The sequence below is a fragment of the Streptomyces narbonensis genome (assembly GCF_014649015.1).
Classification (GTDB): domain Bacteria; phylum Actinomycetota; class Actinomycetes; order Streptomycetales; family Streptomycetaceae; genus Streptomyces; species Streptomyces narbonensis.
Window position 1 is genome coordinate 1 of the sequence record NZ_BMSF01000028.1, and the last position, 53,246, is coordinate 53,246.

A 53,246-nucleotide genomic window follows, 5' to 3' on the forward strand; every position below is an offset into this window, starting at 1 on the left:
ACACCGGAGGTCTTCGCCATGTTCAAGACCTGCCGAGTGTCAACAACGCTCGTGATCAATACACCTAGGGGGTGTCCGGCCGTTCACTCCGATCTCCGTCGGCCACGACGTGCGCGTACGGGCGAGCCCGCTCCTGCCGGTCCCCTCGCCACGCCACCGTCTAGGCTGTCGCGGAGGTCGAGCGGCAGGACGCCGGAGGGCCTCCCGAGGGGGTACCCGTGGAGTGGGAAGTCGGCGTCGCCGGCCTGATGGTCGGGCTGCTGACAGCCGTGGTGACGACGCCGGTCGGAGTGTCCGGTGCCGTGTTCCTGCTCCCGGTGCAGCTCAGCGTCTTCGCCGTGCCCAGCCCCGCCGTCACGCCCACGAACCTGCTGTACAACGTGGTGGCGGGGCCCGGCGCCCTGCTGCGCTACCGGCGCGACGGCGCTCTGACCGGACCGCTCGTACGCCTCCTCGTACTGGGTTCGCTCCCCGGAGTCGTCCTCGGCGCGATCATCCGCGTGTTCGCCCTGCCGGGCCCCCGTGTCTTCCGCCTCCTGATCGCCGCGCTGATGCTGCCGCTCGGCGTGTGGCTCATCGTCAGGACCCTTCGCCCGGCGCACTCGACGGCCCCCAGGCCCGGACCCGCGCCCCGGACGGTCGTGTCGATGGCCCTGGCGGTCGGGGTCGTGGGAGGCGTCTACGGGATCGGCGGCGGATCGATCCTCGGCCCCGTTCTCGTCGGTCGCGGTGTCCCCGTCTCCACCGTCGCGCCCGCCGCGCTCGCCTCGACCTTCGCCACGTCGGTCGTCGGCGCCTGTACCTACGCCCTCCTGTCCCTGACGCACAGCGGCACCATCGCCCCCGACTGGCCGCTCGGTCTGGCCTGCGGTCTGGGCGGACTCATCGGCGGCTACCTCGGAGCACGCCTCCAGCCACGCATGCCGGACACCTTCCTGCGCGTACTCCTCGGGTCCCTGGCCGTCGGACTCGGCGCGCTCTACGCGGTCGAAGGCCTGCTCTGACAGGGCTGCTCCGACAGGGCGGTTGCGACAGGGCAGTACCGCACCCCGCAAGCCCGCTTCGCCGACGGGACCGCGCGACGGCGGACGTGAGCCGGTCGCCGCGGCGGACCCCGAAGGGGGAAGGTCAGGAGGTCCGCCCGTCGCCCGGTCGCGGGTCCGCGGCGGCGCGGAACGAGATCCAGACGTCGGGCGGCAGGTCCGGACGGCCGGGTACGGGCCTGCGCTCTTCGGACCACGCCTCCCCGGCGACCTCGGTCGCGACCCGCCGCCAGAAGTTCACCGCTGCCGCGTTGGTGTCCTGGAAGGCCACTTCCCACGGCCCCGGGCGGCCGGCGACGAGCTGCTGGACGGCGCTCAGGCCGATCCCCGCCCGGCGGGCTCCACGGACCACGAAGAAGCTGTTCAGCACGCGCGTCGGCTCGGCCAGAGCGCGAACGACGGCGAGACCGACGGGTCGATCACCACTGGTCAGCAGGTACGGAGCCCAATCGGCGTCCGTGAAGGCGGCATCGATCCTCTCCTTGCGGAACGTGCCGTCCGGGAAGGGAAGCACCTCGCTGAACTCCGACATGTCATGGCGGAACATGAGCCACAGCCGCTCGACGACAGGACGGTCGTCAACGGTCGCACGGCGCACGGAAACGTCGGACATGACACTCCTTCGATACGGGCGACCGCCCCCGGGGCATGGGTGTGCCGATCTCATGGGGCGGTGCGACGGGGAACGCCCGAGAAGGGCGAACAGGCCCCGCGTGCTGTCGCCGACAGGGCATGAAAAAAGCCTCCCCAGGGATACGTGTCCGCCCGGGAAGGCTCAGGTGATACCGCGCATCATAGCCCAGATTTCGATGTCCTCGTCCGTCGCGCCGTGCCGCGCAGGAGCCGACAGTCGTCGGCCGGCTCCTGCGCGTCACGCGCCCGTCGTGGTCAGCGGAGGGCGAGGGCGACGATCTGGGTGACCGCGTCCGAGACGAAGTTGTCGTCGCTGACGAGGATCAACGACCTTTCACCGGAGGGCAGTTCCGGCCCCCACGTCATGCCTTCGGTGTTGTCCACGGTGGAGAGGCCCAGGGTGTCGAAGTCCGCGACGAGCTTCTTGCGCATCGCCACGACGGGCTGCCCCGCCAGCGACTCCATCCGCTGGACGTCGGTCGCGCCACGGGTGGTGGCGTCGTAGAGACGGATCTTGTATCCCGAGCCGGCGACCCAGGTGCGTTCGAGGACGAGATAGCGGTGGGGGTTGTCGGGGAAGGCGAGGAGGGACGGGACTCCGGTGTCCGGGCCCCAGGGGCTGGTCGGGTCGGACGGGGCGAAGATCTTCTCAAGGGGGTACGCGAACTGGCCGAGCACCCGTCCCTCGCGGGTCTGCCGCGTGACCCTGACGAGAGCGCCGTTCTCCAGGTCCGGCACCGGGCCGTCCTGGATCAGCGGACCCTCGACCGCGCTGGTCACCACACGGCCCTGGGAGCCGAAGGTGATCGCCTCGATCGCCTGGTTCCGGCGCGGACCGCGCTCCTCCATGGTGATCTCGTAGTTCGACGGCAGCGGCAACCGGCCGAGGTAGCCCCCGGTGGGCCCGGCGAACTGGACGGACGGCTGGATCACCGGTCCGGCGCCGACCTCCCTGGGCCGGTCGCCCTCCTGCGCCCACCAGTAGTCGCAGGTGCGCGGATCGACACGGATCTCCTCCGGATCGATGGCCTTGCCGTCGCCGACGGACGGCGCGGGGTACGTCGAGCCGTCGGGCTGGAGGAGGGCGTGCGTACCGGTGAAGTCGACGGAGTGCACGCCGGCCGCGTCCACGTCGAGTCGGGCGGTGTAGAAGCGGGCGGGCTGCAACTGCGAGCGGTCGTCGCTGAGGAACACGTACTCCCCGGTGCACCGGTTGCGGTCGACACCGGAGAAGCCGCCGACCGTGGTGCCCCGGAAGTCGAGCTTGTGCGGAACGATCTTCTCTCCGAGAAGACGGGCGGGTGCCGCCGCGCGCTCCGACTGCCGTCCGCTTTCCGCGGGTTGCGCGGCCACGGCCACCGCCGGGGCGAGCGTCGACGTCACGAGCAGGGCTACGGCGCACGCGCGGCGCGTCAGGGAAGCTCTCATGCGGATGATCTTGCCCGTACCCATCCGGCGGCACAGTCACCCAACCGGGTACTCCTCCGGCCCCGTCGGACGCATGTCCGAGTGCCGGCTCAGGCCCGCGCCGTCGGCTCCGCCGCGTCGCACCGGCACCGCTGGTCGGCGGGGCCGATGAACCTGCGTGGCGCGCCCCGGCGATCGGCGGGTTCGGGCACCGCGGGCGCGTACGGGGCGGAGAACAGCGCGAGTACGCCCGGGTGGACGGCGCACAGCGGCATCCGGCCGTTCTCCGCGGCCGCCGCCCGGAGCCGCTCGTCGGCGGCGAGCCGCTCGCCGCTGACGTAGAGGAAGGCGTTCTGCGCGTACCAGGGCTCGATGGCGTGGTCGTCCCACAAACGGGTGCGCAGGCAGTCGACGAGCTCGTACCCCCACTGCCCGAAGCGCTCGCGCCAGTACGGCGGCCACTGCTCGTTGCGGTGATCCGTTCCGGTCTGGCCGGGGATCGCGGCGGAGAACAGGACGACGTCCGACATGGCGCACAGGTCCGCGACCAGGGAGTCGGCGCGGGACTCGTCGAAGTGCTCGGCGGCCTCCATGCACATCGCCAGGTCGAAGCGCCGGTCCAGGCGCAGCGGGGTGCTGAGGTCCTGCTTCATGAAGCACTGTGGGGGGATGTGGAGCGCGTCGGAGGACACCCAGGGTCCGTCGAGGCCCAGGATCTCCTCCACTCCAAGGTGTTGGGCGGTCGCGAGCCAGGAACCGGTGCCGCACCCGACGTCCACGACGCTCGCCGGCCTGACGAGATCGAACACCAGCGGCAGCACGCGCTCGGCGGAGCGCCGCGAACCATCCTGCTGGCCGGCGTAGAACCACGCGCCGTAAGCACTCGTAGAGACAACACCCATCAGACATCTCCTAGCGCCGAAGGTCCTGGCGGACGGATTCACGAGGACGAATTCCTGGAGGACGAATTCCTGGGAACGAACATTTGCAGACGAATCAGACTTTCGATGAGACGCGCGCGACGGATCGGCCGGGCTATGACCTGTCCGGCCGATCACCGCGAGGTCGTCGATGACGCGCGGTCAGCCGGACTCCTCCAGGCGGACATCGGCGTTTCGGCCACCACGCCCGCCCGTGTCGGGCCGCGGACAGCAAGGGTCGGTGTACCCGGCACGAACGCACATTCGCCTGCCCCTGGGGTTCGTGCCCCGTCCGAAACACGTGTGTTCGAAACGGCGAGCGGGTCGTTGAACGCCGCGACACCTCAGACCACTTCCTCCCGGAGGCCGCCGTGTACCCCCTTCCCGCCGTGACGACTCCCCTCCCCGCCCCCCTTCGGCCCGGACTCGCCCCCCTTCGGCCCGGACTCGCCCGGCTCGCGGCCGACGCTCACGGCGCTCTCCGCCGCGCGGGTGCCTTGCTCGTGGCCGGCCCGGATACGAGGTGGGGGGCATGAAGCGACGCACCGCGGACGACACGTCGTCCACAGACGGGACGGAGACCCATTCGGCCTCCGAGGAGCTCCTGTTCGGCGGCCGGCTCGACTACGACCAGGGGTGGAACCAGTACCGCGGGACCTGGGTGAAGCTGGGCATGTGGAGCATGGCCGTGAGCTTTCCCCGGCAGGTCGCCGTGGCCGTCCGGCTGGCGAGGCAGGCCGACCGGAAAGCCCTGTACACGGTGGCGGTCAGCGAGTTCTGCCGGGGTCTTGCGCAGGCGTTCACCCTGGTCGCGGTGAACGCGCTCCTGACCGAGCTGCTGGCGGCCGGGACCCTGGTCGACCGGCTCCGGGGGTCCGTGCCGGCGCTGGTGCTCGTATCGGTGCTGGCGGTCGTCTCCTCGCTGCTGGAGTCGGCGTCGACCGCCTCCACGGGCGTGCTGGAGCCGAAGGTCCAGCGGGTCGCCACCGAGCGGTACCTGAGCCTGGTCGCCCGGGTCGAGATGGACGCCATCGAGGACGACGCCTTCCACAAACTGATGGACTCGGCGCAGTGGGGCGCCGACGGGGCCCGGCGGATGGTGGGCTACTGCACGGCCGTGGTCGCCTCGGCGATCTCGCTGATCGCCGCGGCGAGCGTACTGACCGTGCTGCACTGGGCACTCCTGCCGCTGCTCATCGCGATGGCGCTGCCCAGCGCGTGGGGGGCGCTGACGATGGCCCGGGCGCGCTACGCGAGCTGGCACCGCTTCGTCCAGCACGCACGGGCGGCGCAGCTGATCAGTCGCCTGCTGATCGACCAGCAGGCGGCGGGTGAGGTCCGGGTCCATGACGTGGGGCCGTTTCTGCTGGAGCACTTTCGGGGCATGGCGGAGACGAGCGAGCGGGAGCAGACCCGGCTCGCCTGGGTGGCGGCCCGGACGGGCCTGCTCGCCGACGGGGCCCGTGGCGTGGCGACGGTGGCCGCGTACGGCGTGCTCGGTCTGCTGCTGTGGAACGGGCAGATGGCGCTCGCGGTCGGCGGCACCGCGGTCCTGGCGATCCGGGCCGGGTCGGCGAGCATCACCGACCTGGTACTGCGGGTCACCGACATCCAGGAGGAGTCCCTGTTCGTCGCCGACCTGGAGCGGCTGTGCGTCGAGGCGGAGCGGCGTGCGATCCCGGAGACGGGTGTCGACGTGCCGGACGACTTCGACGCGATCCGCTTCGAGAAGGTCTCCTTCTCCTACCACGGCGCGGACGAACCCTCCCTGCGGGAGGTGGACCTGGTGATTCCGCGCGGCAGGACGGTGGCCCTGGTGGGGAGGAACGGATCGGGCAAGTCGACGGTCTCGAAGCTGCTGTGCGGCCTGCACCTGCCCGCCTCCGGGCGGGTCCTGTGGGGTGACGTGAGTGCCGCCGACGCCTGCCGGGCCCGGATCTTCTCGCGCGTGGCGATGGTCGCTCAGGACTTCCAGCGGTGGCCGTTCACGGCCCGGGTGAACATCGGCATCGGCCGCACCAGCGTCCCGATGGACGACAAGGCCATCGAGGCGGCGGCCGCGTACGCGGGAGCCGATGAGGTCGTCAAGGGCCTCCCGCGCGGTCTGAGCACCCTGCTGGCCCGCGGCTACCGGGGCGGGCAGGAACTCTCCGGCGGACAGTGGCAGGCCTTCGGCCTGGCCCGGAGCAAGGCCCGCAACGGTCAGGTGCTGATCGTCGACGAGCCGACGAGCGCGCTCGACCCGGCCGCCGAGCAGCGCGTCTTCGACCAGATCCACCGCCTCGCCGGTACGGGGCAGACCACGGTCCTGATCACGCACCGCCTCCACAGCGTGCGCCATGCCGACCTGATCTACGTGCTGGACGAGGGACGGGTCGTCGAGCACGGCACGTTCGCCCAGCTCATGGACCCCGCCACGAGCACGGGCGCGTTCCGGGAGGCGTACGAACTCCAGGCCCGCCAGTTCGCGAAACCTTCGGTACCGGCCCAGGCCACCACCCGGGTGAAAGGCACGCCGAGCGAGCCCGACGCCCTCCTCGGCGAGGGGGAGGCGCAGTCGTGAAGCCCCTCGGCCGGCTCCACCAGGTCCGCCAGCCCGCCCACTTCGCCCATCTCGCCCCCTGCCGGTGCCCGAGCTCAGTGAGGTTCTGACATGTCCCCTTCCTCCACCCACATCCGCACCCTCCTCACCGCCTACCTCGACCGGCACCCCGGCGAACGCGACGCCCTGGTCGGCCTTCGGGCCACGCTGGACGCCGCCGGCGACCCGACCGGCCGCACCACCCTCCCCGGCCACATCACCTGCAGCGTCGCGGTGATCGACCGCGACGCCCGGGTCCTGCACGTCCTGCACCGAGGGCTGGGGCTGCTGCTCGCCCCGGGCGGCCACGTCGAGGCCGACGACGAGACTCTGCTTGCCGCGGCCCTGCGGGAGGTCGAGGAGGAGACCGGGATCCCGGCCGCCGCCCTCGTCCTCACACCGGAGTTCCAGGAGCTGCCGATCGACATCGACGTCCACGACATCGACGTCCACGACATCGACGCCCGCCCGGACAAGGGCGAAGCGGCGCACCGGCACTACGACTTCCGCTTCGTCTTCCACCTCGCCGACGACGCACCGGACCTCAGGCTCCAGGCCGAGGAGGTCGACGGCGCCGCCTGGCTGCCCTTCGACGAGGTCACTTCCCCCACCCTGCGCGCCAAGCTCGTCGCCTCCGGGTTGGACGGGGCGATCCGTCCGGCGAATGCGCCGGCGGGGACCGTGCCGAACGTGGTCGGCGTCCACCTGTACCTGGAGCGCGAGGGCCACGTCCTGCTGGGCCTCCGTCATCCCGACTCGGCGTACGCGGGCGGATCCTGGCACACCCTGGCCGGGCACCTCGGGGCGGAGGCCGCGACCGCCGGGATGGTCCGGGAAGCGCACGAGGAGGCCGGGCTGGTGATCGACCCGGCCGACCTCGAACTCGTCCACACCGTGCATGTCGTCGACCGGCCCGGGGGCCGACCTCGTATCGGTTTCTTCTTCCGAGCCCGCCACTGGGAGGGCACGCCGGAGGTACGGGAGCCGGACAAGTGCGTCGCCTGGCAGTGGTGGAGCGCCAAGGACCTGCCCGAGCCGATCGTCCCGTACACGCGCGCCGCGGTCGAAGGCATCCTGGCCGGCCGCCCCTACACGGAGATGGGCTGGTCGCGTTGACCGACTTCGCCACCGTCGGCGCCGCCTACGCCACCCACTCCCGCACCGGCCGGGGTCGCCTGCGCCACGATCTCGTGGCGCGCCGCGTGCTGGCCGAGCTTCCCGCATGGCCGGTGCGGGTGCTGGACGTCGGCTGCGGCGACGGCGAGATGACGCTTCGGATCGCCGCGGCGGGACACCGGGTGACCGCGACCGACCCGTCAGCCCTGATGCTCGGCGCCGCGGCCCGCCGCCTGGCCGCCCGGCCCGAGCTCGCCCCGCGGGTCCGTCTCCTGGAGGCAGGTGTCGAGGACCTCTTCTTCGACGGGGACCAGTTCGACGCGGTGTGCTGCCACGGCGTGCTGATGTACCTGGACGACACGCCGGGCTCGGTCACCCTCCTCGCCGGTCTCGTCGCGCCGGGCGGGGTGCTGAGCATCCTGACGAAGAACCGGGAGGCGATCGGCTTCCGCGAAGCGTTGAGCGGCGACTGCGCGTCGGCGCGCCGCCTCATCGCGTACGGCTCCGACACCAGCGTCGGGACCTCGGCCTGGACACACGGGGGGACACGGCCGAGACCCTCGACCGGCTCGTGGCCGAGCACGGCCTCACGCCGCTGGACTGGCAGGGAATCCGGATCTTCCACGACCACCTGACCGGTTGGGACCCGGCCCCCTCCGCGTACGCACAGGCGCTGGAAGCGGAGTGGGTCGCCTCGTCACGCGACCCCTACCGACGGCTCGGCCGCCTCGTGCACACTCTGGCCCGCCGCCCGCCGGAAGGGGGCGCGCCGTGACGGATTGACCGGCAGGACGCGGCGCGGCCGGCCGGGGCGGTTCACAGGGTGCGGTCGGCGAGCAACCGGGACGGACCGTCGGCGACCCTGCCGACGGGGATCACGCCGTCGTGGCGGAGGACGGGCCAGTGCGCGCCGTCGCGCAGGAGCCGGCCGTTCCTGCTCCCGAGTGCCTCGGTGACACGGGGCAGGGACGCGCGGGCGAGGAGCCCTGTGGGGCAGGGGGACGGCTCACACGCTCTTCCTGAGGTGGGCGTCCAGGAGCTCCCGTACCTCGGCGGTGGTCATGGGCCCCGCGGCCTGCGCCACCGCCTCTCCGTCCTCGATCAGGACGCAGGAGGGAGCTCCGGTGATCCCGTAGCGCTTGGTCGCGGCCGGACAGCGCGTCATGTCGGTGCGGACGGCCGTCAGGCGGCCCGTGTACTCATCGGCCACGCCCCCCACGACGAGGTCCATCGCCCGGCAGGGCTCGATGGCCTTGGGCCATGTCCCGATGAAGTACGCGAGGACCGGGACTCCGCTCATCCCGAGGATGAAATCGAACTCCGCGTCCTCACGGGGCTGGTGTACCTGCTTCGCCATGGAAGCTCCTGACCTCGTGTTCCGTCTCTCTTCCCTCCCATCATCCCTCCCATCGTCCCCTCCCGTCCGCTGCCCCGGACGCCCGGCGAACCGTGGACCGACTAAAGGCCCACGTCCCGGACCCGGAGATCCTCCAGGGTCTCCCGGCGCACCAGGACCCGGGCCCGGCCGTCGAGGACGGCGACCACGGGCGGGCGGCCGACGAGGTTGTACGAGGAGGCCATGGCCAGGTGGTAGGCGCCCGCCACCGGCACCGCGAGCAGGTCGCCCGGGTGGGTGTCGGCGGGCAGCGGGACGTCCTCGGCGAGGATGTCGCCGGCCTCGCAGTGGCGGCCCACGACCGTCACGCGCTCGGCTCCGGCGCGCGAGTGACGGCCGATCAGACGGGGCGCGTACCGCACTCCGTACAGCGCGGGCCGCGGGTTGTCGCTCATCCCGCCGTCCACCGCCACGTAGGCCCGCCCGGGGGTGCGTTTCACCGCGAGGACCCGGTAGACGGCGATTCCGGCGGGGCCGCGACGTGACTTGGCGTTGCCGTGGAGCAGGATCCGGTCGGCCGGGAATCCGGTGGTGACGGCGAGTTCCAGCTCGCCGGCCGAGCACACGTCCAGGCCGAGTCCCTCCTCCTCGACCCAGCGGGCGAGGGCACGGCACAGGAACGCCTTGGCCGCGTAGTGGATCCCGGCCTCGGGGAAGGCGACGCGGTAGGTGCGGCAGCGCTCGCGGACCTCGGCCTCGTCCAGGACGTAGACAGGGGTGCCGTGGCTCTCGGCGATCTCGGTGAGGGGAACGCCTCCGACGTGGACCTCGCCGCGGGGCCGCTCGGTCGTGGTCGCGGGCCAGAGGGGGCGGAGGTCGGCGGGACCGGGGCCCGGCGGGGTGACGGGGACCGTGTCGGTCGGGACGGTGGGCGGGGGCAGGATCGTCATCGCGGGGGCTCCCTTCAGCTCGCGAGCCGGGCGAGGGGCCACGGGGTCGGCACGGACTCCGGGCGGGCGTCCGGCCCGGACTCCGGCCCGGACTCCGGCCCGGAAACGGACTCCGCCGCGGAACAGGTCACGCCGAGGGCGGTGTCGGCGGGCGTGCCGTCGATCGTGGCCGCGGGAGTCGCCGAGGGAGTGGGCGTGGGAGTGGCCCCGGGAGTCCGGGCGGTGAGGACGGGGTCGATCCGCAGTTCGCGGACGCCGAGCGGTTCCACGAGCGCGCGCAACGCCGGTTCGGCCAGGACGACCCACGGCTGGGCGGCCCCCAGGACGGCCCTCAACCGCTCCGGACCGGTGAACGCGACGGCGGTCCGGCCACCGACCGGCGTACGGAAGAGACGGGTCACGTACCCCCGGGATCCCGGCCGGACGGGCACGCAGAGCCGTCCGGCCGGGAGCTGTTCTCGGGGCTCGGGCTCGTCTCCGTAGAGGACAGCTGACATGGGTTCCTCCGAGGAAGGAAGCGAGGTTTCCGGGCGTGGTCGCGGCGGGGCGTCTCCGACGCTGTTCCCGTCCCTCACCGGTCCCGGCCGCCTCCTGACGCTCCTCTGACAGCATCCGTCGGGATGTATACGCCGCACATACACCGCTCCCCGCGACCGGCCCCGGCTCCTGCGAACCGAGGAGAATTGATAATGGCAACCATTTTCATATAGCCTCGCCGTGACAGCACCGAACCGAGGAGTCTCACGAATGGCCGTTCCCAAGCGGAAGATGTCCCGCAGCAACACCCGCCACCGCCGCGCCCAGTGGAAGGCGACCCCCGCCCAGCTCGTTCCCCTCACCGTGGACGGCTCGGTGTACCTGGTGCCGCAGCGCCTGGTGAAGGCGTACGAGCGCGGCCTCATCCACCCGGAGGGCTGAGGTCTCATGACATCCACCGACCGGCTGCCCGTGACCGTGCTCTCGGGGTTCCTGGGGGCAGGGAAGACCACGCTGCCCAACCATGTGCTCGGCAACCGCGAGGGGCTGCGCGTCGCGGGCGTCGTCAACGACATGAGCGAGGTGAACATCGACGCCTCACTCGTGTAGGCAAGGCCAGGAACTCGTCTTCATCGGCACCGGGCTCCGCGCCGAGGCCCTGCACGCGACACTCGACGCCTGCCTCCTCGCACCGGGCGAACCCGCACCCGCCGACGACCACTTACCGGTGTGGGAGACGTACGGCATCGAGGACGCCTGCGAGCACGAGCAGACAGCCTGATACCCGGCCCCCGACTACGACCGACCACGACCGACTACGGAAAACCACAGGGCTCTCATTACGGGAACCCGCAGGGGTAGGACTGCGGAAAGCAGTGCCTGACCAGGCGGTTTACCTCGTGTCCGCGCTCTCCGCCCATGACTAGCGTTCCACTCGTCGAACGTCAGCCGCCCCAGCGGAGTCCGCAGCAACGGGAGGAACCAGAAGGTGCGAAAGAAGCCTGCAACGGTACGGATCGCGCGATGGAGCGCCACGCATCCGTGGTCCGCCATCGGCCTGTGGGTGGTCTTCGTCGCTCTGTGCCTCTTCTTGGGCGGAGCCGCCGGCACGAACAAGATCAGCGACGAGGAGTCCGGAGTCGGCGAGTCCGGCCGGGCGGGCCGGATCACGGCCTCGGGGCACTTCACCGAGAAGCCCGAGGAAAGCGTCCTCATCAGCGCCGCGAACGGCGGGAAGCTCGACATCGTCACCGGGCGCAAGGCCGCCGAGGAGCTCGCCGGGAAGATGAAGGCCCTGCCCGAGGTGGAGAGCGTCGGCGCCGCCTTCCCCTCCCCCGACGGCAAGGCCCTGCTGCTGCCCGTGACCATGACGGGCGACACCGAGAACGCCGACACGCGGGTCCAGCCGCTGCTCGACGCGAGCGCGACGACCGAGAAGGCCCACGAGGGCATCAGGATCGACCAGGTCGGCACCGGATCCACCGCCCAGGGTCTCGGCGAGACCCTGGGCGAGGACTTCGAGAAGGCCGAGCTGATCAGCCTTCCGCTGACCCTGCTGGTCCTGCTCGTCGTCTTCGGCGCGGTCATCGCCGCCGGTGTGCCGGTCCTGCTCGCGATGTCCTGCGTCGGCGCCTCGATCGGCCTTTCGACCCTGGCCTCGCACGTCCTGCCCGAGACCAGCGCGGTGAGCAACGTCATCCTGCTCATGGGCATGGCCGTCGGCGTCGACTACTCGCTCTTCTACCTCAAGCGGGAGCGGGAGGAGCGCCGCAAGGGCGCCTCGCACCTGGACGCCATCGAGATCGCCGCCGAAACCTCGGGGCACACGGTCGTCGTCTCCGGCACCACCGTCATCGTCTCCATGGCCGGCCTCTACCTCGCGCAGGAGGCCACCTTCGCCTCCCTCGCCACCGGGTCGATCATCGTCGTCGCCGTCGCGGTGCTGGCCTCGCTGACCGTGCTCCCCGCGCTCCTCGGCAAGCTCGGCCGCTGGGTCGACCGGCCGAGGGTGCCGCTGCTGTGGCGGCTCACGATGCGCTCCCACGACTCCCGGCTCTGGCCCGTGCTGCTGCGCCCCGCCCTCGTACGGCCGGTGCTCACCCTCGTGGTCTCCGTCGGCGCCCTGCTCGCCCTCGCTCTGCCGGCTCTCGACATGAAGCTGAAGCAGCCCGGCTCCGACGACCTGTCACGCGACATCCCGGTCGTCCAGGCCATGGACCGGCTGACCTCCGCCTTCCCCAGCAAGGGCACCGTGCACCAGGTGGCCGTCCGGGCCCCCGCCGAGCGGGCCGGTGAGGTCCGGGCCGCGCTCAAGACCCTGCTGAGCCGTACCGCGGGTCAGGAGCTGTTCGCCCACGACCGGACGTCCACGATCCGCGCGTCGGCCGACGAGACCGTGCACACGGTCGCCGTCGGCACACCGCACTCGCCGAGGAGCGACGGGGCACGGCAGTCCCTCGAACTGTTGCGGGCCTGGGTGCCCGAGGCGATCGCCTCCGTCCGGGACGCCGAGGGCGCGGTCGGCGGCAAGGTCGCCCAGGGGGCCGACTTCACCGGTCACCTGGAGGACCGGATGCCGTGGGTGGTCGGCTTCGTCCTGCTGCTGACCTTCGCCACCATGATCGTCATCTTCCGCTCCCTCGCCGTGGCACTCTCCGCGATCCTCCTCAACCTGCTGTCGGCGGCCGCCTCCTTCGGTGTCCTCGTCGCGGTCTTCCAGAACACCTGGGCGGAGGGCCTGCTCGACTTCCACAGCTCCGGGGCGGTCGTCTCCTGGCTCCCGCTCTTCCTCTTCGTGGTGCTGTTCGGCCTCTCGATGGACTACCACGTGTTCGTCGTGAGCCGGATCCGGGAGGCCGCCCTCGACGGGGCGAACGTCCGCGACGCCGTCCGCGACGGCATCACCCGGTCCGCCGGCGTCGTGACCAGTGCGGCAATCGTCATGGTGGCCGTGTTCGCGATCTTCGGCACCCTCAGCATGGTGGAGTTCAAGCAGCTGGGCGTGGGCCTGGCTGCGGCGATCCTGCTGGACGCCGTGGTGATCCGCATCTTCGTCCTGCCGGCCCTGATGACGGCCCTCGGCCGATGGAACTGGTGGCCGGGCAACCTGAACTCCGCCCGCCGCGGCCGGCACGCGGACGGCTTCGCCGAGACCCGACAGCTGCGCCTCCCGCAGCCGGTACCGGCGGCCTCGACGCAGTGCGGCCGGGGTTCGGGTTACGGTGACGGGCAGGCCTCCTCCCAGGGGGAGGCGTACGCGCCCCGACATCACCAGCGGACTCACGGCCTTCAGGACTTGTACGGCCCGCGGGACTCGTACGGCCCTCAGGACTCGTACGGCCCGCAGGACTCGGACAGCCCTCGGAACTCGTACGGCCCTCAGGACTCGTACGGCCCGCGCCCGCAGTCGGGCTGGACGCAGCAGGAGCAGCAGGCCCACGACGGCCGACCCGACCCCTACAAGCGGTAGACAGGTACAAGCGGTAGACACGTCCCTCCGCCGAGGAGGGAGAGGTGCCCGCAATCCCCCATCGGGCACGTCTCCCTCCTCGCTCCTCTTCCTGGCTCCTCGCTCCCCTTCCTCGCTCCTCGCTCCTCGCTCCTCGCTTCTCTTCCTCGCTCCACTTGCCTTGCTTCCGCTTCGTCCGGGCCGCTCACTGCGGCCCGGACGAAGGCACGGCCGTCGCGCTCAGAGCAGTCGGAGAACCTCCGCGAGCCCGTCCGGCCGCTCTCCGACCGGCAGGTGCTCGACGAAGTGCACCCGGCACCCGAGCGCTGCCGCGCCCCCGTCCGCCTCCCGGCTGTCGCCGACCATCAGCACGGCCTCCGGCGGCAGCCCGAGCGCCTCGCACGCCGTCGTGAAGATCGGCGCGTCCGGCTTCTGGACCCCCTCCTCGTACGAGAGCACGTACGCGTCGACCAGCCCGTCCACGCCGTGGTGGCGGAACACGGGCCGCAGGTCCCAGCCGATGTTGCTGACCACGGCCACCGGCACCTCCCGCTCCCGCAGTGCGCGCAGCGTGCTGACGGTGTCGGGGTACGGCTGCCAGGCGGCGGGCGTGTAGTGCCGCTCGTACAACGGCTCCACGAGCTCAGGCCAGGGCAGCCCGGACCCGCGGGTCAGCGCGGTGTACACGGCGCGGTGGTCCTCGGCGCTGAGATCGCGGGCCTCCCACAGCTCCGCGAGCTCCTCCGGCAGCCGCACGGGCGGGGCCCCGCCGGGCAGTGCCCCGGCCTCCTCCAGCCGCTCGGCCCAGACGGCGAGTTCCGCCGCGGTAGCGGCGGTTCCGGCCTCAGCGGCGACGGCGGACAGCCACCCGGCCGTCGGCTCGACCCGGAACAGCGTCCCCGAAAAATCGAACATCACACCTTTGATCATGGTCGGATCCTCGCCCCGGCTCCCCGCGGCGACAAGCCCCCGGCGACGCGGCCGACCCGCCCGAACCCGCCGCGCCGGACGTGCCTCCACGGGGGCGGGCGCTCACCCGCCCGCCCGCGCCCGGGGGTTCGGGCGGCGACGGTCACGCAGGTTCAGTACGAGCGCGCCCGCCGTCACCACCCACGCCCCGAGGGCGATCCAGAGCAAGAGGAGCCCGGTGGAGTGCAGCCAGCGGACCCCCGTGGCATCCGAGACGGCCAGGCAGGCCGCGGCGGACATCCCGAGAGGGAAGACGGTGGACCAGCGGCGGATGTCGTACGCCGGGCGGGGCCAGCGGGTCTCGGCCGCGAGCAGCACGACGTACCAGGCCAGATCGAGCACGATCAGGACCAGGGTCAGCCACCGCAGGGCCTCGTGCCCGCTGCCGGACCACTGGGGGAGCACGTACAGGTGGGAGCCGGCGAGCGCCGAGATCGCGAGCGCGCCGCCCGCGATCCACTGGTCGCCGAACCCGCGGCGCACCTCCCGGAAGTCGAAGCGGACCAGCGCCTCGGCGTAGAGGAGCAGCCCCAGCGCGAACGCGGCCAGCGCCGCGTCCCCGAGCCAGGCCACCTCTTCGTCCCCGCAGAGGGTCGCGGCGAGGGTCGCGAGCCCCTGGGTCGCCACGCACACGAGGAAGGCCGCCCCCGGCATCCGGCGCTGCCAGTGGCGGATCACCGTGAAGATCAGCACGGGCCACGCCAGCGCCGCCACCGCGAGCAGCCCGTACGCGAGCCCCGCCCAGCCCTCCTGGGAGCAGCGCACGCCGACCACGGTGGTCGCGGCCACCGCGGTCAGGGCCGGCGGGGTGTCGGCCTCGGTGAGCCAGCGCCGCCGGTCGCCGATCAGCCGGGCCAGGAACTCACCCGCCAGCAGGACCCAGCCCAGTCCCGCCAGGGCGAACAGCGCCAGCGACAGCGCCTCGAAGCCGGTCAGATGCAGACCGACTGACAGGATGCAGGTGGCCATGACCGCGGCCCCCGCGGCCGGCGGCAACTCGGCCCACCACGGACCGGGACGTTCGTTCATGCCCCCAGCGGACCCCACCGTCCCCTCCGCCGCCGTCCGACACCCCGTCACCCGTCCCCCGTCATAAGGCGTTCGGTCGACCGGAGCCGTGCCCGCGGGCCTTGAGAAGCGTGCCCGATCCTGATGGGTACGGGTACTCATGTGAGCCCGGGAGCCGGGTCGCAGACTCGTGTCCGCGACGCAGAACGCCGTTCCGGCCCCCCGCTCCGCCGCCAGAAGGCCCGCGGCGGCTTCCGAGTTCCTCCCCGCCGAACTGCCCCGGTCGTCAGTGCCATGCCACAGTTGCCAGATATGTGCGGCCGCTGCACCGGTCCGGATACAGCCGATGTCCGGGAATTCGAGCCCGCCTCTGTGGGCCGGTCTCTCAGGAATCACCCACCTCTGCCGCGTAGAGCGGCGCCAGCACGTACTCCTCCACCGCTCGGGCCGGTTCCGCACCAGGCGGCATCCTCGGCGGGCTGCCGGTCACCGCCCGGTCGGCGAACCCTCCGTCGAGGTGCGGCATGCGGACGTCGACGACGCGGATCCCCCGGCTGCGCTGTTCACGCCGCACCACACCGAGCCAGGCTGCGAGCGCCGCCTTCGACGCTGCGTAGTCGGCAGTCTCCAGCGGCGGCTTGTCGACGACGATCCCCGTGACGACCACGACGGCTCCTGCCGCCTCCAGGGCCGGCAGGGCTCCTCGTACGACGGCCATGGGTGCCAGGGCGTTGACGGTCATGAGGTGCTCGGCTGCCGCCTGGCCGACGTGCTCGGCACGGCCGAACCCCGCGACGCCGATGGCGACGACGACGGCGTCCAGCCCGCCGAGAGCCGTCGACGACCACGGTGCCAGGGCGGCACATCCGTCCAGGTCGTAGGCGTCGAAGGCGCGGAACGGGCAGTCGCCCAGCAGCCGTGACCGCTCCGCCAGCCGCTCCCCGTCGCGTCCGGCGAGGGCGAGCGAGGCGCCTCGCCCGGCCGCCATCCGCGCGGTCAGACCCCCGATCATCCCCGTCGCTCCCACGACGAGCGTCCTCGCTCCGGTCATCGGCGGGCCTCCTCCGAGGCTGAGGCGGATCGCCTCCTGATACGGGCCATTCCGCATACAGGCCATTCCGCGTGGAAGCCCCTCCGGGATGCGCCCACCCGCTTCCGCATGCATGCATCCGCCGGAGGGGATCGGGAGGAAATACCGGACGAAAGGCACCGCAAAGGTGCCTGACCAGTGTCGAGGCGTCGGGAACGTGCAGGTCACAGACCTCAGGATCCCGATCCTCCCGTGCCGAAGCAGGAGTGACCGTTGAACATCTACGTGATCGAAGCCGGCTCTCTGACCGAGACGGCCGGCGTCTGGCAGACAGGTCTCGCGCAGGTCCTCGGAGGACTGGTGCTCGTCGGCGTCATCATCGGGGCGTTCGTCCTCGGGATGCGGATCAGGGACAAGGAGTCCCCGCCGCCCGCCCCCGAGTCCCAACCGCTCCGGCCCGAGACCGACCGGCTGCCGGGAGAGGTGACGGAGTACCGACGCCCGGCCGAGGTCCCCCACACGGACGGGGCCCATCGGCTCACGCCGCACAACCTGAAGAACTCGGGCGAGGCCGACCCCGAACCCCAGAGTGAGGAGAAGCGCAAGTGGCGCGGCATCTCCAGCGGCGGCTTCGGCAGCGGAGGCACCGGCCACGGGGACTGACCACCGACGGCGCACCCGCTCCAACTCCCGGAGCAGTCATGTCCTTCCGACGCCGTTGTTGCCCCGAGCGATACGCCAGGCCCGCCCTGTACGTCGGCGGACACGGCCCGACGCCCGCCGGCTCCGTCACCGCCGGGGCGGACCCGCCTGCATCGCGGTGTCGGCTTCGGTGCCGGTGTCCCGGAGCTCGGCAAGCAACTCGCTCTGTCCTGCGAGCATTTCGGTGAGAATGCGCCGCGCGGCGCGCAGCAGGTCCGCCACGTCGCCGCCGGCGAGTGCGTAGCTGACGGTCGAGCCGTCACGGACGGACACGACGATGCCGGACCTGCGGAGAACGGCAAGCTGCTGGGACAGGTTGGACGGCTCGATGTCGATCTCGTTCAGAAGCTCCCGTACGGGTACCGGGCCGTTCTGGAGCAGTTCGAGTACGCGGATCCGGGCGGGGTGTCCGAGCATGCGGAAGAACTCCGCCTTGGCCTGGTAAAGCGGCACCTGCATGCGACAACACTCCCACCCGGGTACGACGAATCCAAGGGCTACCGGCCAGACCTGCCGGTCTCTCCATGCCCAGCTCCTGTCATTCTCCCGCCCCCCGGCTCCGGCACGCCCCCCGGCTGATCACTTTCAGATGTGTCGAGTTGAAGAATCTTTCAACTCGTGGGCGCACGAAGCCGGGAACAAGAGAGAGGGACTAGAGCTCCAGTTCCGCTTCGATGCGCTTCAGCTGGTGCCTGGCCATGGCCAGATTCGCCCTGGCCTTGTCCAGCACGAGGTACAGGAACAGACCGTTGCTCCCACGACCGCCCAGCAGCCGGATGAGGTGGTACTGGCTCCCGAGGGTGATCAGCATGTCCTCGATGTCGTCCCTGAGGTCCAGCATCTCCATCGTGCGGACCTTCGCGCGGATCACGTCGGTGTTCCCCGCGGCGGCCACCGACAGGTCGAGGTCCTTGCCCCCGCCCAGCGTCCCCAGCGCCATGCCGCTCGTGTAGTCGACGAGCGCCACCCCCAGACTCCCCTCGATCGAGGTCATCGCCTCCTTGAGAGACGTCTCCACAGTCAACATCAGTACTCGCTCTCTGTGTTCACGACCGCCCGGCCGACCTCACGCCGCAGCCGGATCTTGAGCGCAGACGCTACCGACCTTCCGCGGGGCCGTCAGGGACATCGGGAATCCGGCCGGAATCCGTCCTCGTGATCAGCCATCCGACGTGCCCACGCGAACCACCCGACCCGGGCGCGCTCAACGTCCTGACCAACGAGGACAGGCAGCCGGAAACTCGGGTGCCGTAAACGCCTCACATCCCTACCCTCACCCCTATGCACCATAAATCCGCCCTGCTGAACGTCATCGACGTGGAAGCCACCTGCTGGAACGGACAGCCGCCGCCGGGGTCCCTCAACGAGATCATCGAGATCGGCCTCACCGTCGTGGACGTGTCGGCCCGCCGGCGCGTGTCCCGCCACCGCATCCTGGTCCGCCCGGCCCGGTCGACGGTGAGCGACTTCTGCACCGAACTGACCGGCCTGACCCAGGCAGAGGCGGACCAGGGCGTCACCTTCGCCGAGGCATGTCGGATGCTCGCCGACGAGTACGAGGCCGGGGTACGCCCCTGGGCGAGCTGGGGCGAGTACGACCGCCGGCAGTTCGCCCGGCAGTGCCAGGCCGACGGGGTCCCCTACCCCTTCGGGTACCCGACGGAGCACACCCACACCAATGCCAAGGCCGTGTTCACCGATGCCCACGGGCTGCGTAAGAGGCCCGGCATGGCCTACGCCCTGCGCATCGCCGGCCTGCCCCTCGAAGGCCGCCACCACCGCGGCGAGGACGACGCGTGGAACATCGCGGCACTCGTCCTCGACCTCGCGGCCCGCGAGGCGTGGCCGACGACGGTCCCGCTCTCCTGAGGGCTGCCCCGGAGGGGGCTCTTCTCGGACGGGCGGAGTACGTCCACGTCGAGTCAGGCCGGGCGGGGCAGGCATCCGACCTCCTCTCCCTCCGGGGCTCTCGGGGCCCCGACCGCGGTCGGCTTGCGGGGCGGCGGCGACGGTCGCATAGTCCGAGGTATGGACGCGCGTGAGGCGGCGCTCCGACGGGCGTACGACCATGCTGTCCGGTGGCTGGCGAGTCTGCCCGACCGCCGGATTCCCGCCCGCGCTTCGGTCGACGAGATCGTCAGCGCGCTCGGCACCGAACTGCCTGGCGACCCCGGCACGCCCGCCGACGTGGTCGACCTGCTGGCCACGGCCTGTGAGCCGGGGCTCACCGCGTTCCCCAGCGGCCGCTTCTACGGGTTCGTGGTGGGCGGCACCGAGCCGGCCGCGCTGGCTGCCGACTGGCTGGTCAGCTCCTGGGACCAGAATTGTGTGATGCGTACCGTCTCGCCCGCGTACGCGGCGGCGGAGGAGATCGCCGAAGCCTGGTTGCTCGATCTGCTGGGCCTGCCGCGGGACGGCTCCGTGGGCTTCACCACGGGCGCGACGATGGCGAACTTCACCTGCCTCGCGGCCGGGCGGGACACGGTGCTGCGGCGCACCGGCTGGGACGTCGCCCACGACGGCCTCACGGGGGGCCCGCGCGTGCGTGTCATCGCCGGCCGGTCCCGCCACATGGCCATCGATCTGGCCCTGCGCTACCTCGGGCTCGGTCGACCTGACCTGGTGGCTGCGGACGATCAAGGCCGCATCGAGCCCGAGGCCCTGCGGCAGGCGCTGACGGCCGACGGGCAGAACCCGACGATCGTGATCCTCCAGGCCGGCGACATCCATTCCGGCGCCTTCGATCCCTTTGCCGCGTGCATCCGTGCGGCGCGCGAGGCAGACGCCTGGGTCCATGTCGACGGGGCGTTCGGACTGTGGGCAGCCGCCTCGCCGCGCTACGCCCATCTGACGGCCGGCTGCGCGGAGGCGGACTCCTGGGCAACGGACGCCCACAAGACGTTGAACGTCCCCTACGACTGCGGACTCGCGATCGTGCGCGACGCAAGCGCCCTCCGGGCGGCGATGGGCCAGCGCGGCGACTACCTCATCCAGCACGAGCACGGCGACCCCATCGACAAGGTGCCCGAGCTCTCGCGGCGCGGCCGAGCGTTCACCGTGTGGGCCGCCCTCAGATCCCTCGGCCGGTCAGGGATCTCCGACCTCGTCGAGCGGCTGTGCCGCCACGCCTCGGCGTTCGCCGCCGGCATCGCCGAGATCGACGGCGCGACCGTTCTCAACGAGGTCGCGTTCACTCAGGTCTGCGCCGAGTTCGGCAGCGACGGACGGACCGACCGGATACTCGACCGGCTGCTCGACGACGGCACGGCGTGGATCAGCGGCTCCACCTGGCACGACAGACGCGTCATGCGGATCTCGGTGAGCAACTGGTCGACCACCGACGCCGATGTGGCGCACACGCTCGACGCCATCCGACGCGCGGCGTCCTGAGCAATGCGCAACTCCCCCCCGGAAGCGTGCGTACGGTCGAAACAGGTACTGAACCGCCAGGTTCCGACCGTCCTCGCATCCCACTGAACCGCTCCCGCCGACGTTTTTGATCTTGCTCCGCGGAAGGGTCGTTCGGCGTAAGGTCGGTGCCGTATGCGGGATTGCCGAAGCCCTGGTTCGGGCACCGAGGAGCCGTCGATGCCGGACCAGGATGTGCTGCGCGCCGCGCGCCTGGCTGGTTACGGGACCGTGAGTACTCGGCTCTCCCTGCTGAGCGACCACCGGCTCGGGGAGGTCGTGGCAGCCGCCACCCCGCTCGGGTCGGGCATCGGCGGCAGGTCGGCAGAGCTGGACGTCAACGGAACGCGCGTCTTCGTCAAGCGGATCCCTTTGACAGACACCGAGTTGCGCCTGGAGAACGTGCGGTCGACGGCGAACGTCTTCGTTCTGCCGATGTTCTACCAGTACGGAGTGGGCTCGGCAGGGTTCGGTGCCTGGCGGGAGCTTGCCGTGCACACCATGACGACGAACTGGGTTCTCGGCGACGAGTACGCGGGATTTCCCCTGATGTACCACTGGCGGGTTCTGCCTGACTCCCCTCCCGAAGGATTCACCGACGTGTTCGGGGGCCTGGAGGGAGCCGTCGCGCACTGGGAGGGATCACCCGCCGTTCGTGACCGACTGGAGGCCATCGGCCGGTCGTCGTGCAGCCTGGTGGTCTTCCTGGAACACGTGCCGCACACACTCGCCGGATGGCTGGCCGACCACCGCGAGACCGCCGTGCCGGAAGGCGGGGACGGCTCGCCCTTCCCGTGGGTGGAGGCAGCGCTGACGAGCGGAGCTGCCTTCATGAGTTCTCGCGGACTCGTCCACTTCGATGCTCACTTTACCAACAGGCCCTCGCAAGGGAACTCTCCGAAGAGCTCGACCTGGACATCGACCAGGCCGAAGGCGGCGACCTCCTCTGGGTCGTCGACCAGCGCGTCACCCGCCCCGGCCCCACCCTGCCGCCGCGCAAGCTCCACCTGATCTACCGCCTCCACATCACCCCCGAACTCCGCGCCACCCTCGCCGAAGTCGAACTGGACGAACTCCCCGACGGCAGCCACGAGACCGGCGTCATCGAATGGATCGACTACCGCAAGACCGCCGAACTGCCGATCTTCCCGCCGGTCGGCCCCGCCCTCGCCGCCCTGCCCGACCCCCGCGCCGCCGTCACCGACGCGGCCCTGCCCCCCGTCACCGACGAGAACTACACCTGGGTGTGATGGCCGGGCCCGCCCGCCGAGCGACCGAGGGCGAGGCATCAGACTCACCCGCCTTCGGCAGGGACCTGATCCCCACGGTCGCCGCGGCGGCGGCCTCCACCCGACGATGGTCTGAGTCCGCTACCAGCCCCTCGTTCAGGTCGAGTTACCCTAGCGCCGCCCGCTCTCCGTGCGCGGCGTGACTGCTCAGCCCCGGGGCTCGCCGAAGTTCGACCCCTACGCCAAGCCCACCACGATCGGGCCTGCGGGCCCTGACGCGAGTGGGGTGGGACGCCTGGCGGGAGTGACCAAGTCCTCCTGGTAGACGCTGCCGTCGCCGCACACCCGCGGGCTTCCTGCCGGAACCGGCTCCGCCGCACCCGGCCTGGAGCCCGGCAGCCAGAACGGGGCCCCTCGGGGCCCGTCTCGGCGCGGTCGCTCGTCGGTGCCGTCTTCGGTACCTGGGCGGTCCGCCGCCAGGTCTACTTCTCGGGGTCCAGGGAGTCGCGGACACCCTTGGCGCGGTCGCGGACCGCTTCACCGACTTCCCGGGCCTTGCCCTTCATCTGGTCCGTCTTGCCTTCCGTCTCCAGGCGCTTGTCGCCCGTCGCCTTGCCGGCGGCTTCCTTCAGCTTGCCCTTCGCCTTGTCCGTGTTCTTGTCGGCCATGACAGATCGCTCCTTTCGTGGGGGTTCATTCCAGGGGTCACGCTAGTCACGCGGCGGGAGTCCCGCCCGTCGACGGAACGTCATGACGGAACGTCATGAGGAGCGTCTGGGCTCCGGTACAGCCCGTGTCCGTCTTTCCCTCCGAGACGGCGGAGCGACTCGTTCAGAACGTCTTGCGGCGCCGCATCCCCAGCGGACGGCCGTCCGGGTCGACCAGGACGTGGTGCAAGGGGGTCGCCAGTACCCTCTGTGCCCCGGAGAGGTCCGGAGGTGCGTAGCGGCGCAATCGTCCCGGCGGCCGTGGGCCACGACCACCGGCTTCATGCCAGGCGTCGAGCGCGGCGGCAGCCTCCTCGAAGACGCCGAAGGCGGTCGCCGGGTCGCACAGCGCGTCCGCGGCTGTTGCCCGCTGCCCCTCGGCCCCCTGCGCGTCGAGGTGCTCGCCCATGAGGCCGAGCCGCAGCTCCCGGGCGAAGACGCGTGCGCCGTCTCCCAGCCCTCCTGGGTCGCGTGGCCCCCGGAGGTCCCGGCTCTCGTCGATCACGGCGCAGCTGAGTTCGGAGTCGTGGGTCCACGAGCGGAGGTTGATGTTGTCGGAGCCCACGGAGGCCCACACGTCATCGACCACGCACACCTTGGCGTGCACGTACACGGGGGTCCCGGCGTGGTTCTCCAGGCCGTACACCGCGACCCGGTCGCCGCCCGCGCGGCGCAGCTCCTCCAGGGCGGTGACCCGCCCGACCAGGTTCATGGGCCCGCTGAGCCGGCCGTCCTGCTCCGGGACCGTGGGGATGACGCCGATCATCAACAGTCCGGGGTTCTCGGACAGTGCCCGGGCGAAGCAGGCCACGACCCTCGGCGACCACAGGTACTGGTCCTCGACGTAGATCAGCGACCTGGCCCGTTCCAGCGCCTTGAGGTACCCCCGTGCGATGCTCCGCTCCCCGTCGGGGGCGAAGGGGTACCCGCGCAGCAGCCGGTTCGGATAGGTGCGCAGCAGTTGCACGGTGTGCGTGCCGCACGGCTCCGGATCGGTGGCCTGCGGCGGCAGGCTGTCCGCGTCGGGGTCCTCCCGGTGCATCAGCGCGCGCAGGCGGGTGACCGGACTGCGGCTGAGCGGGGCGGGGTCCTGCCATCGTTCACGGAACACGACTTCGACATCCCCGACGACCGGGCCGCGAAGGGCGAGCTGGACGTCGTGCCACGGTGGGTGCGGACCGTAGGCGGACGCCATGGGCGTCGACTGGCGGTCGCCGCGGTGGGTGGCGTCGTCGTTGCGGTTGCGGCAGAGGTCGATTCCTCCGACGTACGCCACATCGAGCTCCGGGCGGCCGGGGTGACGCAGCACCACCATCTTCTGGTGGTGCGAGCCTCCGGGCCGCACCCGCATGTCGAGCAGGCACTCGCCGCCCGCTTCCTCGATCTCCGCTCCGAGGCGGCGGTTCTCCTTCTCGCTGAACCGGAGCCCGTCCAGGTGGGACCGCCAGAGCAGCCCCTTGACGACGACGTGACGCCTGGCTGCCTGGCACAGGACCGTGGCGATCTCGGTGCCCTGTCCGGCGAGCCGCTCCTCGGGATCGCCGCGCCAGTCGGTGAACAGCAGCAGGTCGCCCGAGTGCATCTCGCGGATGCCGGCCAGGAGTTCCCTGAAGTACGCGGCGCCGTGGACCAGGGCGCGTGCCTGATTCCCGTCGGACCAGGCTTTTCCGTCCGGTCGGCGCACGTCCAGGCGCGTCGCGGTGTTGTCGCGTTCATCGGTGGCCAGAAGCCATTCTGCACGCGTCACGTCGGCTCTCCGGGATGTTCCTGCCACTGGCTGCGGCAGACGGGGGATGCCGCAGTCCCGTTCGGCTCTCCCGAGCCCCGTCGGCACCCTCACCTTTCAGCGTCCCATTCCGGGGCGGCCCGCGCCCTCAGGGTGCCGGGCGGTGTCCGCTCGGTGGCGGACCGGAGCGGATCACCCGTGCGGCGGACCGGGCACGCACTGCGGGCACAGCCCGCGGTAGGTGATCTCGGCCGCGAGGACGGTGAAACCGAAGCGCTCCTCCTCCGGGAGGGCGGTCAGGGGATCGCCGGTCGGGTGGACGTCGCGCACGGTGCCGCAGCGGGTGCACACCAGGTGCTCGTGCGGAGGGTGCGCGTTGGGGTCGTAGCGTTTCGCGCCGCCCAGGGCCGAGACTTCCGCCACCTCACCGAGCAGGACCAGTCCGCCCAGGACGTTGTAGACGGTCGCGCGGGAGATTTCGGGCAGCCGCTGTGCGGCGCGGGCCTGCACCTCGTCGGCAGTGAGGTGTACGTGGTCGCCGTCGAGGACCTCGGCGACCACACGCCGCTGGGGCGTCATCCGCCAGCCACGAGCTCGCAGTCGCTCCAGCAGGTCGCTCATATCGGTTCACCTGTTCACGCTCGGTGGGGTGACGGGAGTGTACCGGTGGGTGTACGGGTTTCGAGGGGAGGCGGGATCGGTGATTTCGCGAAGGCTGCTTCGTCTTCTCGCACTCCGGCGGCGCGATCACGATGACCAGAAAATGACACGTCCCTTCGGACCTCCCCTCGTCCTCCCTCGGAATTCGGCTTCGTTATGCGTGAGCGCCCTGCGTGTTCCCCTGCCGGCGCGGTCCAGGTGCGCGACCATACGGACGCCGATGCGGTCCCCACCGACGGCAGACGGAAACACCGATACGGAAAGAAGGACGGACGTGCCCGGCAGCGAAAGCGAGAACCCGGTAATCCCCGCCCCCACCCCCACGTCGACCCGACCCAGCACGAACCGGGACTGGTGGCCCAACCAGCTGGACCTCTCGGTTCTCCACCAGCACTCCCCCCAGTCCGATCCGATGGACGAGGACTTCGACTACGCGGAGGAGTTCGCGGCCCTCGACGTCGACGCGCTGAAGCGCGACGTCATCGAGGTGATGACGACGTCGCAGGAGTGGTGGCCGGCCGACTACGGACACTACGGACCGCTCTTCATCCGGATGAGCTGGCATGCCGCCGGTACGTACCGCATCGCCGACGGCCGAGGCGGTGGCGGCTCCGGCGCCCAGCGCTTCGCTCCCCTCAACAGCTGGCCGGACAACGCGAGCCTCGACAAGGCGCGTCGGCTCCTCTGGCCGGTGAAGAAGAAATACGGACGGAAGATCTCCTGGGCCGATCTTCTGGTTTTCGCCGGCAACTGCGCCATGGAATCGATGGGCTTCAAGACGTTCGGATTCGGATTCGGACGAGAGGACATCTGGGATCCCGAGGAGATCTTCTGGGGGCCCGAGGACACCTGGCTCGGAGACGAGCGCTACAGCGGCGACAGGGAACTCGCCGGTCCTTTCGGCGCCGTACAGATGGGATTGATCTACGTCAATCCGGAAGGGCCCAACGGCACCCCGGATCCGATCGCGGCCGCCAGGGACATCCGCGAGACGTTCGGGCGCATGGCGATGAACGACGAGGAGACGGTCGCGCTCATCGTCGGGGGCCACACCTTCGGCAAATGTCACGGTGCCGTCGATCCCTCGCACATCGGTCCGGAACCCGAGGCCGCGCCCATCGAGCAGCAGGGCCTCGGCTGGAGGAACAGGTACGGCAGCGGTCATGGCGCGGACACGCTCACCAGTGGGCTCGAGGGCGCGTGGACGTCCGAGCCGACGAAGTGGGACAACGGATACCTGGACAACCTGTTCCGGTACGACTGGGAGCTGACGACGAGCCCGGCCGGTGCCCAGCAGTGGACGCCCAAGGATCCCTCGGCGAAGGGCAGCGTGCCCGACGCTCATGACCCGTCGAAGCGGCACGCGCCGATGATGCTGACGACGGACCTCTCGTTGAAGCTGGATCCGGTCTACGCGCCGATCGCGAAGAGCTTCCACGAGAACCCGGAGAAGCTCGCGGACGCGTTCGCCAAGGCCTGGTACAAGCTGCTGCACCGCGACATGGGGCCCCTCTCGCGCTACCTCGGCCCGTGGATCCCCGAGCCGCAGCTGTGGCAGGACCCCGTGCCGGCGGTCGACCACCAGCTGGTCGGGGACGAGGACGTCGCCGCCCTCAAGGCGAGGATCCTCGCCTCGGGACTCTCCGTCTCCCAGCTGGTCACCACCGCCTGGGCGTCCGCGGCGTCCTTCCGCGGCACCGACAAGCGCGGCGGGGCCAACGGGGCGCGGATCCGACTCGCACCGCAGAAGGACTGGGAGGTCAACGACCTGCCGGAAGTGGCCGAGGCCGTGCAGACCCTCGAACGGCTCCAGCAGGACTTCAACGGCTCCCGCTCCGACGGGACGAGGATCTCGCTCGCCGACCTGATCGTCCTGGGCGGGTGCGCGGGCGTCGAGCAAGCCGCGAAGGACGCCGGGCACGACATCACGGTCCCGTTCGCACCGGGGCGCACGGACGCCTCGCAGGAGCAGACGGATGTGGAGTCGTTCGCCGTGCTCGAACCCAGGGCGGACGGGTTCCGCGGCTATCTGCGGGCCGGGGAGAAGCTGTCGCCGGAGACCCTCCTCCTGGACCGCGCCGTCCTGCTGACACTGACGGTTCCCGAGATGACGGTCCTGATCGGCGGAATGCGGGCCCTGGACACCGGCTTCGGGCAGTCTCCGCACGGCGTCCTCACCCGGCGGCCGGGGAAGTTGACCAACGACTTCTTCGCCAACCTGCTCGACATGGGCACGGAGTGGCAGCCGTCGGCCTCGGAGGAGAACGTTTTCGAGGGCAGGGATCGCGGCACGGGCGAGACCACGTGGACGGCCACTGCCGTGGACCTCGTCTTCGGTTCGCACTCGCAGCTCCGCGCGGTCGCGGAGGTCTACGCGTCCGAGGACGCGGCGGAGAAGTTCGTGCGTGACTTCGTGGCGGCGTGGGACAAGGTGATGAACCTCGATCGGTTCGATCTCGCGTGACACCGATGTCCCGGTCCGCCGTCCGTCGGCGGACCGGGACGTCCTCCCCCGCCCGGACCGGCTCACCGCGCCGCTCCGTGGTCTCCGCCCTACGCTCGGCACATGCGACGCCGCCAGATGCACATGTCCCCGGAGGCCCAGGCCGCTCTGCTCGAAGCTCTGCAGCAGCTCCGGGCCGAGCTGAAGGCCTCCACGGAGTTTCCCGCGCACGTGCTCGCGGCGGCGCAGCAGGCCGTGGACGAGCTCCAGCTGCCCGAGAAGGACGCCACCCACCTGCCGCTGTTCACGATCGATCCGCCGGAGTCGAGGGACCTCGACCAGGCCATGCACCTGGAGCGGCGGCCGGGCGGCGGGTACCGCGTGTACTACGCCATCGCCGATGTGGCGGCCTTCGTCAAGGCCGGCAGCGCGTTGGACGCCGAGGCCCACGACCGGATCGAGACGCTGTACTTCCCCGACCTGAAGGTGCCCCTGTACCCGCCCTTGATCTCCGAGGGGCCGGCCAGCCTGCTCCCCGGCCAGGTCGTCCCCGCTCTGCTGTGGCAGCACGACCTCGACGCCGAGGGCAACGTGACCGGCTCGCACGTGAGTCGGGCCAAGGTCAGCAGCCAGGCGAAGCTCAGCTACGCGGAGGTCCAGCGGAAGATCGACGCCGGCACGGCGGCAGAGCCCGTCGCCCTGCTGCGCGAGATCGGCAAGCTACGGGAAGCCGTCGAGGCGAAGCGCCACGGGGTCTCGGTGAACCTGCCGGACCAAGAGGTCACGGTGACGGACGGAATCTTCCGGCTGGGCTACGTGGCGACACTGCCCGTGGAGGGCTGGAACGAGCAGATCTCCCTGATGACCGGAATGGCCGCGGCCCGGATCATGCTGGACAGCGGTACCGGGATCCTGCGGACCCAGAAGGAGCAGGACGACCCGCGGGTGATCCAGCGTGTGCACGACATCGCCGAGCTCCTGGGCATCGAGTGGAAGTCCGGAGTCCTGTACGCCGATCTGGTCAACTCCCTCAACCCGGCCGACCGGAAGCACATGGCCTTCCTCAACGAGGCCACAGCCATGCTGCTCAAAGCGGAGTACACCAACTTCCGCGACCACCAGATCCCGAAGCACACGCTCCACGCGGCGATCGCGGCCCCGTACACCTACTGCACGGCCCCGCTGCGGCGGCTGATCGACCGCTACACCGGTGAACTGTGCGTGGCCGCGTGCGCCGGCCAGGCCCCGCCGGAGTGGGTGCTCGACGCCATGTACTGCCTGCCGTGCGACATGGCGCGCGGGAAGGGGAAGGTGGCGGACCGGCGCGCGGTGGACCTCGTGGAGGCCGCGGTGCTGAAGCACCGGGTGAACGAGGTCTTCGGCGGCACGGTCATCAACACCGACGCGGAGGACGGCAGGCCCAAGGAAGGCACGGTGCACCTTGCGGAACCCGCCGTGATGGGCAAGATCACGTCCGGAGCGCCGCTCGACCTGAGCGCGAGCGTCCAGGCCAAGCTCACGAGGGCCGACCCGCTCTTCCCCAGCAAGAACAAGATCCTCTTCCGTACGGAGTAGCGGCCGGCGTCGGACGCCGCGCTCGGCAAGCAGCGCGCGGAGTCCGGTGCCTGCGCGGTCGGCGTCAGGACGGGATCTCGGGGTCGGCGTACCGCAGCAAGGCGCCCATGCCCTCGTGCAGTCTCAGCTCGCTCTCCGGTACGACGACCAGCTCGGCACGGGTGCCGACGAGGGCACGGACGAGGGCCTCGTCGGCGCGTTCCTCGCGTGGGGCTCGCACGCCGAAGGACGTCAGCTCCGCGTCGGTCAGGGCGAGCTGGGTGGGCTGGGGGCCCACCCAGAGCCGCGGTGAGGACCCGGGCGGCCGGTTCAGCAGCAGTGCTGCCACCTGGCCCCGCTGGAGGGCGGTGACCGTGGCGGCCAGACCCTCCGCCACGGGCCCGTTCAGGGCACGCCGACCGATGAAGACGTCCACGAGCTCCCGGTCGTGCGCGGCCATGCGGCCGCGGAAGACGCCGTCGAGCTGTGGCTCCAGCAAGGCGCGTCCCGTGTGGGTGGGGGTCGGGCCGCCCACGCGTACGGTCTTGTCCCGCAGGGTGTGCGGTAGGCGGCGGAGCAGTACGTTGCACGCCCACTCGTCCCCGCCCACGACGACGGCGTCGGCATGGGCGCGCCGCGCCCGTTCGTCCAGCCGGTGGCCGAGCCGGACGCAGGTGCGGTGCCAGGTCGCCACCGGGACCCTGTGGCGCAGCCGCTCACCCGGGGTGACCGTGGACGTGGGCCAGCTGCCAGTCTCCGCCTCCAGCTCCACCCATCCGTGGGTCTCGGCGGTCGGAAGGCCGCCGTAGTGGACGACCACGGCCATGTACGGGATCTCCGGAAGGTGCTGGGTGACCAGGGGCATGGCGTCCGGCAGGGTGCTGTACCGCGCGGAGTCGCGCTCGGGCGGCCTCGGGAGCTCCCCGTCCAGGACGAGCGTGCGGTGAGCGGCGAAGACGGCCTGCCCGTGCGCCCCCGGAACCGCGGCGTCGGTGCCGACGACCTCCTCCAGTACGTTCGTCAGAGCCCGGTCCGCGCCCTGACGGGACAGGCTCTCCCGCAGCCGCTCCCAGCGCAGCGCGATCTCCCGCTCGGGATGTTCGACGTCCCGGGAGGTGTCCAGATACACGGATGCGTACGGGCCCGGCTCCGCGTAGAGGGGTTCAAGGAACGACAGCCTCATCGCCACTCCACCGATCATCACGGGTCGTTGTCCGACGTGCCGGTGTGAAGGGGTTGTTCGGTCCAGATGACCTTGCCGTCCGCGGTGTAGCGGGTGCCCCAGCGGTCGGCGAACTGGGCCACCAGGAACAGGCCCCGGCCGCCCTCGTCGGTGGCGGCCGCGCGCCGCAGGTGTGGCGCGGTGCTGCTGCCGTCCGAGACCTCACAGATCAGGACGCGGTCGCGGATCAGACGTACGCGGACGGGCTCGGCGGCGTAGCGGATGGCGTTGGTGACAAGCTCGCTCAGGATCAGTTCGGTGGTGAAGGACGCCTCCTCCAGACCCCATTCGGCCAGCGTACGGGTGACCGCGGCCCGCACCTGGCCGACGGCCGCCGGATCGGACGCGACGTCCCAGGCGGCTGTACGGGCGCCGGCGAGCGCACGCGTACGGGCGACCACCACCGCGATGTCGTCCGAGGGCTCCTCGGGCAGCAACGCGTCCAGAACCGCGCCGCAGGTCTGCTCGGGTGTGCGGCCGGGGTGGGCCAGAGTGCGCCGCAGCAGTTCCAGTCCCTCGTCGATGTCGCGCGTGCGGTCCTCCACGAGACCGTCGGTGTACAGCACGAGGCTGCTGCCCTCGGGGAGTCGTATCTCGGCGGTCTCGAAGGGGAGTCCGGAGAGCCCGAGGGGTGGGCCGCCCGGTACGGCGGCGAACGCCGCGCTGCCGTCGGGACTCACGACGACGGGCTCGAGGTGGCCGGCGCGGGCCATCGTGCACATCTGTGAGCCCGGGTCGTAGAGCGCGTACAGGCAGGTGGCGCCCGTGACCGGCGCGACGTCGCCCTCGCCGCTCTCGTCCTGGTCGATCCGGGTGACCAGTTCGTCGAGGTGCCAGAGGAGTTCGTCGGGCGCCATGTCCAGGGAGGAGAAGTTGTGGACCGCGGTGCGCAACCGGCCCATGGTGGCGGCGGCGTGCAGCCCGTGGCCGACCACGTCCCCCACGACGAGCGCGACGCGGGCGCCTGGCATCGGGATGACGTCGAACCAGTCCCCGCCGACACCGCCGCTGCCCGCTTGCGCGGGCAGGTAACGGTGGGCCACGTCGAGCGCGTTCTGCTCCGGCAGGGCACGGGGGAGCAGGCTGCGCTGCAGGGCGACCGCCATGGTGTGCTCGCGCGTGAAACGACGGGCGTTGTCGATGGTGACCGCCGCGCGGGCGGCCAGTTCCTCCGCGAGTGTCACGTCGTCGTGCTCGAACGGCTCGGGCTTGCGCGACCGCCAGAACGTCACGACACCCAGGATGACGCCGCGGGCGCGCAGCGGAGCCGCGATCATCGAATGGATGCCGGCCTCGACAAGTCCCCGGGCCCGTTCGGGGTCTTGAGCCTGCCAGCCGGAGAAGGCGGTCATGTCCGCCTCCAGGACCGTCTCGCCCGAGCCGTATCCGAGGCTCTGCGGGGTGGACGGGACGAAATGGATCAGCTTTCCGGGTGGGTAGAGCGGTGTGTCGTCCCGGATACCCCGGAACGCCACGCGGCGCATCGCCGCACCGCGCTGCGACGGCTCCTCGCCCCGCAGGACCGGGTCGGCCAGGTCGACGGTGACGAAATCGGCGAACCGGGGGACGGCGAAGTCCGCCAGCTCCTGGGAGGTCCGCTCGACGTCGAGGCTGGTACCGATCTCCAATCCGGCGGCGAACAGGAGCTTCAGGCGTTCCTGCGCCACATCGGCCCGGCCGGTGACGGTCTGCAGCTCGGTGGTGTCCCGCAGTGTCGTGACACAGCCGTACGGCCCGCCTCCAGGGTCGGTCGGCCGCTGGTTGACGGCCAGGAGCCGGTCCCCGGCCAGGTGTACCTCGTCGGTGGCCGGGCGCCCGGAAGCGAGCAGCCGGGCGATGTCCGGGGCGAGGCCCAGCTCGCGGGCAAGCCTTCCTTCCGCCTCCGGGCTCAGGTCGAGCAGCCTGCGTGCCTCGTCGTTGGCCAGCGCAAGCCGGCCGTCGCCGTCGAGGATCAGAACGCCCTCGCGCACGGCGTGCAGCACCGCGTCGTGGTGCTCGTACATACGGGTCATCTCGGCGGGCTCCAGGCCGTGGGTCTGGCGGCGCAGCCGCCTGCCGACCAGAGCGGTACCGAAGGTGGCGACCGCCAGCGCGGCCGCCGCGGCACCGAGCAGCAGCGGCAGCTGGTTCTCGACGACTCCGCTCACCGCTTCGAGCGTGACCCCGGCGGACACCAGGGCGATCACGTCGCCCTCGGCGTCGGTCACGGGGACCACGGCGCGGGTGGACGGGCCGAGGGTGCCGGTCACGGTCTCCCTGACGATCCCGCCTGCTACCGCAGGGCCGATCGTGCCGATGTAAGGCCTTCCGATCTGTGCCGGATTGGGGTGGGTGATGCGGATCCCGTCCGTGGTCATCACCACGACGAAGTCCACGGCGGACGCCTCTCGCGCTCTTTCGGCGCGTGGCTGGAGCACCGCGGCCGGGTCGGGGCCGGCCAGGGCCTCCTCGATGCCCGGCGCGCTGGCGAAGGTCTCGGCCACGGCGAGGGCACGGTTGCGCGCTTCCCGCTCGCTGTCGGCCCGGGACTGCAGTACGAGAGCGACCACGGCGGCCACGACGAGGAGCACCACGATCGCCGCCTGTAGGGAGAAGACCTGGCGGGCGACGGTGCGGACACTCAACGCGGAGCGCAGGCGGCCGAGGAATCCGGCCATAGTCCATGTCTAGCACCGGCCCGAAGGGTGGGCGAGCGGGTGGCCCGGGCAGGGAAACGGGCCGACCCACGACCGCCGACCCCCCGGCGTGGTGCCCGGAATGACCGGCCGAGCGCACCCCACCGGCTCCCCCAGGCCCAGGTACGGGCGTACGCCCGGCGGACGCCTCCCGGGTGCGATGCGCACCGAGGGTGGTGAGACTGGTGCCATGACGCACAAGGTATTGCTGGAGGGCGGGCCGCACGACCTCCCCGAGCGGATCGTCACGGTCGAGACTCCCGGCGAGGACGTGAAGATCCCGCACCTCGGCGGATACGAGCACTTCACGGAGACCGAACGCCGGAGCGACACCGCAGAGGGAACCCTGCGGGTGTACGAGTGGTGGGAGCGTACGGAGATCGCCGAGTAGGGCGGCTCCCAGGTCCACGATCGCCCGCTCTCGGGAGACCTGACGGGAACGGGGGCCGCTTCGGCTCGTGCCGCACGTTCCACCGACTCCCGGCTTGGGCATAGTGGTGGAGTGATCGCCAAAAGTGACGGGGCCGGCGGCGGCCCCGACGCCGGTAGCTCGGGCTCTGAAGGCGCCGGTGACGAGGAGGCACAGGTCATCGTCGTGGGGGCGGGTCCGGCGGGTTCCGCCGCCGCGGTGCACCTCGCGCGAGCGGGCGTGGACGTGCTGCTCCTGGAGAAGAGCGGTTTCCCGCGGGAGAAGGTGTGCGGCGACGGCCTGACACCGCGCAGCGTGTACCAGTTGGTGCGGATGGGCATCGACATCGACGCACCGGGCTGGATGCGCAACAAGGGCATGCGCTGGGTCTGCGGCGGCCACCAGGCCGAGCTGGACTGGCCGCGCCTGGGCGCCCTTCCCGATTTCGGACTCACCCGCAGTCGCCACGACTTCGACGACCTGCTTGCCACCCACGCCTGCGCGACCGGCGCGCGCCTCCGTACCCACGTCAAGGTGACGGGCCCTCTGACCGACCGGGCAGGACACGTCATCGGCGTGTCAGCCTCCCGTGGACCCGGGCAGGAGCCGGTCCGCTACCGGGCGCCGTTGGTGGTCGCCGCCGACGGAGCCTCGGCGCGCACGACTCTCGGTCTGGGGTTCGAACGAGACGGCAGGAGACCCGTCGCGGCCGCTGCCCGGCGGTACTACCGCAGTGAGGCCCGTACGCACGACCCCTACCTGGAGCTCTGGGCCGACCTGCGCTGTCCTCGTACCGAACGCGATCTGCCCGGATACGGATGGGTGTTCCCGCTGGGGGACGGGCGTGTCAACGTGGGCCTCGGCGTCCTGCCACAGCAGCGGCGACGCAGGCCGGTGGACCTGCGAGCGGCACTGGAACACTGGCTGCCGCGCCTGCCCTCGGACTGGGGGCTGTGCGAAGAGAACGCCGACTCCCCCTTCCGCAGCGCCCCGCTGCCGATGGGACTGAACCGGCGTCCGCAGTACCGGCAGGGCGTGCTGCTCGTGGGCGACAGCGCCGGCATGGTGAGTCCGTGGAGCGGCGAGGGCATCGCCCAGGCGATGGAGGCCGCCGAGGTGGCGGCGGACATCATCGCCCTGGCGCTGGCCCGGCCGGCCGGGCCGCGCCGGGAACACGCGCTGCACCAGTATCCGGCCGAGATCGAGCGACGCTGGGCGCGTTACTACCGGCTGGGCAACCTCGCCGGCGATCTGGTCTTCTCCCGTTACGGCTTCCGGCCGGTCCTGCACCCCCGTGTGATGGCCTCACCCCACGTGTTGCGCACCCTGGCACGCCTCCTCACCCATGTGACCGACGAGCCCGCACAGGACACCATCGACGCCGTCCTCCACGGGCTGCTGCGCCTCGTTCCCACTCCACGGAGGTAGGGCCCCGCTCGGGCCGACGCTCCGGACTCTCTCCGACGGCGTCACGCAGCACGTTCCGGTGCCGGCTGACCCGGCTGTCCGGGTCAGGCTCGGTTCACAGCGGTGGCGCCGGGCGTCGAAGGCGTCCAGCGCCAAGGACGACTTTCCCGTGCACAGCCGATGACCTGCTCACACGCAGGCCACGGCCCATCTGCAAGCCTCGCGAGGAGATACGCATGAAGATGCTGATCAACGTTCCGGAGACCGTCGTCGCCGACGCGCTGCGGGGGATGGCCGCCGCTCATCCTGAGCTGACCGTCGACGTGGAGCGGGGAATGGTCGTGCGGCGGGATGCTCCCGTGGCCGGGAAGGTCGCCCTGGTGTCCGGCGGCGGGTCCGGGCACGAGCCGTTGCATGCCGGGTTCGTGGGGCCGGGGATGCTGTCGGCCGCGTGCCCCGGGGCCGTTTTCACCTCGCCCGTTCCCGATCAGATGGTGCGGGCCGCCGCGGCCGTGGACAGTGGCGCCGGGGTGTTGTTCGTCATCAAGAACTACACCGGTGACGTGCTCAACTTCGAGATGGCGGCGGAGCTCGCCGAGGACGAGGGCGTCCAGGTCGCGAAGGTCCTCGTCGACGACGACGTCGCGGTCACGGACAGTCTGTACACGGCGGGGCGGCGCGGGACCGGAGGCACGCTGTTCGTGGAGAAGATCGCGGGGGCCGCCGCCGAGGAGGGCGCCCCGCTGGAGCGGGTGGAGGCGATCGCCCGTCGGGTGAGCGCGCGCTGCCGCTCCTTCGGGGTCGCTCTGAGCGCGTGCACCACCCCAGCCAAGGGCAGTCCGACCTTCGAACTCCCCGAGGGCGAGCTTGAGTTGGGTGTCGGGATCCACGGCGAGCCCGGGCGGGAGCGGCGCGGCATGATGACCTCGCGGGAGATCGCGGACTACGCCGTCGACGCGGTGGTCGAGGACCTGCGCCCGTCCGGGCCGGTGCTCGCGCTGGTCAACGGGATGGGCGGGACCCCGCTGCTCGAACTGTACGGATTCAACGCGGAGGTGCAGCGCGTGCTGTCCGAGCGCGGGATCCCGGTGGCGCGGACCCTCGTCGGGAACTACGTGACCTCGCTCGACATGGCCGGCTGCTCGGTGACCCTGTGCGAGGTGGACGAGGAGCTGCTGCGGCTGTGGGACGCGCCGGTGCGGACGCCCGCGCTGCGCTGGGGACGGTGATGCGGCGCATGGGAGGGGGAGAGGACATGGGCATGGGCTTGGGCATGGACGAGACGTTCGATGCGGGGTTCTTCGTGCGGTGGCTGGAGGCCGCGGCCTCGGCCGTGGACCGTGAGGCCGGTCGGCTCACCGAGCTCGACTCGGCGATCGGCGACGCCGACCACGGCGCCAATCTGAAGCGCGGGTTCGCGGCCGTGGCGGAGCTGCTCGCCGAGGAACCGCCCGCGACGCCCGGCGCGGTCCTCGTCTCCGCCGGACGGCAGCTGATCTCCACGGTGGGAGGGGCTTCCGGGCCTTTGTACGGGACACTGCTGCGCCGCACGGGGAAGGCTCTGGGCGAGGACCGGCGCGTCGGCCGGGAGCGGTTGGCGGAGGCGTTCGCTGTCGGGGTGGCAGCCGTGTCCCAGTTGGGCGGCGCCCAGGTGGGCGACAAGACGATGCTGGACGCGCTCACCCCTGCCGCGGAAGCGCTGCGGACCTCATTCGGGGCCGCGCGCACGGCGGCCGAGGAGGGTGCCCTCGCGACCGTACCCCTCCAGGCGCGCAAGGGAAGGGCCAGCTATCTCGGAGAGCGGTCGATCGGGCACCAGGATCCTGGGGCGACGTCCTCCGCGCTGCTGTTCGCGGAGCTCGCCGAGACGGCCCGTGCGGAGGGTGCCGCGTGAGCGGGGCCGCGCCGGTCGGCATCGTGCTGGTCTCGCACAGCGCGGAGGTCGCGGCCTCGGTCGCGGAGCTGGCCGTGGGCCTCGCGGGCGGTGGTGGTACGGCGCCGATCCTCCCGGCGGGCGGGCTTCCCGACGGCGGCCTCGGGACCAGCGCCGAGCTGATCCTCGCGGCGGCGGAGGCCGTCGACGGCGGCGCCGGGGTGGCGCTCCTGGTCGACCTGGGCAGTGCGGTCCTGACGGTGAAGGCGCTGCTCGCGGAGGGCGACGAGCTGCCGGAGGGCGCCCGGCTGGTCGACGCGCCGTTCGTCGAGGGCGCGGTCGCGGCGCTGGTCACGGCGAGCGCGGGCGGGGATCTCGACGCGGTGGCCGCCGCGGCCTCGGAGGCGTACGCCTACCGCAAGGAGTGAGTGAGGGATTCGTCCGGAAGGGGGAGCGATGGGAGCCTCCACTTGATAGGCAAGTGGAGAGTTGCCTATTCTGGAGTCGTGGCCGACGACCTCTTCAAAGCATTGGCCGACCCCACCCGCCGCACGATCCTCGACGAGCTCGCCGAGAAGTCCGGACAGACACTGTTCGAGATCTGTTCGCGACTGAGCATGAAGCACCAGCTGAGCATCTCGCGCCAGGGGGTCTCCCAGCACCTCGCGGCGCTGGAGGCCGCCGGGCTCGTCGAGACCAGGCGGGAGGGGCGCTACAAGTTCCACGACCTGAACACGGCCCCGCTGCGGCACATCGCCGAGCGGTGGCCCGTGCGCGACACACCCGGACCGGAGAAGAGCACCTCATGAAGATCCATCTGACCAGCGTCTTCGTCGACGACCAGGCCAAGGCCGAGCGCTTCTACACCGAGATCCTCGGTTTCGTGAAGAAGCACGACGTCCCGCTGGGCGAGACGGACCGGTGGCTGACCGTCGTCTCCCGCGAGGAGCCCGGCGGCACCGAGCTCCTTTTGGAGCCCTCCGGCCACCCGGCGGTCAAGCCCTACCGTGACGCGCTCGTCCAGGACGGCATCCCGCTGGCCCAGTTCGCGGTCGACGACGTGCGGGCGGAGTACGACCGGCTGCGCGGCCTCGGCGTCCATTTCACGCAGGAGCCCCTGGAGATGGGCCCCGTCACCACCGCCGTCTTCGACGACACCTGCGGCAACCTGATCCAGATCGCCACCATCTCCGAGTAGGGCACGGGGGCGGGCCGGTGACGCCCGGCCCCGCACTCCCGGCCGTCAGTCGACGATCGCGTCGACCTCGATCTCGACGAGCCACTCGGGGTCGATGAAGCGTGAGACCTCAACGAAGGTGGTGACCGGCCGGACGGTCGCGAACCGCTCCCCGTGCGCCCGCGCGGCCTCCTTCCAGAGGGTCACGTCCGTGAGCATGATCCGCGTACGGACCACGTCCTCCAGCGACGCCCCCGCCGCCTTCAGTGCCGCCTCGGCGATGTCCAGGCACCTGACGGTCTGCCCGTACACGTCCCCTCGCGCGACGAGCGTCCCGTCGTCGCCGAGGGGGGCGGTGCCGGCGAGCGCCACGTGCGCCCCCTTGCGCACGGCGCGGGAGAAACCGATCTCAGGTTCGAGCGGCGAACCGGAACTGACCGTCTGTCGTGTGTCGTCCATCGCCCGATGCTCTCAGACCCCCAGCTCGTGAGCCCGGGCGCCCTTGCGCGCCTTCGCGCCGGTGCCGGTGTCGGGATCCGGGACGGTGAGGCCGCCGCGTTGTGATGTACCTGGTCAACGCACTAGTGTCACAGGGCCTTGGTGTACGGGAAACCGGTGCAGTACCGGTGCGGCCCTCGCCACTGTGATCGGGAGTTCCGGCTCCACACCCGCGGGAGACCCCCTCGGGCAAGCCACTGGACCGTTGCGGGAGACCGCCGTGGTGTGGGAAGGCGGAGTCGGGACGTATGACCGTCAGCCAGGAGACCGGCCAGGGTGCGTTGTCCATCCACGAGGTGCTGGAGAGGGTCTCCCAACCATGCATATAGCCGAGGGGTATCTGCCCCCCGTACACGCCGCCGCCTGGGGCGTCGCGGCCGCTCCGTTCGTCGTCCACGGGGTCCGCGCGCTCACCCGCGAGGTGCGGTCCAACCCCGAGTCCACCCTGCTGCTCGGCGCCTCCGGCGCCTTCACGTTCGTCCTGTCCGCACTCAAGCTGCCGTCCGTGACGGGCAGTTGCTCGCACCCGACGGGTACGGGCCTCGGCGCGATCCTCTTCCGGCCGCCGATCATGGCGGTCCTCGGGACGATCACCCTGCTCTTCCAGGCCCTGCTGCTCGCCCACGGCGGGCTCACCACGCTCGGCGCGAACGCCTTCTCGATGGCGATCGTCGGCCCCTGGGCGGGGTACGGGACCTATCTGCTCGTGCGCCGGCTCGGCGCGCCGCTGATGGTGGCCGTCTTCTTCGGCGCGTTCGTCGCCGACCTGTCCACGTACTGCGTCACGAGCGTGCAGCTCGCGCTGGCCTTCCCCGACCAGGGCAGCGGCGTCATGGGCGCGCTGGCCAAGTTCGGCGGCATCTTCGCCGTGACCCAGATCCCGCTGGCGGTCAGCGAGGGCCTGCTCACGGTGCTCGTGATGCGCCTGCTCACGCAGTCCAGCAAGGGCGAGCTGAGCCGACTGGGCGTCCTGACCCGGTCCGCCACGAAGCGACCCGAGGAGGCGACCGCGCGATGAGCTTCACCGTCAGCCGGAACACGAAGATCAACGCCCTGCTGCTGCTCGTCGTCGTCGCGCTCGCGGTGCTGCCGCTCGCGCTCGGGCTCGGCGACCACAAGGAGGAGCCGTTCACCGGAGCGGACGCGGAGGCCGAGACCGCGATCACAGAGCTCCAGCCCGATTACGAGCCCTGGTTCAGCCCCCTGTACGAGCCGCCGTCCGGGGAGATCGAGTCGGCGCTCTTCGCCCTCCAGGCGGCGCTGGGCGCCGGCGTCCTCGCGTACTACTTCGGTGTGCGGCGCGGGCGACGGCAGGGTGAGGCCCGTGCCCTCGCGAGGGCGGCCGATCTCGATGAGGGAGGGGACGGGGGCGGTGCCGCTCCCGTGTCCTCGGTCCCCTCGGCCGGCAGCAAGGACGCGTAGCCGCCCATGCTGCCGATCGACGCGGCGGCGCACAGCAGTCGTTGGCGCCGCCGCCATCCTGCCGAGAAGGCCCTGCTCGGTTTCGGTCTCACGCTGTGCGCGGTGTGTCTGCCGCCGTGGCCGGGTGCCGTGCTCGTCGCGGCGGCCACGCTCGTGGTCCTGCTCGGCCCTGCCGGGGTCGCGGGCCGTCAGCTGTGGCGGGCGTTCCGCGTGCCGCTCGGCTTCTGCGTGACGGGCGCGGTGCCACTGCTCTTCGAGGTGGGCGGGGCGCGGGGGTTCGTGGCCCTCGCGCCGGGCGGTCCCGTCCACGCGGGCGAGCTGCTGCTGCGGACCGCCGCCGCCTCGCTGGGGGTGCTGCTCTTCGCCTTCACGACGCCCGTGTCCGACGTGCTCCCCCGGCTCGTCCGCGCGGGGGTGCCGGCTCCCGTGGTGGACGTGGCGCTCGTGATGTACCGGATCATCTTCCTGCTCCTCGACTCCCTGTCCAAGATCCGGCAGGCGCAGGCCGCCCGGCTCGGGCACACCACCCGGGCGGCGACCTGGCGTTCGCTCGCCGGGCTCGGCGCGACCTCGTTCGTGCGAGCCTTCGACCGGGCGCAGCGCCTGCAGTCGGGGCTCGCCGGGCGGGGCTACGACGGGACCCTGCGGGTGCTGGTGCCCGCCGCCGCGGTCTCCCGCCGGTTCCTCGTTGCGGCCGTGGGGCTGCTCTGCGGGCTCGTCGCCCTCACTCTCGTACTCGAAAGGTTCCTGCCGTGACGTCTCCGACGACCCCCACGAGTCCCGCGACCCCCGTGGTGGAGCTGGTGCAGGCGGGTTTCGCCTACGAGGACGGGCCGGCGGTCCTGTCCGGCGTCGACTTCGCCGTGGCGGAGGGGCGCGCCATCGCGCTCCTCGGGCGGAACGGCAGCGGCAAGACCACGCTGCTGCGGCTGCTCAGCGGCGGGCTGCGGCGCGGGAGCGGCTCGCTGCTCCTGGACGGGGCGGAGGTGACGTACGACCGGAAGGGGCTGACCCGGCTGCGGACGACCGTGCAGCTCGTGGTGCAGGACCCGGACGACCAGCTGTTCGCGGCCTCGGTCGGCCAGGACGTGTCCTTCGGGCCGATGAACCTGGGGCTGCCGGAGGAAGAGGTGCGGCTGCGGGTGCGCGAGGCCCTGGAGGCGCTGGACATCGTGGCCCTGGAGGACAGGCCGACGCATCTGCTGTCGTACGGGCAGCGGAAGCGGGCGGCGATCGCCGGGGCCGTGGCGATGCGGCCCCGGGTGCTGATCATGGACGAACCGACGGCGGGCCTCGATCCGCACGGTCAGGAGCGGCTCCTCGACGCCCTCGCGCGGCTCCGCGCATCCGGTACGACGGTGGTGATGGCGACGCACGACGTGGATCTCGCGCTGCGCTGGGCGGACGAGGCCGCGGTGCTCTCCCCCGCCGGTCTGCGGACGGGTCCCGTCGCCGAGCTCCTCGCGGACGACGCCCTGCTCGACGCGGCGCGGCTGCGGCGGCCGTGGGGCACGTCGGTGGCCCGGCTGCTCCGCGCCCACGGGCTGCTCGCCCCGGACACACCCGAGCCCCGGACGCCGGAGGAGCTGGATGCCTGGGCGGCCGCCCCGCCGCTTGCTACCGAGTAGTAGACATCACGTTCCGAATCTTCTGCAACTAGTTGCAGAAGGGTGGGGGGTCCCCCGAGACTGAGGTCGACCGATCCTGCGCGAGGAGGCGCCCTCATGACCGCGACCCCGACCCCCACCACCCCGTACCCGCATCTGCTGAGCCCGCTCGACCTCGGGTTCACGACCCTGCCCAACCGGGTGATCATGGGCTCGATGCACGTCGGCCTGGAGGAGACGGAGCACGGCTTCGAGCGCATGGCCGCCTTCTACGCGGAGCGGGCCCGCGGCGGCGTCGGCCTCATCGTCACCGGCGGCATCGCGCCCAACGAGGCCGGCCGCCCCTGGGACGGCGGGGCCAAGCTCACCACCGCGGAGGAGGTGGCCGAGCACCGGCTGATCACCGACGCCGTGCACGGCGCCGGCGGCCGGATCGCGATGCAGATCCTGCACTTCGGCCGGTACGCGTACCACCCCGCCCTCGTCGCGCCCAGCGCGATCCAGGCCCCGATCAGCCCCTTCGTACCGAACGAGCTGACCGACGCCGAGGTCGAGCAGACCGTCGAGGACTACGCCCGCTGCGCCGAGCTCGCCAAGGAGGCGGGCTACGACGGCGTCGAGGTCATGGGCTCCGAGGGCTACCTCATCAACGAGTTCATCGCCGCGGCCACGAACCAGCGCACCGACCGGTGGGGCGGTTCGTACGAGAACCGCGTCCGCTTCCCGCTGGAGATCGTCCGCCGGATCCGGGAGCGCGTGGGCGAGGACTTCATCCTCGTCTACCGCCTCTCCATGCTGGACCTCGTCCCCGGCGGCTCCACCCTGGAGGAGGTCGTCCAGCTCGCCAAGGAAATCGAGGCGGCCGGCGCCACCATCATCAACACCGGCATCGGCTGGCACGAGGCGCGCATCCCCACCATCGCCACCTCCGTGCCCCGCGGCGCCTACACCTGGGTCACGAAGAAGCTGATGGGCGCGGTCTCCGTCCCGCTCGTCACCAGCAACCGCATCAACACCCCGGAGGTCGCCGAGGAGATCCTCGCCGACGGCCGGGCCGACCTGGTCTCGCTGGCCCGCCCCTTCCTCGCCGACCCCGCCTTCGTCGCGAAGGCCGCCGAGGACCGCGCCGACACGATCAACACCTGCATCGGCTGCAACCAGGCCTGCCTCGACCACACCTTCAACCTGAAGATCACCTCCTGCCTGGTCAACCCGCGCGCCTGCCACGAGACCGAACTCGTGCTCTCCCCCACCCGGCTCGCCAAGCGCGTCGCGGTGGTCGGCGCCGGCCCCGCCGGGCTCTCCTGCGCGGTGTCGGCGGCCGAGCGCGGCCACTCCGTCACCCTCTTCGACGCCGCCGCCGAGATCGGCGGCCAGCTCAACGTCGCCAAGCGCGTGCCGGGCAAGGAGGAGTTCGACGAGACCCTCCGCTACTTCCGCGTGCAGCTCGCCGAGCGCGGTGTCGACGTACGCCTGAACACGTACGTCACTTCGACCGATCTGGCGGACTACGACGAGGTCGTCGTCGCCACCGGCGTCTCCCCCCGCACCCCCGACATCGCGGGCGTGGACCACCCGAGCGTCGTCAGCTACCTGGACGTGCTGCGCGACGGCGCACCGGTCGGCGAGCGCGTCGCGATCATCGGCGCCGGCGGCATCGGCTTCGACGTCGCGGAGTTCCTCACGGACGGCGGGGAGGGCGCGAGCCAGGACGCCGAGACGTACTTCCGCCAGTGGGGCGTGGACACGTCGTACGAGAACCGGGGCGGACTGCGCGCCCCCGAGCGCACCGCGCCGCCGCGCCAGGTGCACCTGCTCCAGCGCAAGACCTCCAAGGTCGGCGCGGGTCTCGGCAAGACGACGGGCTGGATCCACCGCACCGAGCTCAAGCACCGGGGCGTCGCCATGGTGGCGGGCGTGTCGTACGAGCGGATCGACGACGAGGGCCTGCACGTGACCATCGACGGGGAGCCCCAGCTCCTGCCGGTGGACACGATCGTCCTCTGCTCGGGACAGGACCCCCAGCGGGCCCTGCACGAGGAGCTGGTCGCCGCCGGCCGCTCGGCGCACCTGATCGGTGGCGCGGACGTCGCCGCCGAGCTGGACGCCAAGCGGGCCATCGACCAGGGCACGCGGCTCGCCGCCACCCTGTGATCCGGGTGCGGGGGCCACGGAGCCGTGATCCCCGCACCGTGATCCGTCCGGCCCGTCGAACCTAGGATGCGAGCATGTCCCTCCCGCACGCGATCCTCACCGCGTTGCTCGAAAAGCCGTCCTCCGGCCTCGAACTGACGCGCCGCTTCGACAAGTCGATCGGCTACTTCTGGTCGGCCACGCACCAGCAGATCTACCGCGAGCTGGGCAAGCTGGAGCAGGCGGGGCACATCCGCGCCCTGCCCGCTCCGGTGCCCGCGCGCGGGCAGAAGAAGGAGTACGAGGTCCTGCCCGCCGGCCGGGCGGAGCTCGGCGACTGGGTCGCCAGGTCCGAGGACCCGAAGCCGATGCGGTCCGCCCTGTTGCTGCGGATGCGGGCGGCCGCGATCGTCGGGGCCGAGGGGCTGCGGGCCGAGCTGGAGCGCCATCTCGCGCTGCACCGCGAGCAGTTGGCCGAGTACCTCGCGATCGAGGAGCGTGACTTCCCGGCGGAACGGCGCAGCACGGAAGCGGACCGGCTGCGCCTTCTCGTCCTGCGCGGCGGAGTGGATCTGGAGCGGTTCTGGGTGGAATGGCTGACGAGTGCGCTGGCGGAGCTCGGACGGCCGGAGGCGTAGGAGCGGGCGGCCCGACCGGGCGCGTCACGCGGGGTGCCCCGGGGCCAGGTCGCGGACGTCGCCGTACCGCAGCGGTGCTGTCGGCGGCTCGTCGCCCGGATCCGCCTGCTCGACGGGAGTCAGGAGGAAGCCCTCGTGATCGCCACCCGGGAGGACCGCCTCGACCCGGCCGGTGAACCAGACCCGCACCTCTGACAGGACGGGGCTGCCGTCGTGCCCGGGCCGCCATGCGACCCGGGCGAACTTGTCGACGCGGTCCCCGGTCTCGCCGCCGAAGAGCTCGGCGAGGGCCCGTTGCTCGCGGGCGAGCACGTGGACCGTGAGGTGGCGGGCTTCGCGTGCCACGCCGTGGGTGTGGTTCGCGGTGGACAGCCACACCACGAACCGTTCCGGTCGGATGGAGCAGGGGGAGGCGAAGCCGACGAGGCAGCCGGCCCGCCGCCCGCCCGAGGCCGCCGTGACCACGTACATGGTGTCGTCCAGGGCGGTGGCGAAGTCGCCGAGGTCCGGCATCTCGCCTCCCTCCTCGGGCTCGTGGTGGCCAGGGAACCCGGGCCCGTGGCGGCCAGGTACCGACCGCCGTCAGGCAGCTTCCGGCAGGGCTCGGTTACCGGTACTTCCGGCAGGGGTCGGCTACCAGTAGTGGGCTCGGCCCCCCACCGAGTGGCCGACGGCTCCGAGGATCCAGAGGACGGCCCCGATGACGAGCAGGACGATGCCGATGGTCCAGATGATGGAGACTCCGGTGAGGAATCCGATGAGAAGGAGAATGAGTCCGACGAGGATCATGGTGTGTCCCGGTCTCTCGTAGGGAGCCTGGCTCGTGGTGGGCCCACGGGCTTCACGGCCGGTGGTGTCGCTGTCTCGCGTCACCCATGGACCGCGTCTGCCCGCGATCCACGGGATGTATGGGTCCGAATTCGTACGTTCTCGGATTCGGCGCGGAAGGCCGCCCTCCTACGGGACGGGAGGCCACGTCAGTCAGGGGGCTCTTCGACCGCCGGTCGCTCCGTCGGTCGCTCCGTCGGGGACCGATCGGGGTCCGGGTGCGTCCGGTCCGACGGCCCGTCGGTCCTCTCGCCCGGATCCCGCTCCCGCGGGACGGGGTTCGGCCCGTCGGGCGTGCGGCCCGGGCCTTCGGATTCCGGAGCAGGGGTCGACGGCATGTGGATCACCACCTCTCGGTGCGTCATGGGCGCGCGGGTCGCGCGCCGGGGAGCCGACACGCTGCGCCTGCCCAGCCGCGCGAGGCCCAAGCGGTGGCACGGCGACCGACCTCGCGGGCCCACCGGCCGGCATCACGGGCCCGCGGGCCGGCATCACGGGCCCACCGGCCGGCGTTCGCTGCCCGCCCTGCGCCGGCTCGGGCCGCCGTCCGGCACCCAGGGAGCGTTTCGCGGCCCGGGATCGCGGCTAGTCGCCCGGTATGACACGAATCGGGTACACGATGATGACCGAGCAGGCCGGTCCGCGTGAGCTGGTGTCCCACGTCGTGGGGGCGGAGCGGGCCGGTTTCGACTTCTCCGTCGTCTCCGACCATTCGTTCCCGTGGCTGGAGGCGCAAGGACACGCCCCGTACGCCTGGAGCGTCCTGGGTGCGGCCGCGCAGGCCACCCGCGAGATCCCGCTCATGACGTACGTGACCTGTCCGACCTTCCGCTACCACCCGGTGGTCGTCGCGCAGAAGGCGGCCACGATGCAGCTCCTGTCCGAAGGGCGGTTCCGGCTGGGGCTCGGCTCGGGCGAGAACCTGAACGAACACGTCGTCGGAGCCGGCTGGCCCGCCGCCCAGGTGCGTCTGGAGATGCTGGAGGAAGCCGTCGAGATCATCCGCCGCATGTTCGCCGGCGAGGACGTGACCCACCACGGCGCCCACTTCGACACCGCGAACGCCAGGCTCTGGGACCTCCCCGACGAGCCGCCCCCGATCGGGATCGCCGTCTCGGGGCCGCGCTCCTGCGCGCTCGCCGGGCGGCTCGCGGACCTCGTGATCGCCACGGAACCGGAGGGCGAGCTCCTGAAGGCCTTCGACGAGCACGGCGGAGCGGGCAAACCGCGCAGCGGTCAGCTCCCCGTCTGCTACGACCCCGACCGCGAGGCCGCTGTGAACCGGGCGCACGAGCAGTTCCGCTGGGCGCTGGGCGGCTGGAGGGTCAACGCGGAGCTGCCCGGACCGGAGAGCTTCGACCAGGCTGCGGAGCACACCCGGCCGGAGGACACCGCCGCGGCCATCCCGTGCGGCGACGACGTGGAGACCTTCGTGGACGCCGTACGACCGTACGTGGAGGCGGGGTTCACCGAGGTCGCCCTGCTCCAGATCGGCGGCGACCGGCAGATGCCCTTCCTGGAATGGGCCGAGGCCGAGCTCCTGCCCGCGCTCCGGAAGCTCTGAGGAGGCCACGGCCATGGACCGCGCCGCTCTCTTCGACGTCGACGGCACCCTCACCGACACCAACCACCTCCATGTCGTCTCCTGGTGGGAGGCGCTGCGCCAGTCCGGGCACCGGGTCCCGGCGCACGCCATCCACGGGGCCATCGGTCTGCCCGGGGCCGACCTCCTCGATCACCTCCTGGGCGAGGACCGGGACCACGAAGGCGACGACCGGCTGAGCGCCGCCCACGACACCCTGTACGCCACGTACTTCGACCGGCTGTCCCCGCTGGACTCCGCCGCGGAACTCCTCCGCGCGCTGTCGCACGACGGGTGGAAGGTCGTCCTCGTCACCTCCGCGCAGGACCGCGAGCTCAAGGCGCTGCGGCGGGCCGTCGACGCCGACGACGCCATCACCGACACCGCGACGTCGGACGACGTGGAGCGGGGGAAGCCCGCGCCCGATCCCGTACACCACGCCCTCGACCTGGTCGGGGTGCGGCCCCGCTCCGCCGTGTTCGTCGGCGACGCCGTCTGGGACATGAAGGCGGCTGCCCGTGCCGGTGTGACCGGTGTCGGACTGCTGTGCGGCGGCACGCCCCGCGCGGAGCTGGAGGAGGCGGGCGCGGCCGCCGTCTACGGCGACCCGGCCGAGCTCCTGGCCCGCCTCGGCGACAGCCCGCTCTCCCGGCTGCCGTCCGCCTGAGCGGGCGAGTGGACCGACGGTCGACCGCCCGGTGTCGACGGCCGCTGCCGACGGCCCGGTGTCGACCGCCCGGTGCCGACCGCCCGGTGCCGACCGCCCGGTGCCGACCGCCCGCCCGGAAGGTCACGAATGACCCGTGTGTCACGGGGTACGCGCGAGGCGACCCCGCATTGTCCCGCGACGACGAGCAGGAGGAAGCACCATGAGCATGGTGAAGCAGACCATCGACGTCGACGTTCCGCTGCGGAACGCGTACAACCAGTGGACGCAGTTCGAGGCGTTCCCGAGCTTCATGGAGGGCGTCGAGGACGTCACACAGGTCGACGACCGGCACTGTCACTGGCAGACCAAGGTCGCCGGCGTCCGTCGCGAGTTCGACACCGAGATCGTCGACCAGCTGCCCGACGAGCGCATCTCCTGGCGCACGGTCGGGGGTGACGTCCAGCAGAAGGGCGTCGTCACCTTCCAGCGCCTCGACGAGAGCCACACCCGGGTGAGCCTGGCGATGGACATGGAGCCGACCGGTATGGCGGAGAAGGCCGGTGACGCCCTCGGAGTCCTGGACCGGCGGGTCAAGGGCGACCTGAAGCGGTTCAAGGGCTTCATGGAGGAGCACGGTCACGAGACCGGCGCCTGGCGCGGCCGCATCCGGCCCTCGGACAGCGCCACCGGCGCCACCGCATCGCCGACTCCGACCGACGCGCCCGTACGGGAGGCTCCCGGCCCGATGCGCACGCCCGGCCCCGAGAGCACGCCCTCGCGCGGGCAGGAGTCCTGGCCGCTCCCCGGCGAGCCCGGCGACCCCGGACTGCGCTGACCTCTTCCTCGCCGGCCTCTCGGCGTAGGCCGCCCCCACCGGCGGCCTGCGTCGACCCTCCGCCCCGGGCGTCCGCAGCGAGCCCGGCGTGATCCAGAGGCAGACCCTAGGGGGTCGCGATGATCTCCCCCTCTCCCCCGGGGCGTCCCTCCCTGCTCGGCCGGATGCTCCGGGGGATCCGCCGGTTCCGGGCCGGGCACCGCTGGGGCCCCGTCAGCGAATTCGCGCTGTGGCAGCGGTCGCTGGGGTTCGCGGCACTCGCGTTCCTCACACTCGTTCCGCTCCTGATCGTCGTGTCCGCGGCGGGCGCGGGGAGCGGGCAGGGCTTCGCGCAGTGGCTCGGTGACGCCCTCGGGGTGTCGGATGCGGCCAGGGAGGAGATCGGGCGGCTGTTCGCGCTGCCGGGCCAGGTGCGGAGGACCACGACGGCCTTCGGGCTCGCTCTGCTCGCCGTGTTCGGGCTCTCGTTCTGCACGGTGATGCAGAGCGGCTACGAGAAGGCCTGGGACCTCGCGCCGGCGCGCTTGCGGGCGCGCTGGCGGCACGTGCTGTGGCTCGCCGTCCTCATCGGCACCCTCTACCTCTTCGCGGTCTCGTCCTTCTGGCGCGGCGTCCCGCTGCGCGGCCCCCTGACCCTGGTCGGCGGCACCCTCTTCTTCTGGTGGTCGCAGCGGCTGCTGCTCGGCGGCCGCGTGGCGTGGCCGGCGCTGCTGCCCGGAGCGGTCGCCACGGTGCTCGGACTGCTCGGACTGAGGGTCTTCTCCCGCTTCGTCTTCTCCCCGCTGATCGCTTCCAGCGCGGTCACCTACGGCCCCTTCGGGGCGTTCCTCGTCATCCAGACCTGGCTCGTCGCCGTCGGCGTGGTCGTCTTCGGGGGTGCGCTGACCGGTCGCCTGGTCAGCGACGAACTGCCCCGCGCGACGGACGCGCTGAGGCAGTGGCGGAGGTGACCCGGGGGTTCGGGGAAGGTGACCGCCCCGGCGGTTCCAGGCGGAGGGTGACCCGGCGGTTCAGGCCGTGGCGTTCTCCGCTCGTCGCCAGGCCGCTTCCCGGAGCAGCCGCAGACCGTTGAGTCCCACGAGCACGGTCGAGCCCTCGTGGCCCGCGACGCCCAGGGGCAGCGGCAGGTGGCCGACCAAATCCCAGACGACCAGGGCGCCGATGCAGGTGCCCGCGATCACCAGGTTCTGGACGACCAGGCGGCGGGCGCGGCGCGAGAGGGCCACGACGGCCGGGATCGCGGTCAGTTCGTCGTGGACGACGACCACGTCGGCGGTCTCCAGGGCCAGGTCGGAGCCGGCCCGGCCCATGGCGACGCCCGTGTGGGCGGCCGCGAGGGCCGGGGCGTCGTTGACGCCGTCGCCGACGAGCAGGACCTTCGCGCCGGCCCGTTCCCACTCCCGTACCGCCTCCGCCTTGTCGTGCGGGAGGAGTCCGGCGCGGACGTCGTCGATGCCCGTCTCCGCGGCGATCCTGACGGCGGCGCCCTCGTTGTCACCGGTCAGCAGGGTGGGGGCCGTGCCGGTGAGCCGGGCGAGGGCGGCGACGGCCCCGGGGGCGCCTTCCCGGAGCCGGTCGGAGAACTCCAGCACGGCGGCCGGGGCGCCGTCGACGACGACCTCGACGGCGGTGTCGCCGTGGTTGCCGGGCGCCCTGTGGACCCGTACCTCATGGCCGTCGACCACGGCCCGTACGCCCCGGCCCGGCTCGGCGGCGAAGTCGGTCGCCTCGGGCAGGCGCAGCCCGCGTGCGCGGGCCTCGGCGACCACGGCGCGTGCCAGTGGGTGCTCACTGGGGAGTTCGGCCGCGGCGGCGAGCGCGAGGGCGGTTGCGTCCCCGCGTACGGCGGTCACCCGGGGCGCGCCCTCGGTGAGGGTGCCCGTCTTGTCGAGCGCCACCCGGTCGACCGCGCCGAGCCGTTCCATGACGACGGCGGACTTCACGAGGACGCCGTGCCGGCCGGCGGTGGCGATGGCGGAGAGCAGCGGCGGCATCGTGGCGAGGACGACCGCGCAGGGCGAGGCGACGATCATGAAGGTCATCGCGCGCAGGAGTGCCTCGGTGAGGTCCGTACCGAAGGCGACGGGCAGGCCGAAGAGCGCGAGGGTGGCGACGACGACGCCGACGGAGTAGCGCTGTTCGATCTTCTCGACGAAGAGCTGGGTGGGGGCCTTGGTGGCGCCGGCCTCCTCGACGAGGGCGACGATCCTGGCGACGACGAAGTCGCCGGGGTCCTTGTCCACGCGGACGCGCAGTGCGCCTGTGCCGTTGAGGCTGCCCGCGAAGACCTCGTCGCCCGGTGCGACGGGGGCCGGGAGGGGCTCGCCGGTGATGCTCGCCCGGTCGACGTCGCTCGTGCCGCCGAGGACGGTGCCGTCGGCGGGGAGGCGCTCCCCCGGCCGTACGAGGACGGTGTCGCCGGGGCTCAGCGCGGTGGCCTCGACGGTCTCCTCGCGCGCTTCCGCTCCGGTGAGGCGTACGGCGGTGGCGGGCGCGAGGTCGAGGAGGCCGCGTACGGAGTCGGCCGTGCGGCGGGTGGCGAGGGCCTCCAGGGCTCCGGAGACGGCGAAGATCACGATGAGGAGCCCGCCGTCGAGGTACTGGCCGATGGCGGCGGCGCCGAGCGCGGCGACCACCATCAGCAGGTCGACGTCGAGGGACCGCTCGCGCAGCGCCCGGAGGCCGGCCACGGCCGGTTCCCAGCCGCCGGCGGCGTAGCAGACCGCGTAGAGCGGCCCCCAGGCCCAGGCGGGAGCGCCGGCCAGGTCGAGGGGGAAGGCCGCGAGGAAGGTCAGGGCGGCGAGCGCGGCCCAGCGCACCTCGGGGAGGTCGGTGGCGCGGGTGCGCCCGACGGCTCGGACGGGGACCGACGCGGGGGTCGTGACCTGGGCGGTGTCCAGCTCCGGGAGGGCCATGGGGCGAGCACCTCGTTCTCGGGGGTGTACGGGTGGGGCGTGCATGACTGTGCGGGGGCCATGCGAGGCCATGCGAAAGCCATGCGGGGCTTCACCATACCCGAACACATGAAGAGGTCTTCACGTATTGACATACAAGCGCGGCTACGATGAGCGCATGGGACACGGAGTGAACGGCGAGACGACCCCCGCAACCCACCTGGACGCCGAGTCCGCGGCGACCATCGCCGCCACCCTCCAGGCCCTCGCCACCCCGTCACGGCTGATGATCCTGACCAAGCTCCGCCAGGGCCCCTGCGGCGTGACCGAGCTCGCCGCGGCCGTCGACATGGAGCAGTCCGCCGTCTCCCACCAGCTCCGCCTGCTGCGCGCTCTCGGCCTGGTCAGCGGAGTCCGTCAGGGCCGCCGGATCGAGTACAGCCTCTACGACAACCACGTCGCCCAGCTCCTCGACGAAGCCGTCTACCACATCGAGCACCTGCGTCTCGGCGCACGCGACGCGGCCCGCGCCTCCGTGGATACTGGTCAGTTGTAAATCCACGCAACGAAAGGGCGGGCATGGCCGACGACTTGGGGCGCCGCGCGACACGTCACGCGGTGGTCATCGGGGGAAGTCTCGCTGGACTCCTCGCCGCACGGGTCCTCGCGGAGCACGCGGAGAAGGTGACGGTCGTCGAGCGCGACCGCTTCCCGGAGGGGCCGGAAGCCCGGCCGGGCGTGCCACAGGGGCGGCACGTCCACGTCCTGATCTCGGGCGGACAGCGGGCGTTCGACGAGCTGCTCCCGGGGTTCACGGACGAGCTGCGGGAGCTCGGCGCGCCCAAGGTGGGCGTGCCCCAGGACATGGTCCAGTGGCAGAACGGCAAGTGGTTCAACCGGACGCCTTCGACCCTGCACTTCTACGCGGGTCCGCGCCCGCAGCTCGAGTGGCTCGTACGGCAGCGGGTGTTCGCCGACCCCCGAGTGGAACTGGTCGAGGGCCACGAGACGGTCGGCCTGGTCGGTGACTCCTCGCGCGTCCGGGGCGTACGGCTCCGGGAGCGCGGCGCGGGCACCGAGAAGGAGACCCGGGTCCTGGAGGCCGACCTGGTCGTGGACGCCTCCGGCCGGTCCACGAAGGCTCCGGACTGGCTGGCGGCCATCGGCGCCGAGGCCCCGCACGAGGAGACCCTCGACACCGGTCTCGCGTACAGCACGCGGGTCTACCGGGCACCGTCCGGCGCCCTGGACAGCGACACCATGGGGTACTTCATCGTGCCCAACCCCGCCCAGCAGTACGGCGCCGTGGTGCTGCCCGTCGGCGACGGGCACCACCTCGTGACCCTGTCGGGGCTGCGCGACGACCGGCCGCCGACGGACGAGGGCGGCTTCGAGGAGTACACGAAGCGGATGCCCCACCCGGTGATCAGCGAGTGGCTGGCGACGGCCGAGCCGGTCTCCCCCGTCCACGGCTTCCGGAAGACCGCGAACATCCGCCGCCGGTACGACCGTCCGGGCCGCCGCCCGGCCGGCTTCCTCGCCACCGGCGACGCCCTGTGCGCCTTCAACCCGATCTACGGGCAGGGCATGGCGGTCGCCGCGATCACCGCCCTCGCCCTGCGCCGGGCGCTCGCCGACCCGAAGCGCACCCCGACCACCCGGCGGGTGCAGCGGGCGCTCCTCGACGCCTCGAAGCCCGCCTGGGACATCTCGGCGGGCTCCGACAAGAAGATGCCCGGCGCCCTCGGCGACGCGACGAAGCCCGGGCCGCTGGACAAGGCGGTCGGCTGGTACATGGGCCGGGTGCAGGAGCGGGCGGCGGGCGACCCGGCCGTCGGCGCGGCCTTCCGGGAGGCCCTCCACCTCACCGCCCCGATGACACGGCTGTTCGCCCCCGCGGTGGCACGCGCCGTGCTCTTCGGACCGGTCGCCGATTCCCCGGCCGGACCGCCGCTGCGGCGCGACGCGTAGCGGCCTCGGGCAGGCCCTAGGGGGTGTCGTCACATTCCCGTCGTCGCCCGAAGGGCGGCCCCGCGGCGTCTGGTGCGTG

The 53,246-nt window shown here is 71.8% G+C and carries 50 protein-coding genes, 4 pseudogenes and 1 riboswitch; of the genes and pseudogenes, 34 read left to right on the top strand and 20 right to left on the bottom strand.

All coding sequences use genetic code 11. The features are described 5' to 3' along the window. The first annotated feature begins 248 nt into the window (after positions 1–248). On the top strand, positions 249–1,004 hold the full coding sequence (locus IE124_RS32360; RefSeq protein ID WP_189513383.1) for a sulfite exporter TauE/SafE family protein: 756 nt from the start codon (positions 249–251) through the stop codon (positions 1,002–1,004). 124 nt (positions 1,005–1,128) lie between these two features. Here the strand turns inward: IE124_RS32360 and IE124_RS32365 are convergent, their stop codons facing one another. From IE124_RS32365 to IE124_RS32375, 3 genes are all read right to left on the bottom strand, one after another. After that, positions 1,129–1,656, bottom strand: coding sequence for a GNAT family N-acetyltransferase (locus tag IE124_RS32365; RefSeq protein ID WP_189513306.1), 528 nt, complete (start codon positions 1,654–1,656; stop codon positions 1,129–1,131). Between the two features lie 275 nt (positions 1,657–1,931). Continuing rightward, on the bottom strand, positions 1,932–3,104 hold the full coding sequence (locus tag IE124_RS32370; protein ID WP_189513308.1) for an esterase-like activity of phytase family protein: 1,173 nt from the start codon (positions 3,102–3,104) through the stop codon (positions 1,932–1,934). Between the two features lie 89 nt (positions 3,105–3,193). Then, the gene (locus IE124_RS32375) at positions 3,194–3,985 is read right to left on the bottom strand and encodes a class I SAM-dependent methyltransferase (protein ID WP_189513310.1); all 792 of its coding nucleotides are present in this window, start codon (positions 3,983–3,985) and stop codon (positions 3,194–3,196) included. Positions 3,986–4,535: 550 nt separating this feature from the next. Between IE124_RS32375 and IE124_RS32380 the strand changes: the two genes are divergently transcribed. From IE124_RS32380 to IE124_RS32390, 3 genes are all read left to right on the top strand, one after another. Next, positions 4,536–6,566: an ATP-binding cassette domain-containing protein gene (locus IE124_RS32380; RefSeq protein WP_189513312.1), complete on the top strand. Its 2,031-nt coding sequence runs from the start codon at positions 4,536–4,538 to the stop codon at positions 6,564–6,566. Positions 6,567–6,656: 90 nt separating this feature from the next. Continuing rightward, positions 6,657–7,700: an NUDIX domain-containing protein gene (locus IE124_RS32385; protein WP_189513314.1), complete on the top strand. Its 1,044-nt coding sequence runs from the start codon at positions 6,657–6,659 to the stop codon at positions 7,698–7,700. Next, positions 7,697–8,335 (top strand): class I SAM-dependent methyltransferase, encoded by a 639-nt coding sequence (locus IE124_RS32390; RefSeq protein ID WP_229833096.1) that lies wholly within the window; start codon positions 7,697–7,699, stop codon positions 8,333–8,335. Before IE124_RS32385 ends, IE124_RS32390 begins: the two co-directional genes overlap by 4 nt. A 371-nt stretch (positions 8,336–8,706) precedes the next feature. On the opposite strand, the gene IE124_RS32395 is transcribed toward IE124_RS32390, so the two are convergent. The 3 genes from IE124_RS32395 to IE124_RS35585 all read right to left on the bottom strand — a co-directional run bounded on the left by IE124_RS32395 (position 8,707) and on the right by IE124_RS35585 (position 10,483). Beyond that, positions 8,707–9,057 (bottom strand): thioredoxin family protein, encoded by a 351-nt coding sequence (locus IE124_RS32395; RefSeq protein WP_189513316.1) that lies wholly within the window; start codon positions 9,055–9,057, stop codon positions 8,707–8,709. Between the two features lie 101 nt (positions 9,058–9,158). Next, positions 9,159–9,986, bottom strand: coding sequence for a diaminopimelate decarboxylase family protein (locus tag IE124_RS32400; protein ID WP_189513318.1), 828 nt, complete (start codon positions 9,984–9,986; stop codon positions 9,159–9,161). 14 nt (positions 9,987–10,000) lie between these two features. After that, on the bottom strand, positions 10,001–10,483 hold the full coding sequence (locus tag IE124_RS35585; protein ID WP_189513320.1) for an SAV_915 family protein: 483 nt from the start codon (positions 10,481–10,483) through the stop codon (positions 10,001–10,003). Positions 10,484–10,733: 250 nt separating this feature from the next. On the opposite strand from IE124_RS35585, the gene rpmF reads away from it, so the two are divergent. The 4 genes and pseudogenes from rpmF to IE124_RS32425 all read left to right on the top strand — a co-directional run bounded on the left by rpmF (position 10,734) and on the right by IE124_RS32425 (position 13,932). Continuing rightward, a complete protein-coding gene (gene rpmF / locus IE124_RS32410; RefSeq protein ID WP_189513322.1) occupies positions 10,734–10,904 on the top strand; it encodes a 50S ribosomal protein L32 in 171 nt (56 codons plus the stop codon). Positions 10,905–10,910: 6 nt separating this feature from the next. Then, positions 10,911–11,069: pseudogene (locus IE124_RS32415) on the top strand (GTP-binding protein); the annotation flags it as partial. A 13-nt stretch (positions 11,070–11,082) separates the two neighbouring features. Beyond that, positions 11,083–11,244, top strand: a pseudogene (locus IE124_RS32420) (GTP-binding protein); the annotation flags it as partial. A gap of 207 nt (positions 11,245–11,451) precedes the next feature. Further along, positions 11,452–13,932 carry an MMPL family transporter gene (locus tag IE124_RS32425; protein WP_229833098.1) on the top strand — a complete coding sequence of 827 codons (2,481 nt, stop codon included), beginning with the start codon at positions 11,452–11,454 and terminating at the stop codon, positions 13,930–13,932. Between the two features lie 219 nt (positions 13,933–14,151). On the opposite strand, the gene IE124_RS32430 is transcribed toward IE124_RS32425, so the two are convergent. The 3 genes from IE124_RS32430 to IE124_RS32440 all read right to left on the bottom strand — a co-directional run bounded on the left by IE124_RS32430 (position 14,152) and on the right by IE124_RS32440 (position 16,939). Further along, positions 14,152–14,838, bottom strand: a complete 687-nt coding sequence (locus tag IE124_RS32430; protein WP_189513385.1) for an HAD family hydrolase — start codon at positions 14,836–14,838, stop codon at positions 14,152–14,154. Between the two features lie 105 nt (positions 14,839–14,943). After that, positions 14,944–15,909, bottom strand: coding sequence for a tellurite resistance/C4-dicarboxylate transporter family protein (locus IE124_RS32435; RefSeq protein WP_189513324.1), 966 nt, complete (start codon positions 15,907–15,909; stop codon positions 14,944–14,946). Between the two features lie 364 nt (positions 15,910–16,273). After that, positions 16,274–16,939 carry an SDR family NAD(P)-dependent oxidoreductase gene (locus tag IE124_RS32440; protein WP_189513326.1) on the bottom strand — a complete coding sequence of 222 codons (666 nt, stop codon included), beginning with the start codon at positions 16,937–16,939 and terminating at the stop codon, positions 16,274–16,276. 252 nt (positions 16,940–17,191) lie between these two features. On the opposite strand from IE124_RS32440, the gene IE124_RS32445 reads away from it, so the two are divergent. After that, complete coding sequence (locus IE124_RS32445; protein WP_229833100.1) at positions 17,192–17,581, top strand: DUF6479 family protein; 390 nt, start codon at positions 17,192–17,194, stop codon at positions 17,579–17,581. Positions 17,582–17,707: 126 nt separating this feature from the next. On the opposite strand, the gene IE124_RS32450 is transcribed toward IE124_RS32445, so the two are convergent. Then, entirely contained in the window at positions 17,708–18,079 is a 372-nt protein-coding gene (locus tag IE124_RS32450) for an ArsR/SmtB family transcription factor (RefSeq protein WP_189513328.1), read from the bottom strand. Positions 18,080–18,272: 193 nt separating this feature from the next. Then, complete coding sequence (locus IE124_RS32455; RefSeq protein ID WP_189513330.1) at positions 18,273–18,647, bottom strand: hypothetical protein; 375 nt, start codon at positions 18,645–18,647, stop codon at positions 18,273–18,275. 254 nt (positions 18,648–18,901) lie between these two features. Between IE124_RS32455 and IE124_RS32460 the strand changes: the two genes are divergently transcribed. The 4 genes and pseudogenes from IE124_RS32460 (at position 18,902) to IE124_RS32470 (ending at position 22,278) form a co-directional block, all read left to right on the top strand. Next, complete coding sequence (locus IE124_RS32460; protein ID WP_189513332.1) at positions 18,902–19,489, top strand: 3'-5' exonuclease; 588 nt, start codon at positions 18,902–18,904, stop codon at positions 19,487–19,489. A gap of 159 nt (positions 19,490–19,648) precedes the next feature. Continuing rightward, on the top strand, positions 19,649–21,010 hold the full coding sequence (locus IE124_RS32465; protein WP_189513333.1) for a pyridoxal phosphate-dependent decarboxylase family protein: 1,362 nt from the start codon (positions 19,649–19,651) through the stop codon (positions 21,008–21,010). Between the two features lie 198 nt (positions 21,011–21,208). Then, positions 21,209–21,919: pseudogene (locus IE124_RS35150) on the top strand (protein kinase family protein); the annotation flags it as partial. Then, positions 21,823–22,278: an NUDIX hydrolase gene (locus tag IE124_RS32470; RefSeq protein WP_229833102.1), complete on the top strand. Its 456-nt coding sequence runs from the start codon at positions 21,823–21,825 to the stop codon at positions 22,276–22,278. The pseudogene IE124_RS35150 and the gene IE124_RS32470, both read left to right, overlap by 97 nt. Positions 22,279–22,739: 461 nt before the next feature. Here the strand turns inward: IE124_RS32470 and IE124_RS32475 are convergent, their stop codons facing one another. The 3 genes from IE124_RS32475 to IE124_RS32485 form a co-directional block, all read right to left on the bottom strand. After that, on the bottom strand, positions 22,740–22,925 hold the full coding sequence (locus IE124_RS32475; RefSeq protein WP_189513335.1) for a CsbD family protein: 186 nt from the start codon (positions 22,923–22,925) through the stop codon (positions 22,740–22,742). Positions 22,926–23,088: 163 nt separating this feature from the next. After that, positions 23,089–24,711 carry a phospholipase D family protein gene (locus tag IE124_RS32480; protein ID WP_189513337.1) on the bottom strand — a complete coding sequence of 541 codons (1,623 nt, stop codon included), beginning with the start codon at positions 24,709–24,711 and terminating at the stop codon, positions 23,089–23,091. Positions 24,712–24,882: 171 nt separating this feature from the next. Next, positions 24,883–25,311 carry a Fur family transcriptional regulator gene (locus IE124_RS32485; protein WP_189513339.1) on the bottom strand — a complete coding sequence of 143 codons (429 nt, stop codon included), beginning with the start codon at positions 25,309–25,311 and terminating at the stop codon, positions 24,883–24,885. A 313-nt stretch (positions 25,312–25,624) separates the two neighbouring features. Between IE124_RS32485 and katG the strand changes: the two genes are divergently transcribed. Then, positions 25,625–27,814, top strand: a complete 2,190-nt coding sequence (katG, locus tag IE124_RS32490) for a catalase/peroxidase HPI (protein WP_229833104.1) — start codon at positions 25,625–25,627, stop codon at positions 27,812–27,814. A 102-nt stretch (positions 27,815–27,916) separates the two neighbouring features. Then, positions 27,917–29,368, top strand: coding sequence for an RNB domain-containing ribonuclease (locus tag IE124_RS32495; protein ID WP_189513343.1), 1,452 nt, complete (start codon positions 27,917–27,919; stop codon positions 29,366–29,368). A 64-nt stretch (positions 29,369–29,432) separates the two neighbouring features. On the opposite strand, the gene IE124_RS32500 is transcribed toward IE124_RS32495, so the two are convergent. Together IE124_RS32500 and IE124_RS32505 are read right to left on the bottom strand one after the other, a co-directional pair. Then, positions 29,433–30,530, bottom strand: a complete 1,098-nt coding sequence (locus IE124_RS32500) for a baeRF2 domain-containing protein (protein ID WP_189513345.1) — start codon at positions 30,528–30,530, stop codon at positions 29,433–29,435. A gap of 17 nt (positions 30,531–30,547) precedes the next feature. Next, the gene (locus tag IE124_RS32505; RefSeq protein ID WP_189513347.1) at positions 30,548–33,226 is read right to left on the bottom strand and encodes a SpoIIE family protein phosphatase; all 2,679 of its coding nucleotides are present in this window, start codon (positions 33,224–33,226) and stop codon (positions 30,548–30,550) included. Between the two features lie 208 nt (positions 33,227–33,434). On the opposite strand from IE124_RS32505, the gene IE124_RS32510 reads away from it, so the two are divergent. From IE124_RS32510 to IE124_RS32540, 7 genes are all read left to right on the top strand, one after another. Further along, on the top strand, positions 33,435–33,635 hold the full coding sequence (locus tag IE124_RS32510) for a DUF5988 family protein (protein WP_189513349.1): 201 nt from the start codon (positions 33,435–33,437) through the stop codon (positions 33,633–33,635). Positions 33,636–33,746: 111 nt separating this feature from the next. Next, positions 33,747–35,081, top strand: coding sequence for a geranylgeranyl reductase family protein (locus tag IE124_RS32515; RefSeq protein WP_370468855.1), 1,335 nt, complete (start codon positions 33,747–33,749; stop codon positions 35,079–35,081). 215 nt (positions 35,082–35,296) lie between these two features. Continuing rightward, positions 35,297–36,289 (top strand): dihydroxyacetone kinase subunit DhaK, encoded by a 993-nt coding sequence (gene dhaK, locus IE124_RS32520; RefSeq protein ID WP_189513351.1) that lies wholly within the window; start codon positions 35,297–35,299, stop codon positions 36,287–36,289. A 44-nt stretch (positions 36,290–36,333) separates the two neighbouring features. Further along, positions 36,334–36,954 (top strand): dihydroxyacetone kinase subunit DhaL, encoded by a 621-nt coding sequence (gene dhaL, locus IE124_RS32525; RefSeq protein ID WP_189513391.1) that lies wholly within the window; start codon positions 36,334–36,336, stop codon positions 36,952–36,954. Further along, a complete protein-coding gene (locus IE124_RS32530; protein ID WP_189513353.1) occupies positions 36,951–37,361 on the top strand; it encodes a PTS-dependent dihydroxyacetone kinase phosphotransferase subunit DhaM in 411 nt (136 codons plus the stop codon). The genes dhaL and IE124_RS32530 overlap by 4 nt, the downstream gene beginning before the upstream one ends. Before the next feature lie 78 nt (positions 37,362–37,439). Next, the gene (locus tag IE124_RS32535; protein WP_189513355.1) at positions 37,440–37,742 is read left to right on the top strand and encodes an ArsR/SmtB family transcription factor; all 303 of its coding nucleotides are present in this window, start codon (positions 37,440–37,442) and stop codon (positions 37,740–37,742) included. Continuing rightward, positions 37,739–38,131, top strand: a complete 393-nt coding sequence (locus tag IE124_RS32540; RefSeq protein ID WP_189513356.1) for a VOC family protein — start codon at positions 37,739–37,741, stop codon at positions 38,129–38,131. The genes IE124_RS32535 and IE124_RS32540 overlap by 4 nt, the downstream gene beginning before the upstream one ends. 45 nt (positions 38,132–38,176) lie before the next feature. Here the strand turns inward: IE124_RS32540 and IE124_RS32545 are convergent, their stop codons facing one another. Beyond that, positions 38,177–38,569: a RidA family protein gene (locus tag IE124_RS32545; RefSeq protein ID WP_189513358.1), complete on the bottom strand. Its 393-nt coding sequence runs from the start codon at positions 38,567–38,569 to the stop codon at positions 38,177–38,179. A gap of 122 nt (positions 38,570–38,691) precedes the next feature. Further along, a riboswitch (cobalamin riboswitch) is annotated at positions 38,692–38,898 on the top strand. A 29-nt stretch (positions 38,899–38,927) separates the two neighbouring features. Here IE124_RS32545 and IE124_RS32550 point away from each other — a divergent pair. The 6 genes from IE124_RS32550 to IE124_RS32575 all read left to right on the top strand — a co-directional run bounded on the left by IE124_RS32550 (position 38,928) and on the right by IE124_RS32575 (position 44,408). Further along, complete coding sequence (locus IE124_RS32550; RefSeq protein WP_189513360.1) at positions 38,928–39,626, top strand: energy-coupling factor ABC transporter permease; 699 nt, start codon at positions 38,928–38,930, stop codon at positions 39,624–39,626. After that, complete coding sequence (locus tag IE124_RS32555) at positions 39,623–40,030, top strand: energy-coupling factor ABC transporter substrate-binding protein (RefSeq protein ID WP_229833106.1); 408 nt, start codon at positions 39,623–39,625, stop codon at positions 40,028–40,030. The genes IE124_RS32550 and IE124_RS32555 overlap by 4 nt, the downstream gene beginning before the upstream one ends. A 6-nt stretch (positions 40,031–40,036) precedes the next feature. Beyond that, on the top strand, positions 40,037–40,786 hold the full coding sequence (gene cbiQ, locus IE124_RS32560; RefSeq protein ID WP_189513362.1) for a cobalt ECF transporter T component CbiQ: 750 nt from the start codon (positions 40,037–40,039) through the stop codon (positions 40,784–40,786). Continuing rightward, on the top strand, positions 40,783–41,658 hold the full coding sequence (locus tag IE124_RS32565; protein ID WP_229833107.1) for an ATP-binding cassette domain-containing protein: 876 nt from the start codon (positions 40,783–40,785) through the stop codon (positions 41,656–41,658). The genes cbiQ and IE124_RS32565 overlap by 4 nt, the downstream gene beginning before the upstream one ends. Positions 41,659–41,754: 96 nt before the next feature. After that, positions 41,755–43,791 carry an NADPH-dependent 2,4-dienoyl-CoA reductase gene (locus IE124_RS32570; RefSeq protein WP_189513364.1) on the top strand — a complete coding sequence of 679 codons (2,037 nt, stop codon included), beginning with the start codon at positions 41,755–41,757 and terminating at the stop codon, positions 43,789–43,791. 74 nt (positions 43,792–43,865) lie between these two features. After that, the gene (locus IE124_RS32575) at positions 43,866–44,408 is read left to right on the top strand and encodes a PadR family transcriptional regulator (RefSeq protein ID WP_189513366.1); all 543 of its coding nucleotides are present in this window, start codon (positions 43,866–43,868) and stop codon (positions 44,406–44,408) included. A gap of 24 nt (positions 44,409–44,432) precedes the next feature. Here IE124_RS32575 and IE124_RS32580 read toward each other — a convergent pair whose 3' ends face one another. Both IE124_RS32580 and IE124_RS32585 read right to left on the bottom strand, forming a co-directional pair. Then, a complete protein-coding gene (locus tag IE124_RS32580; RefSeq protein ID WP_189513369.1) occupies positions 44,433–44,921 on the bottom strand; it encodes a flavin reductase family protein in 489 nt (162 codons plus the stop codon). 120 nt (positions 44,922–45,041) lie between these two features. Continuing rightward, positions 45,042–45,197 (bottom strand): DUF6131 family protein, encoded by a 156-nt coding sequence (locus tag IE124_RS32585; RefSeq protein WP_189513371.1) that lies wholly within the window; start codon positions 45,195–45,197, stop codon positions 45,042–45,044. Between the two features lie 637 nt (positions 45,198–45,834). Between IE124_RS32585 and IE124_RS32590 the strand changes: the two genes are divergently transcribed. The 4 genes and pseudogenes from IE124_RS32590 to IE124_RS32605 all read left to right on the top strand — a co-directional run bounded on the left by IE124_RS32590 (position 45,835) and on the right by IE124_RS32605 (position 49,252). Beyond that, the gene (locus tag IE124_RS32590) at positions 45,835–46,800 is read left to right on the top strand and encodes an LLM class F420-dependent oxidoreductase (RefSeq protein WP_189513373.1); all 966 of its coding nucleotides are present in this window, start codon (positions 45,835–45,837) and stop codon (positions 46,798–46,800) included. Between the two features lie 13 nt (positions 46,801–46,813). Continuing rightward, a complete protein-coding gene (locus IE124_RS32595) occupies positions 46,814–47,485 on the top strand; it encodes an HAD family hydrolase (RefSeq protein ID WP_189513375.1) in 672 nt (223 codons plus the stop codon). Positions 47,486–47,687: 202 nt separating this feature from the next. After that, positions 47,688–48,155, top strand: a pseudogene (locus IE124_RS32600) (SRPBCC family protein); the annotation flags it as partial. 266 nt (positions 48,156–48,421) lie between these two features. Then, complete coding sequence (locus IE124_RS32605) at positions 48,422–49,252, top strand: YhjD/YihY/BrkB family envelope integrity protein (protein ID WP_370468856.1); 831 nt, start codon at positions 48,422–48,424, stop codon at positions 49,250–49,252. 60 nt (positions 49,253–49,312) lie between these two features. On the opposite strand, the gene IE124_RS32610 is transcribed toward IE124_RS32605, so the two are convergent. Then, positions 49,313–51,217, bottom strand: coding sequence for a heavy metal translocating P-type ATPase (locus IE124_RS32610; protein WP_189513379.1), 1,905 nt, complete (start codon positions 51,215–51,217; stop codon positions 49,313–49,315). A 157-nt stretch (positions 51,218–51,374) separates the two neighbouring features. On the opposite strand from IE124_RS32610, the gene IE124_RS32615 reads away from it, so the two are divergent. Together IE124_RS32615 and IE124_RS32620 are read left to right on the top strand one after the other, a co-directional pair. Continuing rightward, positions 51,375–51,752 carry an ArsR/SmtB family transcription factor gene (locus tag IE124_RS32615; protein ID WP_150273039.1) on the top strand — a complete coding sequence of 126 codons (378 nt, stop codon included), beginning with the start codon at positions 51,375–51,377 and terminating at the stop codon, positions 51,750–51,752. 23 nt (positions 51,753–51,775) lie between these two features. Beyond that, positions 51,776–53,167, top strand: a complete 1,392-nt coding sequence (locus tag IE124_RS32620) for an NAD(P)/FAD-dependent oxidoreductase (RefSeq protein WP_189513381.1) — start codon at positions 51,776–51,778, stop codon at positions 53,165–53,167. Positions 53,168–53,246 lie beyond the last annotated feature (79 nt).

Excerpts from the sequence above, each read along its gene's own strand:
- IE124_RS32360 (WP_189513383.1), top strand. The coding sequence starts at position 249 with ATGGTCGGGCTGCTGACAGCCGTGGTGACGACGCCGGTCGGAGTGTCC.
- IE124_RS32365 (WP_189513306.1), bottom strand. The coding sequence starts at position 1,656 with ATGTCCGACGTTTCCGTGCGCCGTGCGACCGTTGACGACCGTCCTGTC.
- IE124_RS32370 (WP_189513308.1), bottom strand. The coding sequence starts at position 3,104 with ATGAGAGCTTCCCTGACGCGCCGCGCGTGCGCCGTAGCCCTGCTCGTG.
- IE124_RS32375 (WP_189513310.1), bottom strand. The coding sequence starts at position 3,985 with ATGGGTGTTGTCTCTACGAGTGCTTACGGCGCGTGGTTCTACGCCGGC.
- IE124_RS32380 (WP_189513312.1), top strand. The coding sequence starts at position 4,536 with ATGAAGCGACGCACCGCGGACGACACGTCGTCCACAGACGGGACGGAG.
- IE124_RS32385 (WP_189513314.1), top strand. The coding sequence starts at position 6,657 with ATGTCCCCTTCCTCCACCCACATCCGCACCCTCCTCACCGCCTACCTC.
- IE124_RS32395 (WP_189513316.1), bottom strand. The coding sequence starts at position 9,057 with ATGGCGAAGCAGGTACACCAGCCCCGTGAGGACGCGGAGTTCGATTTC.
- IE124_RS32400 (WP_189513318.1), bottom strand. The coding sequence starts at position 9,986 with ATGACGATCCTGCCCCCGCCCACCGTCCCGACCGACACGGTCCCCGTC.
- IE124_RS35585 (WP_189513320.1), bottom strand. The coding sequence starts at position 10,483 with ATGTCAGCTGTCCTCTACGGAGACGAGCCCGAGCCCCGAGAACAGCTC.
- rpmF (WP_189513322.1), top strand. The coding sequence starts at position 10,734 with ATGGCCGTTCCCAAGCGGAAGATGTCCCGCAGCAACACCCGCCACCGC.
- IE124_RS32435 (WP_189513324.1), bottom strand. The coding sequence starts at position 15,909 with ATGAACGAACGTCCCGGTCCGTGGTGGGCCGAGTTGCCGCCGGCCGCG.
- IE124_RS32440 (WP_189513326.1), bottom strand. The coding sequence starts at position 16,939 with ATGACCGGAGCGAGGACGCTCGTCGTGGGAGCGACGGGGATGATCGGG.
- IE124_RS32450 (WP_189513328.1), bottom strand. The coding sequence starts at position 18,079 with ATGCAGGTGCCGCTTTACCAGGCCAAGGCGGAGTTCTTCCGCATGCTC.
- IE124_RS32455 (WP_189513330.1), bottom strand. The coding sequence starts at position 18,647 with ATGTTGACTGTGGAGACGTCTCTCAAGGAGGCGATGACCTCGATCGAG.
- IE124_RS32460 (WP_189513332.1), top strand. The coding sequence starts at position 18,902 with ATGCACCATAAATCCGCCCTGCTGAACGTCATCGACGTGGAAGCCACC.
- IE124_RS32465 (WP_189513333.1), top strand. The coding sequence starts at position 19,649 with ATGGACGCGCGTGAGGCGGCGCTCCGACGGGCGTACGACCATGCTGTC.
- IE124_RS32475 (WP_189513335.1), bottom strand. The coding sequence starts at position 22,925 with ATGGCCGACAAGAACACGGACAAGGCGAAGGGCAAGCTGAAGGAAGCC.
- IE124_RS32485 (WP_189513339.1), bottom strand. The coding sequence starts at position 25,311 with ATGAGCGACCTGCTGGAGCGACTGCGAGCTCGTGGCTGGCGGATGACG.
- IE124_RS32495 (WP_189513343.1), top strand. The coding sequence starts at position 27,917 with ATGCGACGCCGCCAGATGCACATGTCCCCGGAGGCCCAGGCCGCTCTG.
- IE124_RS32500 (WP_189513345.1), bottom strand. The coding sequence starts at position 30,530 with ATGAGGCTGTCGTTCCTTGAACCCCTCTACGCGGAGCCGGGCCCGTAC.
- IE124_RS32505 (WP_189513347.1), bottom strand. The coding sequence starts at position 33,226 with ATGGCCGGATTCCTCGGCCGCCTGCGCTCCGCGTTGAGTGTCCGCACC.
- IE124_RS32510 (WP_189513349.1), top strand. The coding sequence starts at position 33,435 with ATGACGCACAAGGTATTGCTGGAGGGCGGGCCGCACGACCTCCCCGAG.
- dhaK (WP_189513351.1), top strand. The coding sequence starts at position 35,297 with ATGAAGATGCTGATCAACGTTCCGGAGACCGTCGTCGCCGACGCGCTG.
- dhaL (WP_189513391.1), top strand. The coding sequence starts at position 36,334 with ATGGACGAGACGTTCGATGCGGGGTTCTTCGTGCGGTGGCTGGAGGCC.
- IE124_RS32540 (WP_189513356.1), top strand. The coding sequence starts at position 37,739 with ATGAAGATCCATCTGACCAGCGTCTTCGTCGACGACCAGGCCAAGGCC.
- IE124_RS32545 (WP_189513358.1), bottom strand. The coding sequence starts at position 38,569 with ATGGACGACACACGACAGACGGTCAGTTCCGGTTCGCCGCTCGAACCT.
- IE124_RS32550 (WP_189513360.1), top strand. The coding sequence starts at position 38,928 with ATGCATATAGCCGAGGGGTATCTGCCCCCCGTACACGCCGCCGCCTGG.
- IE124_RS32555 (WP_229833106.1), top strand. The coding sequence starts at position 39,623 with ATGAGCTTCACCGTCAGCCGGAACACGAAGATCAACGCCCTGCTGCTG.
- cbiQ (WP_189513362.1), top strand. The coding sequence starts at position 40,037 with ATGCTGCCGATCGACGCGGCGGCGCACAGCAGTCGTTGGCGCCGCCGC.
- IE124_RS32570 (WP_189513364.1), top strand. The coding sequence starts at position 41,755 with ATGACCGCGACCCCGACCCCCACCACCCCGTACCCGCATCTGCTGAGC.
- IE124_RS32575 (WP_189513366.1), top strand. The coding sequence starts at position 43,866 with ATGTCCCTCCCGCACGCGATCCTCACCGCGTTGCTCGAAAAGCCGTCC.
- IE124_RS32580 (WP_189513369.1), bottom strand. The coding sequence starts at position 44,921 with ATGCCGGACCTCGGCGACTTCGCCACCGCCCTGGACGACACCATGTAC.
- IE124_RS32585 (WP_189513371.1), bottom strand. The coding sequence starts at position 45,197 with ATGATCCTCGTCGGACTCATTCTCCTTCTCATCGGATTCCTCACCGGA.
- IE124_RS32590 (WP_189513373.1), top strand. The coding sequence starts at position 45,835 with ATGACACGAATCGGGTACACGATGATGACCGAGCAGGCCGGTCCGCGT.
- IE124_RS32595 (WP_189513375.1), top strand. The coding sequence starts at position 46,814 with ATGGACCGCGCCGCTCTCTTCGACGTCGACGGCACCCTCACCGACACC.
- IE124_RS32605 (WP_370468856.1), top strand. The coding sequence starts at position 48,422 with ATGATCTCCCCCTCTCCCCCGGGGCGTCCCTCCCTGCTCGGCCGGATG.
- IE124_RS32610 (WP_189513379.1), bottom strand. The coding sequence starts at position 51,217 with ATGGCCCTCCCGGAGCTGGACACCGCCCAGGTCACGACCCCCGCGTCG.
- IE124_RS32615 (WP_150273039.1), top strand. The coding sequence starts at position 51,375 with ATGGGACACGGAGTGAACGGCGAGACGACCCCCGCAACCCACCTGGAC.
- IE124_RS32620 (WP_189513381.1), top strand. The coding sequence starts at position 51,776 with ATGGCCGACGACTTGGGGCGCCGCGCGACACGTCACGCGGTGGTCATC.